Origin of the sequence: Bradyrhizobium sp. TM233, assembly GCF_036247965.1 — a bacterium.
GTDB lineage: Bacteria > Pseudomonadota > Alphaproteobacteria > Rhizobiales > Xanthobacteraceae > Bradyrhizobium > Bradyrhizobium ottawaense.
In genome coordinates, this window is the sequence record NZ_BTIG01000007.1 from 626082 (window position 1) to 683752 (window position 57671).

Consider the following 57671-nt stretch of genomic DNA (forward strand, 5'->3'; position numbering starts at 1 on the left):
TACATCAGCTCGGCACGGATCGCGATCGACATCGCGGCGCCGATGACGCCGGCGATGACCGCGAAGATCAGGTACATCGTGCCGATGTCCTTGTGGTTGGTCGAATAGACGTAGCGCCGCCATCCGGTCGGATGGGCATGCTCGTCATGTCCGTGGTCTTGGGCGTGATCGCCGTGTGCCGCTGCGCTCGTTGCCATTTTCAAATCCTGCCTTGCGTCCCAATCGGACCTCCAGGAGGTCCCGCCCTTATGTCGCTTTCAGTCCCTTAGAGCCGTCACCCGACGCTTACTGCGTCGGGCCGGCCGCGGAGGCGTAGGTGCTGGTGCCGCCGCTCGCAAATTTCTTCTTTGCCGTCTCGACCCAGGAGGCGAACTCCTGGTCATTCACGACGCGAATCGCGATCGGCATGAAGGCGTGGTCCTTGCCGCAGAGCTCCGAGCACTGGCCGTAGAACATGCCGGTCTTGGTCGCCTTGAACCAGGTCTCGTTCAGCCGGCCCGGAATGGCGTCGATCTTGACGCCGAAAGCCGGCAGCGCGAAGGCGTGGATGACGTCGGCGCCAGTGACCTGGACACGAATCACCTTGTTGACGGGCACCACCATCTCGTTGTCGACGCCAAGCAGTCGGGGCTGCTTGTCCTGCGCCATCAGCGAATCGAACTCGAACTTGCCGTTATCGGGATAGGCATAGGACCAGTACCACTGCTTGCCGGTCGCCTTGATGGTGATATCCGCCTTCGGCACGTCGAGCTCGAGGAACAGAAGCCGGAACGACGGCACCGAGATGCCGACCAGGATCAGCACCGGAACCAGCGTCCAGGCCACCTCGATCAGCGTGTTGTGGGTGGTCCGCGACGGCACCGGATTGGCCCGCGCGTTGAACTTGATGACCACGACCACGAGCAGCGCCAGGACGAACAGCGTGATCAGCGTGATCAGCACGAACAGGAAGTTGTGGAACCAGATGATGTTGTCCATCACCGGGGAGCCCGACTCCTGAAGCGTCCATTCCCAGGGCTTCGGCTGCCCGAGCTCGGCAAATGCCGCACCGCCCGTCGCCAGCGTCAGACCCGCCACGGCCAATCCCAGCAAGTGCCGGCCCACCGGGCCCATCGACATCCTCATGCCGTTCGCGCTCCCCTTACGAAATCACCCCAAGTGCGCTCCCCTGTGTCCAGGAAACGCTTATTCGATCCGCCCGCCTGACAAACCGCCGCGCAAGAATACCTCTAAGAGGAATTCGGGCCAGATCGCTAGAACGCCGAAATCAAGCCTCTCAAACCATAATTTTTGATCTATCGCAATGCAGTCTTGAGCCCCGTCTGCCAGCGATCACCCGCAAGATATTTCCTAGTAACATCAGACAAAAATACCGTTTGCCGGGATGCTGCCGCTTGACAGCGGAATTGCCCGCGGTAGGCACTGGCAGATGGCCGCGCAGGAACCTGATTCGTGCGGGCGGCGGCGGTGCGAGGCGGCGTGGAATTTGCTTGGGAATCGCCTTCAAGACGCCGTCATTCCCGTATCAGTCCGCCAGATTAGTCCACCAAGCGCGAGCGACCCAGGCGAGCAGAGGGACCGACCCGATGGGGCTTTCGAAATCGATGGCAAGGCTGGCGAGACGGCAGATGACCCGCCTCCCGGCGCTGGCCAGCCTGCTGGCTGCGCTCGTCCTTCTGGCGCTCCCAGGCTTGGCCCATGCGCAGGGCGCGGTGCGCTCCGTGCATGGCGACTGGCAGATTCGCTGCGACACGCCGCCGGGCGCCCAGACCGAGCAATGCGCCCTGATCCAGAGCGTGGTCGCCGAAGACCGCTCCAACGCCGGCCTGACCGTGATCGTGCTGAAGACCGCCGACCAGAAGAGCCGCCTGATGCGCGTGGTCGCGCCGCTCGGGGTCCTGCTGCCCTCCGGTCTCGGCCTCAAGCTCGACAACCAGGACGTCGGCCGCGCCGGCTTCGTCCGCTGCCTGCCCAATGGCTGCGTCGCCGAGGTCGTCATGGACGACAAATTGCTCGGCCAGCTCCGCACCGCCAAGACCGCGACCTTCATCATCTTCGAGACCCCGGAAGAAGGCATCGGCTTTCCGCTCAGCCTGAACGGGCTCGGCGAAGGCTACGACAAGCTGCCGTAGGGCCTACCGGCCTAGTAAATCTCAAGGCACGCGGCACTGTCATCGCTCTCAAAGGACTGAATTGTCGGTGCGTGTCGGCGGAGCAGGTCAGCGATCGTCGCGGTCGTTTGATTGCCAGCCCGGAGCCAGATCACCTTTGGCGGAGAACCCAGCAGACCAGCCAGCTCGGCTGAGTCACGATCGCGAAGCCATTAGCCTTCGCGAATTCCCAGAGCGCACGGTCGGCCACTTCGGAGAGCTCATGAGACCGGACGTGACTGGAATCCGGAAAAAGATCAGCGATCATCGCACATAGCTTGAAGCTGAGACTCTGATCGAACAGCAGCCTCATATCGGCGCGGTCACCAATCGCCTCTCGCGGTCGGCGGCATAGGCCAGGCAGGCGCGGATATCGTCCTCGGTCAACTCAGGGAAATCATCGAGGATTTGGGCGTGGGTCTGACCGGCAGCCAGCCAGCCGAGCACATCCGCCACGGCAATCCGCATGTGGCGGATGCAGGGTCGCCCTCCACGCTTTCCCGGGTCAATGGAGATGATGTCTCGGTAATTCATGGACGTAGCATATCATCGATCTGCATCCGATGCAGTACCAGGGTCAGGGCTCCCTGCACCCCCGCCAATCCTATCGTTTCCGTAATGTGACGCCCCGCCCCCTCGCGGAACCGGTCCGAAACCATTATCTTGCCCCACATCTTCCGATAATGGACGGACGCATGACAAACCCTGCCACGACCTCCCTGCTCGACCGCGCCAATCTCGACCGCGACCAGGTTCGCCACGAGGTCGCGCGCGGGCTTTCCGGTGCCGACGACGGTGAGCTGTTCCTGGAGTACAGCCAGACCGAAGCGCTGATGTTCGACAATGGGCGGCTGAAGCAGGCGACCTACGACACCTCGCAAGGTTTTGGCTTACGCGCGGTCAAGGATGATGCGGTCGGCTACGCCCACTCCTCCGACGTCTCGCTGCCGGCGCTGATTCGTGCCGCCGATGCGGTCGCGGCCGTGCGCGGCGGCTATTCCGGCAGTTTCGCCGCGCCGCCGGCGCATACCAATGTGCGGCTCTATGGCGACGACAACCCGCTCGATGCCCCGGGCTTCGAGACAAAAGTAAAACTGCTCGCCGAGATCGATGCTTATCTGCGCGACAAGGATCCGCGGGTACGGCAGGTCAGCGTCAGCCTCGGCGCGACCTGGCAGGTCGTCGAGATCCTGCGGCCCGACGGCGAGAGCTATCGCGACATCCGTCCGCTGGTGCGCGTGAACGTTTCCGTGGTTGCCGGCCAGGGCGACCGCCAGGAGAGCGGCAGCAAGGGTTATGGCGGCCGCGCCGGCTATGCCGAATTCATCGAGAGCAAGAACTGGCGCGATGCCGCCGATGGCGCGTTGCGCGAGGCCCTGGTCAATCTGGAATCGATTCCCGCCCCCGCCGGCGAGATGGACGTCGTGCTCGGGGCCGGCTGGCCCGGCGTGATGCTGCATGAAGCGGTCGGCCATGGCCTCGAAGGCGACTTCAACCGCAAGAAGACGTCGGCATTTGCCGGCCTGATGGGCCAGCAGGTCGCGGCCAAGGGCGTCACCGTGGTCGACGACGGCACCATGGCCTCGCGCCGCGGCTCGCTGTCGATCGACGACGAGGGCACGCCGACCAATCGCACCGTGCTGATCGAGGACGGCGTCCTGGTCGGCTACATGCAGGACCGCCAGAACGCGCGGCTGATGAACATGAAGCCGACCGGCAACGGCCGCCGCCAGGGCTATGCCCATGTGCCGATGCCGCGCATGACCAACACCTACATGCTCGCGGGCGACCGCGATCCGGCCGAGATCCTGGCGTCGGTGAAGAACGGCGTCTTTGCTGCGAATTTTGGCGGCGGCCAAGTCGACATCACCTCGGGCAAGTACGTGTTCCAGTGCACCGAGGCCTACAAGATCGAGAACGGCAAGCTGGGCGCGCCGCTGAAGGGCGCCATGCTGATCGGCAACGGGCCGACCGATTTGCATCGCATCCGCATGATCGGCAACGACCTTGCGCTCGATACCGGCATCGGCACCTGCGGCAAGAACGGACAGGGCGTGCCTGTCGGCGTCGGCCAGCCGTCGCTGCTGATGGAGCGCATCACAGTGGGTGGAACCGGCGCATGAGCGTGGAAGAAAAGATCACCGTCACCCCCAAGCGGAAGAGCAGCGGCTGGGGCGGGCAGATCGTTCAGCTCGCCGGCATCGTCGCCGCCGTCTTCATCGCCAAGGGCGCGCTTGCCGAGCCGTTCTACGTGCCGTCGGGCTCGATGGAGCCGACGCTGCTGATCGGCGATGCGCTGCTCGCCTCGAAATTCCCCTACGGCTACGGCACCTCGTCGCTGCCGATCCAGATCAATTTGCCCGAGAGCGGCCGCGTCTTCGCGGAAACGCCGAAGCAGGGTGACGTCGTCGTGTTCCGCTGGCCCGGCGATCGCTCGCAGGCCTGGGTCAAGCGCGTCGTGGGATTGCCGGGCGATCGCATCCAGATGCGGCAAGGCCAGCTCTTCATCAACGACCGCCCTGCCGAGCTCAAGCCGGACGGCGTCGGCGCTGCCGAAGACGACAATGGCGGCAGCGAGCAGGCGTATCGCTATGTCGAGACGCTGCCGAACGGCGTCTCGCATTTGATCTTTAAGATGCGCGACAACGGCCCGCTCGACAACACGCAGGAAGTCACGGTGCCATCAGGCCATCTCTTCGTGCTCGGCGACAACCGCGACAATTCCGCCGACAGCCGCGTGCCGCTGCGGTCCGGCGGCGTCGGCCTGCTGCCGATCGACAATCTGATCGGCCGTGCCGATGCGGTGGTCGGCTCCTGGGATCTCGGCATGCGCAGCCAGCCGGTGTACACTTGGCTCTCCGGCTTCCGGCTCGGCCGGTTCTTCACCGCCGTGCACTGAGCCGCCTCATCGCGCGATGAACCGTGACGAATTCCTCGCGCTCGCGCTGAGAAATCCCGTCAACGTCACGATCATCGACGCGCTGGCGCAGCTCGATCTGCTGGATGCATGGCTGGTCTCGGGATGCCTGGTGCAGACCGTATGGAACGTGCTCACCGGCCGCCCCGTCGATCACGGCATCGCCGACCACGATGCGTTCTATTTCGATCCTGATACCTCGTGGGAGGCGGAGGATGCGGTGATCCGCGCCCTGGATGAGCGGCTCGCGCATCTCGGCGCCAAGGTCGAGATCCGCAACCAGGCCCGTGTGCATTTGTGGTACCCGGCCAAGCACGGCCTGCCCTATCCGCCGCTGAGAAGCTCGAGGGAAGGCATCGACCGCTTCCTCACGCAGAACACGCAGGTCGGGGTCAGGCGCACAGGCGGTGGCTACGAGGTCTACGCGCCGCACGGGTTTGACGATGTCGCAGGGCTGATTGCGCGGCCGAATCCGGGCCCGAATTTTTCCGCGACGAATTACGAAGCGAAGGCCGCACGCTGGAAGGCGCTGTGGCCAGAGCTCACGGTGATCGCGGCGGAGTGAGATTTCGTAGGGTGGGCAAAGCGGAGCGTGCCCACGCGCCTGTCGCCGCATCTCAGAGATCGTAGCACGGCGCAAGGGCGCCTTTGCCCAGCCTACGGCACCTGCGTCCGGGGCACGAGCACCAACGCTACCGCACCACGCCCGACGTGAATCCCGCCTTCCTTCGCGGTGGCTTGATTTCCTTTTTCAGGAAGCAACGCGCCTCGCGCCCGGTGTAGCCGGGGCGGGCATAGGTGAAGGCGCGGCATTTGTTGTCGGCGGTGCAGGCGGCCTTGCAGGCCTCTTCGCCCTCGCCGTCCTTGAGCTCGAAATTGCGCAGATCGCCACCGGGGCGGTCGATCGAGGTCTCCACGCCCTCGACCCGCGGCTCGATCACGCCGGCGCCGCGCACGCCCGAGATGCAGCAACTTCCAGGCACCCGCGCCGGCACGGTGTTCTTCAGCCAGCACACCGCCGCACCGCCTTCGACGTCGGGATAGCTGAAGCTCCACGAGCGGCAGCGGCGGTCGCGCTCGCACAGCAGCGCGCAATCCTCAGGATCGCCTGACGCAACCGGCGTGCTGAAATAGTCGCCGCCGGGCCGGTCGAACGCAGTCTGGGCGCGCGCCGGCACACTCGCGCATGCGAGCGAAAGCAGCGCGGCGCATGCCACGACTTTTGCCAAGACCTTTGCCATGACGGCGCCGGACAGGCGGCCCTTCCCCATCGGAACAGCTTTCGAGTTATTGACGACGCTCGGGTTTTTTCAGCCGGTCATTTGATCGCCGCAAACCTGTATGGGCGATGAACGGCTGAATCCCCGACCGGGGGCTGACCGGCTTAAAGCGCGATGCGATGAGGATGAATCGTCATCGCGCTTTAGGTTGTTGTTTAAGCATGATCTTTTCGGAAAACCGCTGCGCACTTTTCCGGATCAGGCTTTAGAACGCGTATTCCGCGTAGGCCGGTTCCACCGAGCCCTTCCAGGGACCGTTGAACTTCTCCAACATTTCCTCGGCCGGCGTCCGGCCGGAATCGATGATGCGATCGAGCGGCTCCAGATGCCGCGTTTCGTCGCGGCCGAGCTGGTCGATCTGGCCGCGCCGGCGCAGGCCGGCATGTGCCAGAACGAGGCATTCCTTGGCGATCTCGAACAGATAACGGTTCTTGATCCGCGCCTTGAAGCCGAAGCGCGTCACGTCGTCGCGCAGGGCCTGACGCTCGGGCGCGCTCCAGTGCTTGACGATCTCCCAGGCCGCATCGAGCGCGACGTCGTCATAGAGCAGTCCAACCCAGAACGCCGGCAGCGCCGGCAACCGGCCCCACGGGCCGCCGTCGGAGCCGCGCATCTCGAGATAGCGCTTGAGCCGCACTTCCGGGAAGATCGTCGAGAGATGGTTGGCCCAGTCCGACAGCGTCGGACGCTCGCCGGGAAGGTTGTTGTTGCGGCCGTCGAAGAACGCCCGGAACGAGGAGCCCGACACGTCGATGTATTCCTCGCCGCGCTTGACGAAATACATGGGCACGTCGAGCGCGTAGTCGACATAGCGCTCGAACCCCATGCCGTCCTCGAATGCCCACGGCATCATGCCCGACCGCGCATTGTCGGTGTCGCGCCAGATCTCGGAGCGGAAGGAGAGGAAGCCGTTCGGCTTGCCTTCGGTGAACGGCGAATTGGCGAACAAGGCGGTCGCGACCGGCTGAAGCGCGAGCGAAACACGGAGCTTCTTGACCATGTCGGCTTCTGAGGAGAAGTCGAGATTGGTCTGCACCGTGCAGGTCCGGTACATCATGTCGAGGCCGTACTGGCCGACCTTCGGCATGTAGTTGGTCATGATCTTGTAGCGGCCCTTGGGCATCACCGGGATATCGGCGCGCGACCAGGACGGCGTCATGCCGAGACCGAGGAAGCCGATGCCGAGCGGCGTTGCGATCTCGCGCACCTGCGCAAGATGCGCCATCAGCTCGCTCTGGGTCTGGTGCACGTTCTCGACCGGCGCGCCGGAGAGCTCGAACTGTCCGCCGGGCTCCAGCGAGATCGCTCCGCCCCCGGTGACGTCGTAGAGGCCGATGATGTTGCCCTTCTCCATGATCGGCTCCCAGCCGAGCAGGAGCTTCATGCCTTCGAGCAACGCACCGATGCCGCGCGCGCCTTCGTAAGGCACCGGGCGGTGGCCTTCCAGCGTGAACGGCGTCTTCTCGTGCTCGGTGCCCATGCGGAATTCGGACGGGTCCTTGCAGCCTTCCTCGAACCACGAAACGAGCTCGTCGCGCGATTGCAGCGGCGTCATATCGATCTGGTCTCGCGCCATATCAAACTCTAATCAAAAGGGCGCTTCGATCGAACGCGCGCGGGTGGCGGGGATGGTCCGCGAACCCACCGGGCGCACGGACGAGATGGTGTGCCGCGCGATCATCGCGACGGCGAGGTTTCGTTGACGTTGGCTGCGGGCGGCAGTTTCATCTCGCCGCACGAGCAGCCCAGGCGGTCGAGCAGACCGCTGAGCTTGACGGCATCTGCGTCGGACAGTTTCGAACCGACATATTTCTCGATCGCAGCCGAATAGGCGCTCCACATCCGCTTCTGCAACTCGCGGCCGGCTTCCGTGATCTCGACGAACTGGCCGCGCTTGTCGATCTTGCATTCGCGCCGCGAGGCGAGGCCCTCGTCGACCAGGCGGTCGATCAGGCGCGAGGTGGAATATTGCGGGATCAGCATCTGCCGTTCGAGTTCCACCGGCCGCAGCTCGCCCGACGGCGCCCGCGACAATTCGAGCAGCGCGTCATACCATGCCAGCGGCGGGAAGCCGGCCTTCTTCAGGTCCTGCTCGACGCAATCGAGCACGCGGCTCTGCACCCGCATCAGGCGGATCCAGGCAGAAGTCGCCTCGGTCGATGGTTTGCGTTTCATGGTCCCGCTCAAGCTCGTCGCCCGTCTCTTACCCCATTTGATGCAGCTGCATCAATCTTGACTATTACAAGCAGCTGCATGTAGTCGTTCTTTCGGCCGAACCAAGCGTCAAGAGGAGGAAATTCCATGAAACTGTACTATTCGCCCGGTGCCTGCTCGCTGTCTCCCCACATCGCGCTCCTGGAAGCCGGCCTGCCCTATGAGCTGGTCAAGGTCGATATCCGGGCCAAGAAGCTCGAAAATGGTGAGGACTATCTGAAGCTGAACCCCAAGGGTCAGGTCCCTGCCCTGGGCCTCGACAGCGGTGAGATCGTGACCGAAGGCCCGGTGATTGTCCAGATGATCGCCGATCAGGCTGCGGCCAAGGCGCTGGCGCCCGCCCACGGCAGTTCCGAGCGCTACAAGCTGCTCGAATGGCTGAACTTCCTCACCTCCGAGGTGCACAAGAGCTTTGGTCCGATGTTCGCGCCGGCGCTGAACGACGAGGCCAAGGCTTTCTTCAGGGATCGCGTCATGGGCAAGCTGAAATATATCGACAGCCAGCTCGCGGGCCGCGACTACCTCATGGGCAAGCAGTTCACGGTGGCCGACGGCTATCTGTTCACGATGCTGACCTGGGGCGACCGGATGAAGTTCGACCTCTCAGGCATGCCGAACCTTGCCGCCTACAAGGCCCGCGTCGCGGCGCGGCCGCAGGTGCAGGAAGCGCTGAAGAAGGAAGGCCTCGTGCAGGCGAAGTAAGACCAGCGCACTACAATCGAGACGACGAAGAGCCGGATTGGCGATCCGGCTCCTTTTGCTTGGAAGCCCGGACGTTCGCGAGGTCCTGGGTATCAATTTTACGAGCATTGTCGGAGTTAACAATAACTCCGCCTTGTGTGTGCGGCAGAGATCACCATCGTTGTGAGAGCAATCCAGTTGGCTCAACTTCAGCCATGTACCGCGATGCGGCCTGAACTGGGAAGCTCTCGTGACAACCGTACTCCTCCTCTTGCTCGCGAGCACGATCACCGGCTTGGCGGCGGGACTGTTCTTCCGAGTCTGGAGTCTGTTGCTGGTCTCGCCGGCGACCGCGATCCTCGTCGCAACGGTCCTTCAGGCCTCGGGCTTCGGATTTTGGACGGGCATTCCCATCGTCGTCGGCTGCCTGATTGCCGGCCAGGTCGCCTATTTGGCGGCGACCCTCTTTGTGCACAGAGGCGAGCTCTCAATGCAGGACGACGTCGACGGCGACCCAGGCAAGCACGGCCATCGCCATGTCGATGAAGAGAACGAGTAGCGCCAGGCCGACCCAGGAGGGGATTTTTCTGCGCCGCCGGAGGAGCCTGCGGCGCGGCCACGGCTGCCCCAGCCGCAAGAAGGGGGCGTATCTCACGGCAACGCCGGCTGCGCTGTCTTGAAACACCGTGGGGATCATTGCGGGACACCTTCAATGCTAACGAGCCATCCGATGGATCGTCAGCAAGAGCGGTGCCAGGGCGGAGCGAGCGCGGCTGGGCGGGATTTGGAGCGGCGATTTCTCGGCATTCGGCGACAGCAAATAGAAAGGCCGGATCGACGATCCGGCCTTTTGTTTCTGCGTGGCCCGACCCCGTCAGGCCGCCGCCTTCTTCGGCGCGAAGCGGCCGTAGAAGGTCTCGCCCTTCGCCGCCATCTCCTCGAGCAGCTTCGGCGGGGTGAAGCGCGAGCCGTACTTCGCTTCCAGCTTGTGGCACAGCTCGACGAACTTCTTGGTGCCCATGAAGTCGATATAGGACAGCGTGCCGCCGGTGAACGGCGCGAAACCGAAGCCGAGGATGGAGCCGACATCGGCCTCGCGCGGATCGGTGATGACGTGGTCCTCGACCGTGCGCGCGGCTTCCACCGCCTGCACCACCAGGAAGCGCTGCTTCAGCTCCTCGATGTCGAGCGTGTCAGGATCGAGCTGCTTCGGCTGCAAGGCCGAGAGGCCCGGCCACAGGCTCTTCTGGCCTTTGCCCTTTTCAGGGTAGTCGTAAAAGCCCTTGCTGTTCTTGCGGCCCAAGCGGCCCTGCTTCTCGACCATCTCCACCATCAGCTTCTTCTGATCTGGATTGATGGCGTTGGGGCCGAGATCGGCCTCCGTCGCCTTCATGATCTTGAGGCCGAGGTCCAACGCGACCTCGTCGGAGAGCGAGAGCGGGCCGACCGGCATGCCGGCCATCTTGGCGCAATTCTCGATCATCGCCGGCGGCACGCCCTCGAGGAACATCTCGTTGCCCTCGGCGACGTAGCGGCCGACGCAGCGATTGGCGAAGAAGCCTCTGGAGTCGTTGACCACGATCGGCGTCTTGCCGATCTGCCGGACGTAGTCGAGCGCGGTCGCGAGCGCGAGGTCGCCGGTGTTCTTGCCCTTGATGATCTCGACCAGCATCATCTTCTCGACCGGCGAGAAGAAGTGGATGCCGACGAACTTGCCTTGGTCCTTGAAGCTCTCGGCCAGGGAGGTGATCGGCAGCGTCGAGGTGTTCGACGCGAAGATCACCTCCGGCTTCATGTGCTCCTGCGCCTTGGCGAAGGTATCAGCCTTGACCTTGCGGTCCTCGAACACGGCCTCGATGACGAGGTCGACGTCCTTCAGCGCCGCATAGTCCGCGGTCGGCGTGATGCGCGCGAGCAGCGCTTCGGCGTCCGCGGGCTTGGCGCGGCCCTTCTTGATCTGCTCCTCGATCACCTTCTGCGCGTGCGCCTTGCCCTTGTCGGCGCTCTCCTGGTCGCGGTCGATCAGCACGACGTCGAGGCCGGCGCGGGCCGAGACGTAGCCGACGCTGGCGCCCATGAAGCCGGCGCCGATCACGGCGATCTTCTTCACCTTGGTCGCGGGCACGTCCTTCGGGCGGCGCGCGCCCTTGTTGAGCTCCTGCATCGACAGGAACAGGCTGCGGATCATCGCGGCCGCTTCCTTCGAACGCAGCACCGAGGTGAAGTAGCGCGATTCGACGCGGAGCGCGGCGTCTATCGGCAACTGCAGGCCCTCATAGACGCAGCTCATGATGGCGCGTGCAGCCGGATAATTGTCATAGGTCTCGCGGCGATAGATCGCGTTGCCGGCCGGGAACATCATCATGCCGGCCTTGGAGAACACCGGGCCGCCGGGCAGCTTGAAGCCCTTCTCGTCCCAGGGCGCAACCGCCTTGCCGCCGCCCTTGATCCAGTCCTTCGCGGCCTTGACGAGGTCGGCGGCCGGAACGATGGCGTGGATCAGGTTCAGCGCCTTGGCCTTCTCGATCGTGACCGGGTCGCCCTTGAGCAGGATCGTCATCGCGTCCTGCGGCGGCACCAGGCGCGGCACGCGCTGGGTGCCGCCGGCGCCCGGGAACAGGCCGACCTTGACCTCGGGCAGGCCGAGGCGGGTCTTGGGATTCTCCGCGGCGACGCGATAGTGACAGCACAGCGTGATTTCGAAGCCACCGCCGAGCGCGAGCCCGTTGATCGCGGCTGCCCACGGCTTGCCTGACGTCTCGATCGAGCGCAGCACCAGCGAGAAGCGCCGGCTCTGGTCGAACAGCATCTGGTTCGCGGCGGTCTCGCCCTGCTCCTTGAACACCTTGGCGTAAGCCTGGTTCATGCCTTCGAGCATCGACAGGTCGGCGCCGGCGCAGAAGGCTTCCTTGGCGGAGGTGATCACGACGCCCTTCACCGCGGCATCCGCGGTGGTCGCCTTGACGATCGCATCGAGCTCGTTGGTCGAGGTCTCGTCGAGCACGTTCATCGAACGGCCCGGGATGTCCCAGGTGACGAGCGCGATGCCGTCTGCGTCGGTCTCAACCTTGAAGTTCTTGTAAGTCATGTTGGTTGCTCCTCGGTGCCGCAGCCGATCTCAGGCGCGGCGGTTGACTTGAGATCTCGTAGGGTGGGTTAGCGAAGCGTAACCCACCACGGTCTTTCGCTGCGGAGACAGAAGAGGTGGGTTACGCCTTCGGCTAACCCACCCTACGGACCTACACCCGCTCGATGATGGTCGCGGTGCCCATGCCGCCGCCGATGCACAGCGTGACGAGGGCGGTGGACTTGTTGGTGCGCTCGAGCTCGTCGAGCACGGTGCCGAGGATCATCGCACCGGTCGCGCCGAGCGGATGGCCGAGCGCGATGGCGCCGCCATTGACGTTGATCTTGGCGTTGTCGATGTCGAAGGCCTGGATGTAGCGCAGCACCACGGAGGCGAAGGCTTCGTTGAGCTCGAACAGGTCGATGTCCGACTTCTTCATGCCGGAGCGCGCGAACAGCTTTTCGGTGACGTCGACCGGACCGGTCAGCATCATCGCGGGCTCGGAGCCGATGTTGGCGAACGCGCGAATTTTGGCACGCGGCTTCAGGCCGTATTTCGCACCCGCCTCCTTGCTGCCGAGCAGCACGGCGCCGGCGCCATCGACGATGCCAGACGAGTTGCCGGCGTGGTGCACGTAATTGACGCGCTCGATCTCGGGGTGCGACTGCAGCGCGACACCGTCGAAACCGCCCATCTGCGCCATCATCGTGAAGGACGGCTGCAGCTGCGCCAGCGACTGCATCGTCGTCGAGGGACGCATATGCTCGTCCTTGGCCAGGATGGTGAGGCCGTTGATGTCCTTCACCGGGACGATCGACTTGTCGAAGCGGCCTTCCTCCCAGGACTTCGCCGCGCGCTGCTGGCTCTGCACCGCATAGGCGTCGACGTCGTCGCGCGAGAAGCCATACTTCGTGGCGATCAGATCGGCCGAGACGCCCTGCGGCATGAAATAGGCCGGCACCGCCATCGAGGGATCCATCGGCCAGGCACCGCCGGAGGCGCCGATGCCGACGCGGCTCATCGATTCCGCGCCGCCGCCGATCACGAGCTCATGCTGACCGCTCATCACCTGCGCGGCAGCGAAGTTCACGGCATCGAGGCCGGAGGCGCAGAAGCGGCTGATCTGCACGCCGGGCACGGCTTCGCCGAGGCCGGCCTTCAGCGCCGCGAAACGCGCGATGTCGCTGCCGGCTTCGCCGACCGGATCGACCACGCCGAGGATGACGTCGTCGACGGAATCCTGCGGCAGGTTGTTGCGGTCCTTCAGCGCCTTCAGCGGCACGGTGGCGAGCGCGAGCGCAGTCACCTCGTGCAACGAACCGTCAGCCTTGCCGCGGCCGCGGGGGGTGCGGACGTGATCGTAGATATAGGCATCTGCCATGGGAGCCTCCTGATTGCAGTTATGTTGGTGGCGACCGCGGCGCGGTCGCAATCATTGGTGAAGCGGGAAGCCTCAGAACGCTTCCGCCGGCAATTCCATGATGGTGGCGCAGCCGGCCTGGATGCGCGCGAGATTGGCGGCGGTCTCCGGCAGCATCCGCTCCATGAAGAAACGGCCGGTGACGAGCTTGGTGGAGAGATAGGGCGTTGCCCCGCTCTCGGCAATCTTGGCATTCGTCACCTTCGCCATCTTCGCCCACATGTAGCCGAGCGCGACGAAGCCGAACAGATGCAGGTAATCGGTTGCGGCGGCGCCGGCATTGTCAGGCTTCGCCATCGCGTTCTGCATCAGCCAGGTGGTGGCCTGCTGGAGATGGCCGAGCGAGGCCGAGAGCGGGGCGATGAAGGGCTTGAGGGCCTCGTCGCCGCCGTTCTCCTTGGCGAAGGCCATGACCTCGCCGAAGAAGGCCATGATGGCGCGGCCGCCGTCGCGCGGCAGCTTGCGGCCGACAAGGTCGAGCGCCTGGATGCCGTTGGCGCCTTCATAGATCATGGCGATGCGCGCATCGCGCACGAACTGCTCCATGCCCTGCTCGGCGATGTAGCCGTGGCCGCCATACATCTGCTGCGCCTGCACCGCGTTGGCGAAGCCATAGTCGGTGAGGAAGCCCTTCAGCACCGGCGTCATCAGGCCCATGTGGTCGTCGGCGGCCTGGCGGTCCTTGGGGTCTTCGGAGCGGTGGGCGACGTCGCTCTTCAGCGCGGTCCACATCACGAAGGCACGCGCGGCCTCGTTGAAGGCGCGGATCGAGAGCAGCGCGCGGCGCACGTCGGGATGCACGATGATCGGGTCGGCCTGCTTGTCCGGCGCCTTCACACCGGTGAGCGAGCGGCCTTGGATGCGCTCGCGGGCATAGGCGACCGCGTTCTGATAGGCGACCTCGGATTGCGCGAGGCCCTGAACTGCGACGCCGAGCCGAGCCTCGTTCATCATCACGAACATGCCCTGCATGCCCTTGTTCTCTTCGCCGATCAGCCAGCCGGTGGCGCTGTCGTAGTTCATCACGCAGGTCGAATTGCCGTGGATGCCCATCTTGTGCTCGATCGAGCCGCAGACGACGCCGTTGCGGGCACCGACTGAGCCGTCCGGATTCACAAGGAACTTGGGCACCACGAACAGCGACACGCCCTTGATGCCGGCGGGTGCGCCCTCGATGCGGGCGAGCACGAGGTGGATGATGTTGGAGGCGAGGTCGTGCTCGCCGGCCGAGATGAAGATCTTGGTGCCGGTGATCTTGAAGCTGCCGTCGGCCTGGCGCACCGCCTTGGTGCGGAGCATGCCAAGATCGGTGCCGCAATGCGGCTCGGTCAGGTTCATGGTGCCGGTCCATTCGCCCGCCACCATCTTCGGCACGTAGGTCTTCTTCTGCTCGGGCGAACCATGAACGATCAGCGCTGCGGTCGCGCCCATGGTGAGGCCGCCATACATCGAGAACGCCATGTTGGCCGAGATCTGGAATTCGTTGACGGCCTGGCTCAGCGTCACCGGCAGGCCCTGCCCGCCGAACTCGGTCGGCGCCGACAGACCAAGCCAGCCGCCCTCGACGACCTGCTTGAACGCGTCCTTGAAGCCTTTCGGCGTGGTGACGCTGCCATCGTCGGCACGCTTGCAGCCCTCGAGATCGCCGACGCGATTGAGCGGCTGCAACACCTCTTCGGCGAGCTTGGCGGCTTCACCCAAAATGGCTTCGCGCACGTCGCTCGACGCATCGGAGAAGCCGGCGAGGTTGTCGTAGCGGTCGATCTGGAAGACGTCGTTGAGCAGGAAGTTCACGTCTTCGACGGGGGCTTTGTAGATCGGCATTGCGGTCTCCCGGCATGGGCTTGAAGTGGTGGAATTCTCTGAACGGTCCTGCGGCGCAGCTTTGCTCGCGAGCTTAGCGGGTTCTGCAACCTCAGGGCAGGGTCATGATTGGGCGGCAAGCTGCTCCGCCATCAGGCGGTGCAGCATGTTGATCGCCTTGAGCGGCCGCACCATCACCTTGAAATGCGTGATGCGTCCCTCGGCATCGAAGCTGATGATGTCGACGCCGTTGATCTCGATGCCGTCGATCATGGTCTTGAATTCGAGCACGGCGCCGCGCTCGCGCGTCCACTCACCGACATAGGTGAAGCCGGGACCGCCGAGCACCTTCTCGGCGCTGGAAAGGTATTTGAATGTGATGTCGCGCCCGCGCTGCGGCGAATGCACGACGGGACTTTCGAAGACGGCGTCGGGATGAAGCAAGTCCCAAAGTGCGGTGCGGTCGTGGGACTTCATGTAGCCGTACCAGGAGTCGAGGCCGGTCATTCTCGGGTGCCTCCCTAAAGGCCTTGGCAAAAATCGCGAAAACAACCCCATGCACAGTAGCAAGGTGGCTGATTTTGCTGGGTTTTCGGCTCGGGCCTTTGGCCTGTTCTTGAGCCGCCTCATATGCACATTGACGCATATGCGCCAATGCGCATAAAGTCAAGCCGATTGGTTCGGGTCGAAGAGAAGAAGGAGGCCGGTCATGGCACTGGGCGACGCAATCCTCGCATGCCTGACGGAACGCCCCATGACGGGCTACGAGCTCGCCAAGACATTCGACTCCTCGATCGGCTTCTTCTGGAAGGCCGACCACCAGCAAATCTACCGCGAACTCTCCAAGCTGCGCGACCGCGGCCACATCCAGGGCCGCGAGGTCGTGCAATCGGGCAAGCCCAACAAGCTGGTTTATACGCTCACTCCGGAGGGTCGAACAGCGCTGCGGCACTGGGCCGCGCGGCCGAGCACGCCCGCCTCGACCAAGGACGATCTCCTGGTCCGCCTCCATGCGCTGGACAGCATCGACATCGAGCCGCTGCGCACCGATCTGATGGCCCGCCTGGAGCACCACCGCGACCGCCACGCCAATTACGAGCGCATCCTCAAGAAGCGCTTTCCGGACGGCACGGCGGAGGGCAGGCTGGACCTCGGAAACCTGCTCCTGCTCCGCTTAGGGGCCCGGCACGAGCAGATGGTCGCCGACTTCTGCGAAGAGACGCTCGAGGCGCTATCGGCGATGACCGGCAAGGCCACGGTGGTGCCGCTGGAAGAGGGCAAGCGCGAGAAGGGCTAGGGCTGAGCGGCATAGGCGGCGGCTGTTCACCTCTCCCGCTTGCGGGAGAGGGAGCGCCCTTGTTCCGTGGCTGGCATCCCCCGCCCAACTTTAAGACACCGGCGACGCGTTCCTTAACCCGTTATTTACCGTAACGGACAAAAGTCGGTTTTCGAGGCAGACGACCCGCGCCAAATCCGATTGTCTTTGCAACCGGCACGCGAGGGAAGGCTGGAGGCGCCGGGTGGGGCGCCGGAGTCGGAACCGGACAGAGTCATGAATTCGCGCGTATCGTGGAGTGTTGACGGCATCGATCCATCCGTCCGGGAGCGGGCCGAAGCTGCTGCGCGTCGTGCCGGCATGTCACTCAACGATTGGCTGAACTCCACCCTCGGCGAGACTGCGCCCCCGAACTTTCGCGAACCTTACGACCAGCGTCCGCAAGCCCCGAACGTTCCAACCCGGGGACCGAGTCAGGAAAGCCGCGAAGTCGCCGACATCCACCAGCGGCTCGACGCGATCACCCAGCAGATCGAACGGATCTCCAAGCCCGCGCAGCGCCAAGACTCTTCACGACAGGATCCGTCGCGACAGGATTCGTCGCGGCAGGACCCTTCGCGGCCAGACGTCGCGCGCGAGCAGGGCGTCGCGCGCCAGCTCAACGATGCGATTTCGCGGCTCGACGCGCGGCTGTCGCAAATCTCCCGGCCGCAGCAGCCTCAACCGCAACAGCCGGCGGCTCCGCGCCCCGCGCCCGCCGACACGCGCCAGCGCCAGGCCGATGCGGTCGAGCGCGCGGCAGCGCAGGTCTATCGCAATTCCCCGCCCCTCAGCCCCGCTTCGTTCGACGTCGCCGTCGCCGAGATCACCGCGCGGCAGAGCGAGCTCGACGGCTTTACGCCGCGGCAAATGCCGCCGCGCGCCGCGCCCTCGATCGCGCCCAATGCTGCTCCCTGGGCCGCTCCTTTCGCACCTCCGATGGCGCCACCCGCGCCTGCCTATGCTCCGCCGCCACCGCAGCCGGGGCCGGATTTTTCTGCGCTCGAGCGCCATCTGCTCAAGATCACGAGCCAGATCGAGTCGCTGCAGCGCCCCGACAATACCGAGCAGGCGATCAACGCGTTCCGCGGCGAGCTTGCCGAGATCCGCGCCGCCATCACCGAGGCGATGCCGCGGCGCGCGATCGAATCGATCGAGAACGAGATCCGCTCGCTGCACCGCCGGATCGACGAGACGCGTTCCAACGGCACCGACGGCCAGGTCCTGTCCGGCATCGAGCACGCGCTGTCCGACATCAAGCAGGTGCTGCGCACGCTGACGCCGGCCGAGCAACTCACAGGTTATGACGAGGCAATCCGAAATCTCGGCGCCAAGCTCGACCTGATCCTGCGCGCCAATGACGATCCCTCGACGGTGCGCCAGCTCGAAGGCGCGATCACCGCGCTGCGCGGCATCGTCTCCAACGTCGCGTCCAACGAAGCGCTGGCACGCCTGTCCGAAGATGTGCAGCTGCTGTCGTCCAAGGTCGATCAGGTCACCCGCGCCTCTGGCCAGGGCGACAGCTTCGCGGTGCTGGAGCAGCGCATTGCGGCGCTCACCGCGGCGCTGGAAACGCGCGAGCGGCCGCAAGCCACCGAGAGCACCGAGCACCTGGAATCCGCGATCCGCGCGCTGTCGGACCGCTTCGACCGCATGCAGGTCGGCAACGATTCGGCCTCGACCTTTGCGCATCTCGAACAGCGCGTCTCGTATCTGCTGGAGCGGATCGAAGCCGCCGCCGATCCCCGCAACGGCAATTTGAGCCGCGTCGAGGACGGGCTGCACGACATCCTGCGCCACCTCGAGCGGCAGCAGGCGACTTACTCTGCGCTGGCGGAGAGCCGCAGCTCCGCAGCCCCGGCCGATTCCGGAATGGTCGATCTGGTCAAGCGCGAGCTGTCCGACATCCGCTTCAGCCAGGCCGAGACCAACCGCAGCACCCAGGACTCGCTCGACGCCGTCCATAGCGCGCTCGGCCATGTCGTCGACCGCCTCTCCATGATCGAGGGCGATCTGCGCGCGGTGCGCACCGCGCCGCCGGCCCCTGCGCCGCAGCCGATGCCCGCGCCGATGCCGATGGCCGCCCCCATGGAGCCCGCGCCGCCGATGGCGCGTGAGCCGCGGCCGCAAGCCCAGCAGCAGCCGAAATACGATCCGAAGCCGGAGCTGCCGAACCCCGCCGCGCAGCAACAGGCCCAAGGCGCCTTCGCCCAAGCCGCCTTCTCCGCCGCACCGCGTGAATTCCATGCCGCTGCCCCTGCCGCGCCGCCGCCGGTGCCGTCGGCACCACCCGTGCCGCCGCGCGCGATCAGCGAGATCCTGGAGCCGCACACGGCGCCCGCGCGCTCCGCGCTCGCGCCGGAATTGCCGCCGGATCATCCGCTCGAGCCGGGCACACGGCCGGGTGGACGCGTCGCCACGCCGTCGGAGCGCATCGCCGCCTCCGAGAGCGCGATCAGCGACATTCCCGCTGCTGCGAAAGAGCCGGTGTCGTCGTCGAGCTTCATCGCGGCCGCGCGCCGCGCCGCCCAGGCCGCCGCCGCGCAGCCGGAAAAGCCGGCCCGCGGTGCCAAGGGTAGTGCGAAGGCCGGCGCCGATCGCGGCAAGGACAAGGGCAAGGACGGCAGCTCGACCATCACCTCGAAGATCCGCTCGCTGCTGGTCGGCGCGAGCGTGGTCGTGATCGTGCTCGGCACCTTCAAGATGGCGATGAACCTGCTCGAGGGCAGCCCGCCGCCGGCGCCGCAGGCCATGGACAATACGTTGAGCCAGCCCGCGCCGCAGGCCCCGCCGCCGCCCGTGATCGAGAACAAGCCCGCCACGCCCGAGCAGGTCACGCCATCGATGACCTCGCCGACGCCGATTGGACGGCAATCCCAGAACAACCCCGCGCCGGCTGCGCCCGGCCCGGCCAGCTCGGCCTCGGTTGAGATTCCGCCGGCGCCCGCCGCATCCGTGCCGCCGCCTGCCGCGAGCAGCGACGTCACCGGCGCGCTGTCGGGCACGAGCCGCGCCAAGTTCGGCATGATCCAGGTGCCGCCGAGCGAAAAGCTGCCTGACGGCATCGGCGGCCCGGGCCTGCGCACCGCCGCGATGAAGGGCGATGCGACCGCGGCCTACGAGGTCGGCTTGCGCTTTGCCGAAGGCAAGGGTGTTGCCACCAATTACGACGAAGCGGCCAAATGGTACGACCGCGCGGCGCAGGCCGGCGTGGTGCCCGCGACCTTCCGCCTCGGCACACTCTACGAAAAGGGGCTCGGCGTGAAGAAGGACGCCGACATCGCCCGCCGCTACTACACCCAGGCCGCCGAGCGCGGCAACGCCAAGGCGATGCACAATCTCGCAGTGCTCGACGCCGATGGCGGCGGACGCGGCGCCAACTACAAGAGCGCGGCGCAGTGGTTCCGCAAGGCCGCCGATCGCGGCGTTGCCGACAGCCAGTTCAACCTCGGCATCCTCTATGCCCGCGGCATCGGCGTCGAACAGAACCTCGCCGAATCCTACAAATGGTTCAGCCTCGCAGCTGCGCAGGGTGACGCGGACGCCTCCGGCAAGCGCGACGACGTCGCCAAGCGCCTCGACCCGCAATCGCTCGCCGCCGCCAAGCTCGCGATCCAGACCTTCAGCGCCGAGCCGCAGCCCGACGACGCCGTCAACGTTCCGGCCCCGAATGGCGGCTGGGACAGCGCGCCGCAGGCGAATGCAAAGCCGGCGCCGAAGCAAGTCGCGACCAAGCGCTCGGCCTCGGCGGCGCATTAAGGGCGGTTTAGTACGCTTTCTCTGTCGTCGCCCGGCTTGACCGGGCGACCCAGTATTCCAGAGACGCCGGTTGGATACGGAGACGCTGCGGCGTACTGGATGCCCCGGTCAAGCCGGGGCATGACAGCGGCGAATGTTGGCGGAATCCTCGCCTCACAGCGAAGCAGCGATCTGATCCCTCTTAGCTCATTCACCACGCCCGAAATTCCCCCTCCGCCCGCCAGCAAATTCCGCTATTGAGGGGCGCGGCAATCGTTCCGACCTTCCCGCGAGCATTCCGCCTTCGTCGATCCGTCTCGCCGGTGCGTGATTCAATGCAGCTCTATCTTCCGATCGCCGATCTTCCCGTCAACGTCTTCCTGGTGCTGGCGATGGGCGCCGCGGTCGGCTTCGTCTCGGGCATGTTCGGAATCGGCGGCGGCTTCCTGATGACGCCGCTGCTGATCTTCATCGGCATCACGCCCGCGGTCGCGGTCGCCTCCGTCACGAGCCATATCGCGGCCTCCTCGTTTTCCGGCGCGCTGTCTTACTGGCGACGGCGCGCGATCGATCCGGCGCTGGCGAGCGTCCTGCTCTGCGGCGGCGTGACCGGCACGGCGCTCGGCGTGTGGACCTTCACGCAGCTTCGCGCGCTCGGCCAGCTCGATCTGATGATCGCGCTGTCCTACGTGGTGCTGCTCAGCACCGTCGGCAGCCTGATGTTCTCGGAAGGCCTGCGCGCGCTGATGCGGACCCGGCGCGGCGCGCTGCCGCCACGCCGCACCCACAACTGGATTCACGGCCTGCCGCTGAAGATGCGCTTCAAGCGCTCCAAGATCTATCTCTCGGTCATCCCCGTGGTGATCGTCGGCATCATGATCGGCTTCATCGGCGCCATCATGGGCATCGGCGGCGGCTTCATCCTGGTGCCGATCATGATCTATCTGCTGAGGGTACCGACCTCGACGGTGATCGGGACCTCGATGGTCCTGACGCTCGTCACGATGCTGTTCGCGACCATGCTGCACGCGGTGACCAATCACCTCGTCGACGCCGTGCTGGCGCTGATCCTGATGGTCGGCGGCGTCACCGGCGCGCAGTTCGGCGTCCGCGCCGGGCAGAAGATCCGCGGCGAGCAGCTGCGGCTGCTGCTCGGCCTTCTGATCCTCTCGGTCGGAATCCGCTTCGCGATCGAGCTGGTGATCCGCCCGGAGGATCTCTTCACCATCCGCGAGCTGGGAGTGGGCGGATGATGCGCGCAGCTCTCGCACTCCTGCTCGTCCTGCTGCTCGGATCCGCCGCGCGCGCCGAGCGGCTGATCGTCTCGGTCTCCAACCATCGCGTCACGGTGACACCGAACTATTCCGGCGAGGAGCTGGTGCTGTTCGGCTCGGTCGAGAAGGACGCGACGACGCCCGCCGATCGCACCGCCTATGATCTCGTCGTCACCGTGATGGGCCCACGCGCCGACATGATGACGCGGCGCAAGGAGCGCACCTTCGGCATCTGGATCAACACCGATTACCGGCAGTTCCTGCAGGTGCCGAGCTATCTGGCGCTGTTCGCCAACCGCTCCTTCGACGCGATCACGTCGCCCGAGATCGCGCGGCGGCAGCAGATCGGGCTGAACAACGTGCTGCTGACGCAGCGGGTCGGCGGCGATTATGCCGACGTGGTGCCGAACGACGCGTTCCGCTCGGCCTTCATCCGCCTGCGCACCCAGCGCGGGCTCTATCGCGAGGATCCGAGCGCGGTGACGTTCCTGACGCCGACCCTGTTCCGCACCGGCATTCCGCTGCCGGCGGAGGTGCCGATCGGCACCTACGAAGTCGAGATCAGACTGTTTGCGAACGGCGCGTTCATCGGCAAGACCGAGACCGCGTTCGAGATCGTCAAGGTCGGCTTCGAACAGTTCGTCGCCACCACCGCGCGGCAGAACGGGCTGATCTACGGCCTCGTCACCGCCGCGATGGCGCTGATGACGGGGTGGATGGCGTCGATCGTGTTTCGGAAGGATTAGCCGCTGTCATAGCGGGGCGCGCCACGCTCTCCGCTCGTCGTCGCCCGGCTTGCCGTCTTCGCCAGAGCTTCGCCGGCCCAACACCGAAGAGGCCGGCGAAGCGTTGCGTAGCCGGGACCGGGCGACCCAGTATTCCAGAGGCCGGCGTTAGGCGCCTCGCTCTCACAACAACTGCTGCGGCGTACTGATGCCCCGGTCAAGCCGGGGCATCACAGCTGAGATTGTGGTGGCTTCCTCACGACGCCTTCGCCGGCCGCGTCACCAGGTAGATGCCGAGCGCGACTGGAATGATCCCGAGCAGATCGCGCGCCTCGACGTGCTCGCCGAGCACGAGATACGCGAACAGCATGCCGAGCGGCGGCATCAGGAAATGATAGGCGCTGGCGGCGGTGGCGCCGCACACTTTCAGGAGATGAAACCAGAGCCAATAGGCGAGGATCGAGCCCCCCAGCACGAGGAAGGCGAAGGCGCCGAGCAGGCTCGGCGTGACATCGATCGCATGCACGTCGGCGAAGGTGAACGCGACCGGCGTCAGCACGATGCCGGCGCTTAGGTTTTGCACGCCATTGCCGATCCACAGGCTTCCCTTCGGCGCGAGCAGCTTGAACAGGATGGTGCCGGCGACGATCGAGGCGAGCGAAGCCAGCGTGAAGACGATGCCGTGCAGGGAATCCGTGCCGACCGACAGCCGATGCCAGACGATCAGCGTCACGCCGGTGATGCCGAGAAAGAGGCCGCCGGCCTTGCGCCACGTCATGCCTTCGCCGAGCAGCAGGGCGGCGAGCGCCGCGGTGAAGACCGGATTGGCCGAGACGATCAGGCCGCCGAGGCCGGCGGAGACCGATTGCAGGCCGGTGTAGCCGAGGCCGAGATAAAGCGCGTTGTTGGCGATGCCGAGCACGGCAAAGATCGCCGCATCGCGCCACGACAACGACCAGTCGCCGCGGATCAGCGTGGCGCCCAGGATCAAAATGCCGGCGAGCGAGAAGCGCGCGGCGAGCAGGATCAGCGGCGGGCAATGGGTGACGCCGATCTTGCCGGCGACGAAGGCGTAGCTCCAGAGCAGGCAGAACAGACCGATGGCGAGCGGCAGCGTGTTGAAGCGGGTGCGGGGGGCCGGAATCGAGGGGGCGAGCGACATGGGGGCATTCTCCTGAGCCTCGATCTAGGGACCCCGCTTGTCATTTGGAAATTAAATGATTAACTCGCGTCCAGTTGATTTTCGAATGGAGGCGGTCATGCTCGATCTCGAGCTGCTGCGCAGTTTCGTCTCGGTGGTCGAGGCCGGCGGCTTCACCCGCGCCGGCGAACGCGTCCACCGCACGCAGTCGACCGTCAGCCAGCAGATCAAGCGGCTGGAGGACGACGTCGGCCAGGTGCTGCTGCATCGCGACGGCAAGACTGTGCGCCCGACCGAGGCCGGCGAGCGGCTGCTCTCTTATGCGCGGCGCTTGCTCTCGCTCGCCGAGGAGGCCCGCGACGTGCTGCGCCAGCCTGACGGCGAAGGCGCGATCCGGCTCGGCATCCCCGAGGATTTTGCGGCGTACCGGCTGACCAAATTACTCGGCGCCTTCTCGCGCTCGCACCCTGGCCTGCGGCTCGACGTGCGCGCCGACCAGAGCAAGCACCTGGCGCGCGATCTCGAACGCGGCGAGCTCGACCTTGCGCTGTTCAAGCGTGCGGCCGGCGAGAAGGGCGCCATCGCGGTGTGGCCGGAGCGGGTGCACTGGGTCACGAGCAAGAGCCATCCGATCGATGTTCACGCCGCGTCCGTGCCGCTGATCGGTTTTCCGACCGGCTGCCTCTACCGTGCCGGCGCCATCCACGCGCTGGAAAGCGTCGGCCGCGCCTGGCACATGGCCTATTCCTCGTCGAGCCTCTCCGGCATCCAGGCCGCGGTCGCCGCCGGCATGGGCCTCAGCATCCTGTCGGAGATGTCGATCCAGTCCGACCACCGCGTGCTGACGGCGAAGGACGGCTTTGCGCCGATCGACAAGACCGAGGTCGCACTGATGGCCTCGCCCGATGCAAGCCCGGCAACGCTGCGGCTTGCAGATCGTCTCGCCGAGTTTTGCGATGCGGTGCAGGCCAAAGCGGCTTGAAGGCGGCCCAGATTCGCGAGCGTTGCGGCCCGCCGCTCAGTTCGCCGCCGACATCAGCCTGTCGCCGCACGCATTCGCGTAAAACTTGCCGCCGCATTGGCGCTTGATGGCGGCACAGCGGGCCGCCGGCGAGGCGTTCTGCGGGACCGTGAAGCCGCAGCTGAGACCATCGGCGCTGCGACCGGGCTTGCCGGCGGCAAAGGCGGCACTGAGCGTGCTGATGCAGACGACGAGCAGGGCCGCTGCGGCGATTTCGATCAGCAGTCGCGTCAGCAGTCTCATGGGAATGTTCCTCCACACTGATGGCTGAATTGATCCGCAATCTAGCACCGAATCCGGTTTCTCCGTGCTCGCCCGGGTTCCCAAATCGGCCCGTTCCTTGCATAAATTTACGCCAGTGCAGTGCACGGCCGCACCGCCGGCAGTTCCGGTGCAGGGGCAAGACGCGTAGGGTTAGTGGTGTGTTCGACCAGGAAGTGACGGCTTTGCAAGATCAATCGTTCCAGCCCAGTTTTCCCGCCCCCGGCCAGCCGATCGACGAACTCGCGCTGGCTGAGATCAAGGGCACGATCCTGGCGAAGCTGCGCCTTGCCATCGGCAAGGACGCGGGCATGGCGACCAAGCACGACTGGTACCAGGCCGCAGCGCTGGCGCTGCGCGACCGCGTCGTGCATCGCTGGCTCACGGCCGAGAAGCACAGCTACGACGCCGGGCGCAAGCGCGTCTATTATCTCTCGCTCGAATTCCTGATCGGCCGTCTCTTCACCGACGGGCTCAACAACATGGGCCTGCTCAAGATCTTCGAGGTCGCGCTCGGCGATCTCGGCGTGTCGCTGCCGGAGTTGCGCAAATGCGAGCCGGACGCCGCGCTCGGCAATGGCGGCCTCGGGCGCCTCGCCGCCTGCTTCATGGAGAGCATGGCGACGCTGTCGATCCCCGCGATCGGCTACGGCATCCGTTACGATTACGGCCTGTTTCGCCAGATCATCAATCAGGGCTGGCAGCAGGAATATCCGGACGAATGGCTGAGCTTCGGCAATCCCTGGGAATTGCAGCGGCCCGAGGTGATCTACGACATCAATTTCGGCGGCGGCGTCGAGCATGTCGACGACAAGGGCCGCGACCGCGCCATCTGGCATCCGGGCGAGACCGTGCAGGCGATCGCCTATGACACGCCGATCGTCGGCTGGCGCGGCCAGCACGTCAACGCGCTGCGCCTGTGGTCGGCGCGCTCGCCCGATCCGTTGAAGCTCGATGCCTTCAACAAGGGCGACTATGTCAGCGCCACCGCCGAACAGTCGCGCGCGGAAGCGATCTGCAAATTCCTCTATCCGAACGACGAGAGCCCGGCGGGCCGCGAGCTGCGCCTGCGCCAGGAATATTTTTTCGTCTCGGCCTCGCTGCAGGATCTCATCAAGCGCCATCTTGCGTCCGACGGCCAGCTGCGCAGCCTGTCGAGCAAGGTCGCGGTGCAGCTCAACGACACCCATCCGAGCCTTGCCGTCACCGAGCTGATGCGCATCCTCGTCGACCTCCACAATTTCCGCTGGGACGAGGCCTGGAAGATCACGGTCGCCACGCTCTCCTACACCAACCACACGCTGCTGCCCGAGGCGCTGGAGACCTGGCCGGTCGAGCTGTTCGAGCGGCTGCTGCCGCGGCATCTCGAGATCATCTACCGCATCAACGTGCAGCATCTGGCGCTTGCGGAGGCGCGCTGTCCCGGCGACATCGACTTCCGCGCCTCGGTCTCGCTGATCGACGAGAAGAGCGGGCGCCGCGTGCGCATGGGCCAGCTCGCCTTCGTCGGCTCGCACCGCATCAACGGCGTCTCGGGGATGCATTCGGACCTGATGCGCGAGACCGTATTCCACGACCTCAACCATCTCTATCCCGGCCGCATCACCAACAAGACCAACGGCATCACCTTCCGCCGCTGGCTGATGCTGGCGAACCCGAAGCTGACCGACCTGTTGCGCGAGACCTGCGGCGAGGCCGTGCTCGACGATCCGACCCAGCTCTCGCTGATCGAGGCGCGCGCCAGCGACGTCGAATTCCAGAAGAAATTCCGCAGCGTCAAGCTTCACAACAAGACCGCGCTGGCACGCCTGATCGGCGAACGGCTCGGCATCAAGGTCGACCCGAGCGCGCTGTTCGACGTGCAGATCAAGCGCATCCACGAATACAAGCGCCAGCTGCTCAACGTCATCGAGACCGTCGCGCTGTACCAGGCGATCAAGGACGATCCCACCGGCAATTGGGTGCCGCGGGTGAAGATCTTCGCGGGCAAGGCGGCGGCAAGCTACCGCTACGCCAAGCTGATCATCAAGCTGATCAACGACGTCGCGGAGGTCGTCAACAACGATCCCGCGATCGGCGGCAAGCTCAAGGTGGTCTTCCTGCCCGACTACAATGTCAGCCTCGCCGAAGTGATCATTCCCGCGGCCGACCTCTCCGAGCAGATTTCGACCGCCGGCATGGAAGCCTCCGGCACCGGCAACATGAAGCTGGCGCTGAACGGCGCCATCACCATCGGCACGCTCGACGGCGCCAATATCGAGATCCGCGACCATGTCGGCGCCGAGAACATCGCGATCTTCGGCATGGAGGCCGGCGACGTCATGATCCGGCGCAAGCAGGGGCTGGACGCCTCCGACCTGATCCTCAATTCGCCGAAACTGCAGCGCGCCATCAATGCGATCGGCACCGGCGAGTTCTCGCCCGGCGACCCCGGACGTTTCGAGTCGATCGCGCACGCGCTGCGCTATCTCGACCATTACATGGTCAGCGCCGATTTCGATTCCTATTACGAGGCGCAGCGCAGCGTCGATGCGCGCTGGCTGGTCTCGCCGGCCTGGACACGTGCCTCCATCCTCAACGTCGCGCGCATGGCCTGGTTCTCCTCGGATCGCACCATCCGCGAATACGCCGAGGAGATCTGGAACGTGCCGGTGAATCCGACCACGCCGCTGCTGCCGAACCTGCGCGACGCCGCGGGCTGATTTTTCCGCGGCGTGGAAGCGCGGTTACTCGATACGTAATTGCGCATCCGGGCAATGGCTGTGATATGACGACCGTCATTCCGGGGCGGCTCACAGAGCCGAACCCGGAATCTCGAGCTTCCGGGTTCGATGCTCTGGGCCGCGCTACGCGGTCCCGTCGCATCGCTCCGGAATGACAGACGGAAACACACATGCACGCCAAGCTCCCGCACCCCTTCGACGACGCCACCCGCGTCACCGCCGGCGACTCCAGCTGGCAGGGGCACACCAGCGACGATTACTGGGCCTTTGTCGGCCCGTTCGGCGGCGTCACCGCCGCGACCATTTTGCGCGCGCTGATCGATCACCCGGAACGCGCCGGTGACCCGCTGGCCCTCACCGTCAACTACTGCGCGCCGATCGCCAAGGGGCCGTTCGATCTCGACGTGCGGCTGGTGAAGGCCAACCGCTCCAGCCAGCACTGGAGCGTCGAACTGTCGCAAGGTGGCGGCGAGGTCGCGACGCTCGCGACCGCCGTGTTCGCCGAGCGCCGTCCGTCCTGGGAGCACCGGGTGGCGCAATATCCCGATGCAAAGCCGTTCGAAGCGACGCTGCCGTTCCCGAAGATCGCGGCGACCTGGGCCAACCAGTACGAATTCCGCTTCGTCGAGGGCGAGATGCGGATCGGCCCGCCGACGGCGGACCTCGCCAGCACCTATTCGAAGCTCTGGATCAGCGATCGCGAGCCACGCAAGCTCGACATGCCCTCACTGATGTCGATGTCGGACGCCTTCTTCGGCCGCATCTTCCACGCGCGGCGCGAACTGGTGCCGTTCGGCACGGTGTCGCTGACGACGTATTTTCACACCGACAGCGAGGAGCTCGCGGCTGAGGATATCACGCGCGTGCTGGCGACGGCCGATTCGAAGATCATGCACAAGAGCTACGCCGACCAGAACGCCGAGCTGTGGTCGCCGAACGGCCGGCTGCTCGCCACCACGACGCAGATCGCCTATTTCAAGGCGTAGGATTTCGCTCCGCTGTCGTCCCTGCGAACGCAGGGAGCCATAACCACAGGGAGTGGTTTGGCGAAGACTCGTGATGGTCATGCTTTGCCGGTACTCGCACTGCGCTCTCTCGATAGATCACGCGGTATGGATCCCTGCGTTCGCAGGGACGACGGCGAGGGTGTGGCAAGCGGCGTGGCCACAAACAGAAAGGGCGGCCTCGCGGCCGCCCTTTTGCATTAAAGGCGAGAGCGCTTACTCCGCCGCGAGCTTCACGTCCGGCGCGGCGGCGCGCACTTCGGCATCCACCTGAGCCTCGAACTTGGCGAAGTTCTTCTGGAACATGCCGACCAGCGCGCGGGCGGTCTTGTCGAACTCGTCCTTGTCCTTCCAGGTGTTGACCGGGTTGAGGATCTCGGCGGGCACGCCGGGCAGCGCGGTCGGGACCGCGAAGCCGAAATACTTGTCGGTGCGGAATTCGACGTTGCGAAGCGAGCCGTCGAGCGCGGCGGTGAGCAGCGCGCGCGTCACCTTGATCGGCATGCGGCTGCCTGTGCCGTACTTGCCGCCGGTCCAGCCCGTGTTGACCAGCCAGCAATCGACATTGTGCTGGGCGATGAGGTCGCGCAGCATGTTGCCGTAGACGGACGGATCGAGCGGCAGGAAGGGCGAGCCGAAGCAGGTCGAGAATTCCGGCTGCGGCTCGTTGCCGAGACCGCGCTCGGTGCCGGCGACCTTGGCGGTGTAGCCGGACAGGAAGTGATACATCGCCTGCGCCGGCGAGAGCTTGGCGATCGGCGGCAGCACGCCGAAGGCGTCGGCGGCGAGCATCACCACGTTCTTCGGCTGCGGCGCGCGGCCGGTGCGCGAGGCGTTCGGGATGAAGTCGAGCGGATAGGCCGAACGGGTGTTCTCGGTCTTGGAGCCGTCGTCGAAATCCACCACGCGGGTGTCCTCGTCGAGCACGCAGTTCTCGAGCACCGCGCCGAAGCGCGTGCTCGCTGCATAGATCTGCGGCTCGGCTTCCTGCGACAGCTTGATGCACTTGGCATAGCAGCCGCCTTCGAAGTTGAAGACGCCGTTCGGGCCCCAGCCGTGCTCGTCGTCGCCGATCAGCGTGCGGTTCGGATCGGCCGACAGCGTGGTCTTGCCGGTGCCGGAGAGGCCGAAGAAAATCGCGGCATCGCCCTTGGCGCCGACATTGGCCGAGCAATGCATCGGCATCACGCCGCGCTCGGGCAGATAGTAGTTCAGCGTGGTGAAGACCGACTTCTTCATCTCGCCGGCATAATAAGACCCGCCGATCAGGACGATCTTGCGGGCGAAATCGATCGCGACGACGTTCTCCGACTTGCAGCCGTGACGTTTGGGATCGGCGCGGAAGCTCGGCATGTCGATGATGGTGAGCTCCGGCACGAAGGTCGGCAGCTCGATCGCCTCGGGGCGAATCAGCAGCGTACGGATGAACAGCGAGTGCCAGGCGAGCTCGGTGAAGACGCGCGTCTTGATCCGGTAGGCCGGGTCGGCGCCGCCATAGAGATCCTGCGCGAACAGCTTCTTGCCTTCGGCGTGCTTGAGGAAGTCCTGATAGAGCGTCTCGAACTGCTCTGCGGTGATGGACTGGTTGCCGGCCCACCACATCTTCTTGTCGGTGGTGGCGTCACGCACCGTGAACTTGTCCTTCGGGCTGCGCCCGGTGAACTCGCCGGTGTCGGCACAGAGTGCGCCGTCAGCGGACAGCACCGTCTCGCCCGCAGCGAGTGAGTATTGATAGAGCTGCGGCGCACCGAGGTTCCAGTGAACCTGCTTGAGATTCTTTAAACCGAATTTGTCGGCGCCGAAGGCACCGTTGCGCACGCCCGTCTCTTGCACGAAAAATCCTCCTAGAACCCGCGACATTCAACGCGACCAAAACTTCGGCACCATCGCGGTCACCGTGATTTATAGGCCAACCGGCCTCGGCTCGACGACCTAATAATGATGAACGCTGGCGTTGCCAAGCCGATCCCGCAGGATTTGGTTTATTCAAGGACCGCGCCAAACGTCGCGCATGTCAGCTCTGAGCAGCTGCATCAAAAAATCACCAATGATCGCGCAACCAAACACGGAATTCGACGTTGATCATGGTTTTTGCGACGCACAATTCCGGCTGCCGGCTTATCGGACCTCGCCTTCGCCAATGAGCGCGAACGGCCCCCACATCGCGGGATAGGCGTTGCGCGGTGACGAGTTGTCGTCGACAAACGTTAACATCGCGCGGCGCAAGGCTTCGGCGCGACCGATTTTCGGTTCGTTCTTGAGCAGCTCGAACGTCGACGTTGTCAGGCGGGTGGCGGCTTCCGAATCCACGGCCCAGTGCGAAACCAGCAGCGCACGGGCACCGGCATAGAAGAACGAGCGCGCCAATCCCGACAGCGCTTCGGCGCCGGGCTTGTCGCCGGCGATGGTGTTGCAGGCGGACAGCACCACCCAATCGGCGTTGAGCTTGAGCTGGGCCACCTCGCTCGCGGTCAGAAGACCGTCGTCGAGCTCCGACGGCTGATCGGGAATGGACAGCGCAAGCGAGGGCTCGCCCAGTCCCTTGACGTCGCCGGCAACGAGGCCATGGGTGGCAAAGTAGATGATGCCGTATTGAGCAAGCGCTGCACGCTTCAGCGTCGTTTCGCTGGCGTCGCGTCCGAGATGGATGTCGGCATCAGCCGCGCCGACATCCCTCGCCACCGCGTTCAGCTCGTCGGCGGTGTCAGGCAGTTGCGGCAGCGCCTGCGCCAGCCGGGCGCGATCGACGCCGGCGCCGCGCCAGAAATCGGTATAGGCAATCGTCGCAATGCTGCGCGCGGCGACCTTGCCGCCTGCGGCGCGGCGGTCGGCGGGCCCTTCGGCTGCGGGGTTGAAGACGGGATCGCCGAAGCCGGTCATCGGCTTCACGCCCTGATCCCTGCGCGCGAAGGCGCGCAGCGATTTCAGGCTGACCACCGACGGCAGCACCGAGACGGCCTGATGCCGCAGCAGCCAGGCGGCGTCGCGATAACCTTCGAGCCCGTCCGGGATCGCAGCCTGCGGCTTCTCCGTCACCAGCAGATGGAACGGCAATGCGGTCAGCGCCGCCGATGGCACGACCAGGAGGTTGCGCTTGTCCTTTGTCAACGCCTCGACCGGGCCGAGCAGCGCGACATAGAGCTCGTTCGCGAGCGCGAGATCGAACAGCCCCGATTTGCCGGAGGCATCGCGCGCCTTGCCGACATCCAGCCCCCTGCGGAAGGCCGAGACTTTCCGCGCCATCGCGTCCGCGCCGAGCGAAATCTCCTTCCAGTCGGCGCCATCGCGCGTGATCGCGATGACATAGCTCTGCTTGTCGACGACGGAATAGATCACCATCGCCTCCTCGGTCGACAGCAGCGGCTGGATGTCCTTCACCGCCAGCGGCAGCGGGTTGGAGAGCGAGGCGTAGTCGGGAAACTCGAGCGTGAGCGTCTTCTGCAGGCCTGCGCGTTCGTTCGCGATCGCGGCGATCCGCGCGCGGCTGCGCTGCTCGGCCGCGGTGTCTCGCTGCGCCGACGGCTTCGACACCGCGGTGATGATCGCCTTGTCGAGCGCCTCGGCCTCGGCCGCGAGATCCTGGTCCCGGCGCACCAGCTCGGCGAGCCGGTCGCTGCCGGCGGCAAGTCGTACCGCGAGCTTGTTCACGGCAGAGGCGGCGGAGGATTGCGTGCCGCGCTGGATCGCGCCGAGCGCGTCGTCGAGCGCCTTGTCGCTCGCCAGGAGCGCTTGCTGCCGCGCAGCAAGCAGAACCGGTAGCACGACGCGCAGCTGCGCGCGGTTGGCGGCAAGCGTCTTCTGCGCGAACGGAAAAGCCTCGGCGGTCCGGCCCGAGACCTGAAGGAAATGAGCGAGATTGTTCGTCGAGGTCGCGACATCGGGGTGATCGGGTCCAAGCGCACGCTCCCGAATCGACAGGGCGCGGCGATAGAGCGGCTCGGCCTCGGTATAGCGCTGCTGGTGCTCGTAGAGCGCCGCCAGATTGTTGAGCGAGCGCGCCACGTCGGGATGATCCGGGCCCAGCACCTTTTCGCGGATCGCGAGCGAGCGCTTGATCGGCGCTTCGGCATCCGCATCGCGGTTGAGGTCGCGATCGACCTGGCCGATGTTGTTGAGGACGGTGGCAACCGCGGGATGCTCGGGCCCGGCGGCCTTCTGATAGATGGCGAGCGCACGCTGGAACAGCGGCTCGGCGTCGGCAAAATGCTCCTGCTTCACGTAGAGCGTGGCGAGATTGTTGAGGGCCTGGCCGACATCGGGATGCTCGCGCGACAGCGCCTTTTCGCGAATGGCCAGTGCGCGCTTGAATAGCGGTTCGGCTTCAGTGAAGCGGCTCTGGCGCTGATACAGCGCGGCGAGATTGTTCAGTTCGGGCGCGATCAGGACGGTGTCGAGGCCAAGCGACTTCTCCATCAGCGCGATGGCGCGCTTGTAGATCGGCTCAGCCAGATCGTCGCGGCCCTGGCCGGCATGGACCTGGCCGAGGTTGTTGAGCGCGGCAGAGAGTTCCCGGCCGTCGTTGCCCTTCTCCAGGCTCGCCACCATGGCCTGCGCCAGTGGCAGCGCTTCAGCATATTTGCCGGCCTGGTTGAGCGCGTTGATCCGCGCGCCCTGCGCGGCGAGATCGCTCTTCTGGGCAAGGCCGGGCGATGCAAGCGACGTGGTGATCGCGAGCGCCAGACCCGCAGCCAATGCCAAACGACGACGCGTCATGAACCCTCTCGCTGCGAGCCTTAAGACCTGACCGTCTTGGGTCGCAGCGATGGGTCGCGGCGTTCAAATTGTTGCGTTCTAGTCCACCTTCGTGCGCGCTTCGCCAGCGAGGCGGACCAGCATCTTGCGCAGCGACGTGCCGTCCGTCACCCGCTCCGGGAAGTCCAGCCGCAGCGCGGTCTGGCCGTCCTGCATGTCGAGGCCTTCCGGATCGCAGCCGGTGCAGCGCCAGTCACCCGCGGCAGCGCCGAGGAGCTTTGTCGCATACAGGCCCATGGCGTCGCGATGATCGGCATTCATATGCGCGACTGCCCCCTCCTCCGCCGCCAGCAGGTCCTCGGCGCCGGTGAGGTCCGTGAGGAACTGCGCGGGCTTGAGATCGACGATCCGGCCGAAACCGGCGACCAGATGGGTTCCCGTGGGGCGGATCCGGAAGAAGGAGAAATCCTTAAAGGAAACAAAGCCTTCCGCCGACGGATGCGCATTGAGATACCGCCGCTGGAGTAAATCCTTCTCGGCATCTGCCTGCTCCGCCCGGCCGGACAGCATGATCCGGGCGCCTTCCAGCGGATCGCCCGCCGCCCGCTCGTCCAGCATCAGCGAGACCCTGCTGTCGGCGAGAAGGTTCCTTGTATGCACGGCGAGGCCCGAGATCAGCAGGATGGGCGAGCCGTCGGGATGGCTGGCCAGATTGACCAGGGAACAATAGGGGTCGCCGCTGCCGGCCATCAGGGTTGCCAGCGCCCCCTGCCGCGATCGCCGCAGCAGGGATTTGGCGAGCTTTGCAGGGTCGAAATCAGGGGTCGGTTGCATCGGCTTTCTCGGCTCAGGTGGTTGCAAGGGGGGCCTTTTTTCGGGTAAACGGGGGCCTGGTTATGGGTCGACATGCGGCGAATCTGCCGTGTTTCGTGGAACTTGGTCACACTTCAGCCCAGCTTGCATTGCTCGGTGACAAGGTTCGAACGCCGACATCGGCACCCATGTATGCGGCGCATCAGTGGATTGCTCGCCGTTTCAAGCCACGACCCAAACGGAAAGCAGAAAGCAGAGGCTCATGCCCACAATCGCTTTGGTCGACGACGACCGCAACATTCTCACATCCGTCTCGATCGCGCTGGAAGCCGAAGGCTACCGCATCATGACCTACACCGACGGCGCTTCCGCGCTTGACGGTTTCCGCACCACCCAACCCGATCTCGCCATCCTCGACATCAAGATGCCGCGCATGGACGGCATGGAGACGCTGCGCCGGCTCCGGCAGAAGTCCGACCTGCCGGTGATCTTCCTGACCTCCAAGGACGAGGAGATCGACGAACTGTTCGGCCTCAAGATGGGCGCCGACGACTTCATCCGCAAACCGTTTTCGCAGCGCCTCCTGGTCGAGCGCGTCAAGGCGGTGCTGCGCCGCTCGGCGCCAAAGGACCCGACCGTCGCGCCGAAGGAGAACGATGCCAAGGCGCTCGACCGCGGCCTGCTGCGCATGGATCCGGAACGGCATACCTGCACCTGGAAGAACGAGCCGGTGACGCTGACCGTCACCGAATTCCTGATCCTCCAGGCGCTCGCGACCCGGCCCGGCGTGGTGAAGAGCCGCAACGCGCTGATGGACGCCGCCTATGACGACCAAGTCTATGTCGACGACCGCACCATCGACAGCCACATCAAGCGGCTGCGCAAGAAGTTCAAGGTGGTCGACAACGAGTTCGAGATGATCGAGACGCTCTACGGCGTCGGCTACCGCTTCAAGGAAGCCTGAGGCGCGAGGCGCCTTCACGAAAGACGAGAGCATCGCCGGTTCTGATTTCATCGGGACCGGGATGGCTCCAAAGCGCGACGAGATCGGGGGAATCGTCATCGCGCTTTGGTTTATCGTTTGAGCATGATCCATTCGGAAAACCGCTGCACACTTTTCCGGATCATGCTCTAGAATGCGGGGACCATTGCCACGAGCTGTCCTAACGCGGGCGTAAGCATTGCTGGACCGAACGCAGCCTGACGAGAACCAGAGCGCCGGGGAGATCGCATCCGACGGCGTTTCGGAGCACGTCGTCCAAGATCAGGCCCAAGATGCGGCCGAAGACAAGCCGCAGGGCTTCCGACCGCTGAACTGGCTCAAGCGCGCCGGGCAGTTCTTCTTCGCGCTGTCCTTCTCCAGCCTGACCCGCCGCATCGTCTCGCTCAACCTCGCCGGCCTCGTCGCGCTGGTGGCGAGCATCCTGTATCTGTCGCAATTCCGCGCCGGCCTGATCGACGCGCGGGCGCAGAGCCTGCTGGTGCAGGCCGAGATCATCGCCGGCGCGATCGCGGCCTCCGCCACGGTGCAGACCAACGCCATCACCATCGACCCCGACCGGCTGCTCGACCTCAAGCCGGGGGAGACCTATGGCGGGACGGACGAGTATTCGCCGCTGGACTTCCCGATCAACCCGGAGCGCGTGGCGCCGGTGCTGCGCACACTGATCTCGCCGACCAAGACGCGCGCCCGCATCTACGATCCGAACGGCAGCCTGCTGCTCGACAGCCGCAACCTCGAAAACGTGCTGCGCCTCGACCTGCCGCCGCCGGCCGAGAAGCCTGGCTTCGTCGAGCGCGGCATGGTCGCGGTGCGCACCTGGCTGAACCGCGGCGACCTGCCGCTCTATCGCGAGCTCGGCCCCGAGAACGGCAACGGCTATGCCGAGGTGGGTGATGCGCTCCAGGGCCAGAAGCGCTCGATGGTGCGGGTCAATGCCCGCGGCGAGGTGATCGTCTCGGTCGCGGTCCCGGTGCTGCGCTCGCGCGCGATCCACGGCGCGCTGATGCTGTCGACGCAAGGCGACGACATCGACCAGATGGTCACGGCCGAACGCCTCGCCATCCTGAAGGTCGGCGGCGTCGCGGCCGCCGTCATGATCATGCTGTCGCTGCTGCTCGCGAGCACCATCGCCGGGCCCGTGCGCCGGCTCGCCGACAGCGCCGAGCGCGTCCGCCGCCGCATCAAGGCCCGCATCGAGATTCCCGATTTCACCCGCCGCCGCGACGAGATCGGCCATCTCTCCGGCGCCCTGCGCGACATGACCAGCGCGCTCTACAGCCGCATTGAGGCGATCGAGATGTTCGCCGCCGACGTCGCCCACGAATTGAAGAATCCGCTGACCTCGCTGCGCTCGGCGGTCGAGACGCTGCCGCTGGCGCGCAACGAGAACAGCCGTGCGCGCCTGCTCGAGGTGATCGAGCACGACGTCAAGCGGCTCGACCGCCTGATCTCCGACATCTCCGACGCCAGCCGCCTCGATGCCGAATTGCAGCGCCAGGATGCGATCCCGGTCGACCTGCGCCGCCTGCTGACGACGCTGGTGTCCGTCGCCAACGAAACCAAGCTCGGCCACGATGTCGCGGTCGAGACGCGCTTCGAGGGCCGCAGCCCGACCGACAATTTCGCCGTGAGCGGCCACGATTCGCGGCTCGGGCAGGTGGTCTCCAACCTGCTCTCCAACGCGCAGTCGTTCTCCGAACCCGGCAGCAAGGTGCGCCTCACCTGCCGCCGCGTGCGCTCCGAGATCGAGATCGTGGTCGACGACGACGGCCCCGGCATTCGCGACGACGCGCTGGAACGCATCTTCGAGCGCTTCTACACCGACCGTCCGCATCAGGGTTTTGGCCAGAACTCCGGCCTCGGCCTGTCGATCTCCAAGCAGATCATCGACGCCCATGGCGGGCGCATCTGGGCCGAGAACCGCGCAGGCCCGCCGGATGACGAGAGCGTCCCGACGGTCGCGGGCGCGCGCTTCGTGGTGAGGCTGCCGGCGCTATGAACGACGGCGGGCCCAGCGTTCACGCCACCGCAGTCAAGGTCGGACATCGGGCGGTGCTGATCCGCGGTCCCTCGGGCTCCGGCAAGTCGCGTCTTGCCTTTGATCTGATCATGGCCGGGCGCTCGGGCGTGGTCGAAAGGGCCGTTCTGGTCGGGGATGACCGTGTCCATCTGGCGACAGTCGGCGATGAAATTGAAGTCCGCCCCGCGCCGGTCTTGGCTGGCCTGATCGAGATCCGCGGCCTCGGGATCCGCCGCTGCGACTTCGTGGAGCATGCGACCGTCGGTCTCGTGGTCGATCTGGATGCCGCGGACGCGGAGCGTCTGCCTGCGGCGGAATCGCTCAAAACCAGCATTTCCGGTGTCGAAATACCGCGAATCCCGGTCGGACGTGGATATTCACCCCTCCCTTTGGTTGTCGCGGCCTTGACCACTACCAAGAGTTCATCTTCGGTTAACCCCTCAGGCGATTGTTTGAAGGGAAATGGTAACCATATGAGCCCCACTATCGCGACCGAATAGACCGGCGCAGCTCCCCTCATCCATCCGTCTAGATTCAGGGAGATACGCAACATCCCCTCTTGCGCAGGGGCTCTGGATGGTCAAAGTGGCGCGTTCGTGCGGTGCACCAAAAGCGCCCGCGAGGAGTTTTCCGATGATTGGTCTAGTACTTGTGACCCACGGGCGCCTTGCCGACGAATTCAAGGCAGCGCTTGAACATGTCATGGGCCCACAAAAGCAAATCGAAGCGATCACGATCGGCGCCGAAGATGATTCCGATCTCTGCCGAAGCGACATCATCGAGGCGGTTAACCGCGTCGATTCCGGCGACGGCGTTGCGATCCTCACCGACATGTTCGGCGGCACGCCGTCGAACCTTGCAATATCCTGCATGAGCCGGCCCAAGGTCGAAGTGCTCGCGGGCATCAACCTGCCCATGCTGGTCAAGCTCGCCAAGGTGCGCGAGGAGCGTCCCCTGCCCGACGCGATCGCGATGGCGCAGGAAGCCGGCCGCAAATACGTCACCATTGCCAGCCGCGTGCTCGCCGGCAAATGAGCGACGAGGCGCCACAAGCGGGGACAGGCGTGCCCGCGGGCGCGATCTCCAAGGACCTCCTGATCATCAACAAGCGCGGCCTGCATGCGCGGGCCTCCGCGAAATTCGTCCAGGCGGTCGAGCGCTTCGAAGCGCAGGTCTGGGTAACGCGCGGCGGCGAGACCGTCGGCGGCACCTCGATCATGGGCCTAATGATGCTCGCCGCCGGCCCCGGCACGACGATCACCGTGGCTGCCGCCGGCACGGATGCGGAAGCCGCGCTCGCGGCGATCACCGAGCTCGTTGAAAGCAAGTTCAACGAGGAAGGGGTTTAGGCCCCTCTCGCGCTACACGCTCAGTGCCGTAGGGTGGGCAAGCGAAGCGTGCCCACGGCTTTTCTGCGATGAGTGCGAGATGGTGGGCACGGCGCTTCGCGCCTTTGCCCACCCTACGAGACCGAGCACATCACTTCGCCGGCGGCACGATGTAGACGTTCCAGCTCATCGACGGGCCGGCCTTGCCGTGGGTGAAGCGGCGCGTGGTCATCACCACGCGCTCGGCGTTCGGCGCGACCTCCGAAACCCACTTCTCGAACTTGGGCAGGCGTTCGTCGGTCGCATCGACCACGCCGATGAAGCCGTATCTCTTGACGTCGTCGAGCGAGGTCAGCCCGGAGGCCCAGGCTTCGTTCGGCGTGAATGGGCTGGGGTGATCGGGGCTGTAGAACACCATCGGCTGGATCGTTTCCATCGTCCCCGCAACGACCGCCCAGCGCGAGGCGAAGCGCGCGTGCCAGGCCTGGGTCAGCTCGCGCGCGAGATCCGAGCGCGCGCCATAGGTCGCGGTGTTGCCGGCATTGGCCGCCATCTCGCGCGCGGCGATCCAGGGCGAGGCGGCGAGCGTGGCAACGCTGAGCACGAGCCAGATCGCGGCTATGTTGAACAGCACCGCGCCCTGCACCCGCAGCGCCGGAATCGCGACCAGCGCGAGCGGCACCAGGAAGAACAGCGAGATGCCCCAATCGGTCTTCAGGTAGACGCCGAAGACCAGCGCGCCGAGCGGCGGGCCGAATGCGACGATGATCTGGATCATCCACACGTTCAGCGCCTGCGAGACATTGACGCCCGGGTTGGCGCCGCGCGTCCAGGCGCGCGTGACGATGCGCAAGGGCGCGCGCAGCAGCAATGTGAACCACGGCGGCACCAGCGCCATCGCGAGCCCGGCCAGCGCCACCGGCAATGCCAGCAGCCCGAGATTATGCAGCATGTAGCCGGTGACGAGCTGATGCACCTGGGCGCTGTCCGCGAGGCTGTAGGTGTCGCCGGCATAGGTCAGCGGCACGAAATGCGCCTCGGCCAGCCAGACCACGTGCGGGATCATCGCCACGACCATCGTCGCGATCGCGACCCAGGGCGCCGGCGATACCAAGAATCTCATCCGCTCCGGATGGATCAGCGCGGCGAGGCCGATGGCGCCAATCATCGTCAGCACCCAATATTTGGTCATCAGCGCCAGCGCGCCGGCAAGGCCGAGCAGGACGCCGGACTGCCAGCTCCGCTTCTCGAACGCGTTGAGATAGGCGAGCACCAGCAGCGGCAGCGTGACGAGCTGGAGCAGATCCGGGTTGTACTTGAAACCCTTGAAATTGAAGATCGGGTAGAGCGCGACCATCACCACGACCAGGAACGCGCGCCGCGCATCCACCACGCGCAACGCAACCAGCCAGCAGATCACCATGCCGGCGCTGACCGTCGCCATCGCCAGCGCATAGGTCGCCCAGTCCGCGGCCGGGAACGCTGTGAACCAGAGCCCAGCGACCCAGCCCGACAGCGGCGGGTGCTTGCCGTAGCCCCACAGGAATTTCTGGCCCCAGCCATAGGCCTCTGCGACGTCCATGTGAACGTCCTGCGCGGCCTTCAGATTGATCAGGATGAAGGTCCAGAGCACCGCATGGAGGATGGCGAGCTGGATCACCAGCCACAATCTCGCCTCGGGGCGGACCGCGCAGGCAACCAGCCAGGCCCGGAAGCGGCCAAAGCTCAGGCGGGCCTTCGTGCTCACTTCAGGGGAGGGAAGAGACGTGGTCGACATGGGCGCTTGCCTAGCGCGTTTTGGCCCATCGTGGAATCAGCTTGGCGTGAACAAAGGCCCTGAAATTACAGCAATATGGTTGCCGCACGGGGATGTGAGTGGTATCCCGCGCCCATGACGACCGTCCCCATTTCCAACATCCGCAATTTCTCCATCGTCGCCCATATCGACCATGGCAAATCGACGCTGGCCGACCGCCTGATCCAGATGACCGGCGGCCTCACCGACCGCGAAATGGCGGGCAAGGAACAGGTGCTCGATTCCATGGACATCGAGCGCGAGCGCGGCATCACCATCAAGGCGCAGACGGTGCGGCTCGCCTACCACGCCAAGGACGGCAAGGACTACATCTTCAACCTGATGGACACGCCCGGCCATGTCGACTTCGCCTACGAAGTCTCGCGGTCGCTGGCGGCCTGCGAAGGTTCCCTGCTGGTGGTCGACGCCAGCCAGGGCGTCGAGGCGCAGACGCTCGCCAACGTCTACCAGGCACTCGACAACAATCACGAGATCGTCCCGGTCCTGAACAAGGTCGACCTGCCCGCGGCCGAGCCCGAGAAGATCAAGCAGCAGATCGAGGACGTCATCGGCATCGACGCCTCCGACGCGGTGATGATCTCGGCCAAGACCGGCCTCGGCGTGCCCGACGTGCTGGAAGCCATCGTCACCCGCCTGCCGCCGCCTAAGGGCGACCGCAGTGCGACCTTGAAGGCGCTGCTGGTCGACAGCTGGTACGACGTCTATCTCGGCGTCGTCGTTCTCATTCGCGTCGTCGACGGCGTCATGAAGAAGGGCAGCCGCGTGCGCATGATGGGCACGGGCGCCGCCTATGACGTCGAGCGCGTCGGCTTCTTCACGCCGAAGATGCAGCAGGTCGACGAGCTCGGTCCCGGCGAGATCGGCTTCATCACCGCCGCGATCAAGGAAGTCGCCGACACCCGGGTCGGCGACACCATCACCGACGACAGGAAGCCGGTGACGGAGATGCTGCCGGGCTTCAAGCCGGCCATCCCGGTGGTGTTCTGCGGCCTGTTCCCGGTCGACGCCGACGATTTCGAAACGCTGCGCGGCGCCATGGGCAAGCTGCGTCTCAACGACGCCAGCTTCTCGTTCGAGATGGAGACCTCGGCCGCACTCGGCTTCGGCTTCCGCTGCGGCTTCCTCGGACTTCTGCATCTCGAGATCATCCAGGAGCGGCTGTCGCGCGAGTTCGATCTGAACCTGATCGCGACCGCACCGAGCGTCATCTACAAGATGAAGCTCACCGACGGCCAAGAGATCGAGATCCACAATCCCGTCGACATGCCCGACGTGGTCAAGATCGCCGAGATCCAGGAGCCCTGGATCGAGGCAACGATCATGACGCCCGACGAATATCTCGGCAGCGTGCTGAAGCTGTGCCAGGACCGCCGCGGCTCGCAGAAGGAGCTGACCTATGTCGGCTCCCGCGCCATGGTGAAATACGATTTGCCGCTCAACGAGGTCGTGTTCGACTTCTACGACCGCCTCAAGTCGGTCTCCAAGGGCTACGCCTCGTTCGACTATCATCTGACCGACTACAAGCCGGCCGACCTTGTCAAGATGCAGATCCTCGTCAACAACGAGCCGGTCGACGCGCTCTCGATGCTGGTCCACCGCACCCGCGCGGAGGGGCGCGGCCGCGCCATGGTCGAGAAGATGAAGGAGCTGATCCCGCCGCACATGTTCCAGATCCCGATCCAGGCCGCGATCGGCGGCAAGGTGATCGCCCGCGAGACGGTGCGCGCGCTGCGCAAGGACGTCACCGCAAAATGCTACGGCGGCGACATCACGCGTAAACGAAAACTTCTGGAGAAGCAGAAGGAAGGCAAGAAGAAGATGCGGCAGTTCGGCAAGGTCGACATCCCGCAGGAAGCCTTCATTGCCGCGCTGAAGGTGGATAGCTGAGGCGTGGGCTTAAAGCCATTCCGACCTGAGGGGATCCGGTTCGGCCCGGACCATTTGGGGCCCGACAAACAAAAAACGCGAAAACAACCCCATGCACAGTAGCCGCCCCCTTGGCGGGATTGCGGTTTTTCGATTTTACGAAATCGATTTGCCCCGTCGGGCAAAACAGGGGTAGAATGTCGTCGTTGCGCCGCCCGTGACAGGCTGCCATCAGCGGCGGCCGGGTCGGCGGTACATTAATGCGGCGGCTAGGCCCGCTCTACTGTCAGGTAAATTCAGCCGCCTTCACCGGAAACCCGTCATGGCCGACATCACGGTACATCTCGACGACGAGCTTTACGACAAGGCTTCGCGCGTCGCCCGGCTGGACAATGTGAGCGTGAAAGAACTCGTCGAGGACGTCATGCGCCGCCATCTGGACTACGTCGAGGTGGTGCAGGATTTTTCGAAGATGCCGCCGCTCGCGCTGGAGAACTACGAGCTTCACCGCGATGCCGACGAAAGCGACGAGGACTATGCATTCAGGCGCTCACTTTGCGCGGGTCAACGAGCGTGCGCGAGAGCAAATCGTAACCGTAGGACCGCTTCGGCCGCGCTGAGACGTGGATGATTGAGGCCAACAAGCAAGGAAGCACGCTCAGCCACTGAGCCTTGCCCTCTTCCGGCAGATAGGCCACCATCCCTCCCGCGCACCACCAACAAAACCAAAAGCGCCGGGGAAACGCATGAACAAGCCGTCACGCTTCGACTATGGCTGGGTCGTGGTCGCTGCAGGCGCGCTGATGACCTGTGTCGGGTTCGGCACGATGCTGTCGCTGGCGGTGTTCCTGCAGCCGATCTCGGAAGCGATGGGCTGGTCGCGCGCCGGGGTGTCGGCGGCGGCGACGCTGGATTTCCTGTGCATGGGATTTGCCGCGTTCCTGTGGGGCGCGCTGTCGGACCGGTTCGGCACGCGCATCGTGGTGCTCGCGGGAAGCGTTCTGCTGGGACTTGGTCTCGTCACGGCGAGCCAGGCGACAAGCCTGTGGCAATTCCAGCTTTGCTTCGGCGTGCTGATCGGCATCGCGGCCGGCAGCTTCTACGCACCGATGATGGCGCTCGCGAGCGCGTGGATCGAAAAGAACCGCAGCCTCGCGGTGGCGCTGGTCTCTGCCGGCATGGGCGTGTCGCCGGTGACGATCGCGCCGACCGCGAGCTGGCTGATCACGGCTTATGACTGGCGCACCGCGATGCTGGTGATCGGCATCGCTTCGTGGGCGCTGCTGATCCCGGCCTGCTTCCTGGTGCGTCCGGCGCCGGCCCCGGCAGGCGGCACCGCTGCAGACGCAGCACCGGAGGTCGAGCTGACCGCGGCGCAGGCGCTGCGCACGCCGCAATTCATCGCGCTCGCCGCGGCACATTTCGCCTGCTGCGCCGCGCATTCCGGCCCGATCTTCCACATGGTGTCCTATGCGATGGTGTGCGGCATCGCCCCGCTCACGGCGGTGACGGTCTACAGCGTCGCCGGCGTCTCGGGCCTCGGCGGACGCCTGCTGCTGGGCGCGCTGGCCGACCGCGTCGGCGCAAAACCCGTGCTGGTCGGCGGCCTCCTCGTGCAGGCGATGTGCATCGCGACCTATCTCGCGGTGGCGCAGCTCGGCGAATTCTACGCGCTGTCGGTGGTGTTCGGCCTCGCCTATGGCGGGGTGATGCCGCTCTATGCGGTGCTGGTCCGCGAATTCTTCGGCGCGCGCATCATGGGCACCGTGTTCGGCGCGGTCTCGGCGTTTGCCAGCCTCGGCATGGCGCTCGGACCCTGGGCCGGCGGGCTCGTGTTCGACAATTTCCAGCGCTACACATGGCTGCACGCCGGCTCCTTCGCGATCGGGCTCGCCGCCGTCGCGGTGGCGCTGAGCTTCCCGACCAAACGCAGGCCATCGCTCGACCTGGGCCGCGCTGCGGCCTGACACCTGCATATCGCTCTCCTCGGTAGCGTGCCGGCGCGGGCCCTCTACTCCCTTTGCGCGATCCTAGTTTCATCGGCGATCCGGTCACTTGGATGCAGCACGACGCGGTCTCCGGCAACGAGACCCGAGAGAACCTCCGCGAGGCGGTTGTTGCGGTGGCCGATCTGGACGAGAGTCGTCCGGGCCCGGCCGTTCTGGTCGACAAAAACGGCCCACTGATCGCCCTTCCGGAACAAAGCGCTTACCGGCACGGACAGGGCGTCCTGGGCATGCACAACGACGCGATAGTCATGGCCAAGCGAGGCCCAATTCTCTGGCGGGTCGCTGAAATCGATGGTGACCCGGACCCGCTGTTCCTCGATACCCAGCGCCGAAACCTTCAGGAAGCCGGCGGGGTCGACACGGACCACCTTGCCCCTGATCGGCGGCCCGCCCCAGCCGTCGATCCGCACGGGCGCGCCAACCTTGATCTGCACGGCATCGATCGACAGCAGGTCAGCCACAACCTCCAGATCGAGCGGGTTGCCGATGTCGATCAACGACGTCCCGGGCAGAACCGTCGCCTCGCTGTCCTGGATGATCTTCAGCACCCGTCCGCTCGCCGGCGCGAGCACGCGGACGCAGCACATCGGCTCCGCTGACGGCGCGGCATTGGCAGGGTCCATCAGCCGCGCCGCGAGACTGGTGCGCACTGCGCGACGCATCTCGATCTGAGCCTTCGCACTCGCCAGGGCGGCTTCGTTGGTGGCGACCTCGAATTTCGCCTTGTCGAAGGCCTGAGCCGAGGTGGACTGCGTCCGCAGCAGCGTCTGCGCCCGCTGGAACTCGGTCCGGGAGAAGTCCAGCGCGGCCTCGATCCGCTTCACTTCGGCTTCCTGCTGCTGAATGGCCGCGTCGGCAGCCAGCACTTCGGCCTGAAGCTGGTCGCGCGAGCGCACGTCGATGAATCCCGGCAGCGTCGGCTGCATGAGAGCGACGACGGTCTGGTTGGCGGTCACCTCGTCGCCGACGTGAAGCGAGGGTCCCTGCTCGCCGAGCGGATGCGAAATCCTGAGGACCTTTCCAGCGATGGGCGCCGAGACCGTGTAGACGTGGCGAACATGCGTCTTGCCGTCATCGTCCGCGGTAACTTCGATCGGACCCTTGGCCAGGGCTGCGAGATCGACCAGAACCGGGCGCGGCCAAGCGAACCAGGCCAGCCCGCTCGCGATGGCGGCTAGAAGCGCCGCGCCGATGAAACGTTTGGTCCAGTTGGCCGACATAGCTAGTCTCGCGTCTTGAGGACCGCGACGAGGTCCAGTTTGTCGATGCGTTCGCGGATGACCGCGGCGGAGGCGATCGCGGCCAGGACCACGACGGAGGTCGCGGTGACATAGGTGGAATGCTCGACGACGAGGCGGACCCGCATCAGCTCGCCGGCCAGATTGGTCTTCATGACCCATGCGAGCCCGTAGCCCATCAGCCAGCCCGGCGGCTGGGCGATCAACGTCAGGATGGCGAGCTCGAGCAGGAGAATGCGCAGGACCTCGCCGCGCGTGAAGCCGAGCACGCGCAGGCTGGCCAGCTCCCGGGCCCGTTCGGACAGCGAGATGCGGGCGTTGTTGTAGACCACGCCGAACGCGATCACGGCGGCGAGACCGGTGTAGATGCTCGCCATTGTGGTGACGAGCAGTGCGACCGTCTTGCGGAAGTTCGCGAGCGAGACGCGCTGCAGCGCCACGCCGCCGACCGTCGGCATGGACTTCACCGCCGCGTAGAAATCCTCCGTCCGGCTCTCGTCGAGGCTGAGGTTCACACTGCTCACGATCGGCGCTTCACGCATCAGCTTGCGGAGCGCCCCAATCTCCATCATTCCCCTGATGCCGAAATAATCCTCGACCGTCGCCACGACCGGCGTCGTGACCGTGCGACGGGCGCCCTCCAGCATATCGAGTTCGACGGTGTCACCGGCGCGGACGCCGAGGATCTGAGCCAGCATGCCGGACAGCGCAAGGCCCGTCTCGGGCAGCGCGACCGGATGAAGGTCGGCGTCGATGATACGCCGCAAATCGGCATCTGCAGACCGACCGCTGATCATGATCCGACGTTCGACGTTGCCGTGGCGAATCCGGACGGGCACCTCGCGGAACGGCTCGGCAGCGAGAACGCCGGGAAGTCGGCTCACCTGCTCCACCACGTTCGCGATGCGCTTCTCGGCAAATCCGATAGTCGCATCCTGCCGGTCGGCGAGGAAATAGGTCACGTCGATCAGGTGCTCCATCGAGTCCCGCGTGAACAACGAAACGACCAGGATGGCCGTGGCCAGCGCCATGCCAAGCGCCGTGAACGCGGCGCGGACAGGATGCCGCACGATGTTGCGTATCATCATGAGCGTCGGCTGCGACACGATCTGGTCGAGCTGAATGCTTGCCGGCAACAGCCGCCGATAGACCGGCGGCGCGGGCGGTTGCATTGCAACGGCCGGCGGCAGCTTGACCACGTCCCGCAGCGCCCTCAGCGCGCCGATGGCAGCGGCCGCCGCGCTGAGCGCGCCGGCGGTGACGTACAGATCCGGCGCCTTCGCGAATACCAGGAACGGAAAGTGGAAGAAGTCGCCGAAAAGGGCGGTGACGCGCAATCCGAGCCAGGTGCCGGCGACGCCGCCCAGGAGGATTCCGGTCGCAACGATCAATGCCACGAACTTCAGATAATGCAGCACGACGCTGCGGTCCGAATAGCCGAGCGCCTTGAAGAGGCCGATCTGTTCGCGCTCGAGCGCGACCAGCCGGGTCAAAGTGAGGTTGACCAAGAACGCGGCCACCAGCAGAAAGATCGGTGGCAACGTGCGGCTCATGTTGTTGAGCATGTCGAGTTCATGATCGAGCCAGGCGTGCGAGGTCTGGTCCTTCCGCCCGTGCGCCGCCTGCCCGCCATACGGGTCGAGCAACGCGTCGACCCGCGCGATCACGTCGCGCTCCGACGCGCCAGGCTGCAGCTTGACCGACACCGCCGAAAAAGCGCCATCGAGATCATAGACACTGGCGAGCGCCTTCTCCGACATCCAGACGATGGCGTAGCGGCGATCGTCGGGCATCAGGTCGCCAGGGCCGACGGTGTAGACGAATTCGGGTGACAACGCGGTGCCGACAATCGCGAGTTCGCGCTTCTTGCCATTCAGGATGGCCGAGAACCGCGCCCCTTCCGAGAAGCCATGAGCCCGGGCGAACGGCTCGTTGACGACCACCTCCTCCGTCCGTCCCGACTCCGGAAGGCGTCCGGACCGCATGTAGAGCCGGTTGAGATGCGGCTCGCCGCTATCCGGCAGCGAAACGAACTGCGCGCTGGCGGGCTGCGAGAAGCCGGGAATGTCCAGCAGCGCCGGCTTCGCTATACGCGCATCGACGGCGGCAACGCCGGGAATTTCGCGAATCCTGTCGGCCAGTGCCTTGGGCGCGCGCTTCGCCTGCGCGAATACGTCGCCGAAACCGTAGCGTTCGTAATACGCGACCCGGGTCTCCTCGAGCGAGCGATGGGAGCCGACCGCGAGCACCAGCGTCGCAACGCCGCCGCCGACGACCAGCGCGACGGCGAGCACCTGCGCCCAGAGCCTTCTGACGTCGCGAAACAGCTTGATATCGAGCGCCGTCATGGCCGTCACCAGGTGAGCTCGGCGGCTTGCCGCCGTGTCTCGTTGTTCTGAGTCCGGGAGACACGGCCGTCGGCGAAGAACAGCACCCGGTCAGCGACCTCCTGAATGCTGGCGTTGTGCGTGATGATGATGGTGGTGGTGCCGAGCTGCCGGTTCACCCCGAGCAGCGCCTCGATGACGCGAATGCCGGTCTTCGAATCCAGCGCTCCGGTGGGCTCATCACACAGCAGCACCGCCGGACGCTTCGCGATGGCCCGGGCGATGGCGACGCGCTGCTGCTCGCCGCCGGAGAGCTGGGCAGGGAAGTGATGCATCCGCTCGTCCAGCCCGACCAGTGCGAGGGCCTCGTCGGGCCGCATCGGGTCCTTGGCGACTTCGGTCACCAGCGCGACGTTTTCATAAGCCGTCAGGCTCGGCACCAGATTGTAGAACTGAAAGACGAAGCCGATATGATCCCGGCGATACCGGGTCAGTTCGCGATCTCCGAGATCCGTCAGGTCGAGGTCGCGGAAGAACAGCCTGCCGCTGGTCGGCCGGTCGAGGCCGCCCATGATGTTGAGCAACGTCGTCTTGCCGCTGCCGGAGGGCCCGAGCAACACGACCACCTCCTTCTCGGCGATTTCGAGGTCGACATTGTTGAGGGCATGCACCATCACCTCGCCGGAAACGTAGGTCTTGGTCAGGGCTTTCGCGGTGAAAACAGGCTCGCTCATCGAATTCCTTTCGAGCCAGTGCCATCCGCCGGCATCTTCTTCCTCGCGAAAATCAGCCGAGACGGTAGCCGCCGGAAGAGCCGCGGCCGAACAGCCGACCGAGATGAGGTATGAAGGCCGGGACCTCCGCAGCGTATTTCGTGTAGGCCTCGCCGAACTCCGTCCTGACGTCCCGCTCCTCGTCTCTCGCGAGCTTGACGTACATGACGGTCAAGACGGGAAACATCGCCAACGTGAGGATGGTCGGCCACTGCAACAGGAAGCCGAACATCACCAGCACGAAGCCGACATATTGCGGATGCCGCACGTAGCCGTAGGGACCGGAGGTCGCGAGGCTTCGGGTCTGCTGCGCGTCGTACAGCACCCGCCAGGCGGCGGAGATCAGAATGAGCCCCGCAGCGATGAAGACGAAGCTCAGAACGTGGAACGGTCCGGCATGCGGATTGGTCTTCCAGCCGAACATCATCTCAAGCAGATGGCCGGCGTCATGCGAGAACCAGTCGACATTCGGGTAGCGCGACTGCAGCCACCCCGACAAGAAATAGATGGTGAGCGGGAAGCCGTACATCTCGACGAACAGCGCCACCAGAAACGCGCTGAACGCGCCGAACGAGCGCCAGTCGCGGGGCGTCTGCGGCTTGAAGAAGCTGTAGGCGAACAGGATGAACACCGCCGAATTGACGATGACGAGGCTCCAGAGGCCGTAGGCGGGGGCGGTGTCGTGCATCAGGCGCTCCCTCGATCGTTCGGCCGACCGCCATGATGGTGGCCGTGTCCGCCATGCATGAAGATATGCATCAGCGGACAGGCGAGGAGCGGCAGCCAGACCAGGAGGCCGAGCACATGGGCCCGATGCTCGGTGAACAGGAGCGTGCCGGCGACGACCAGGAATCCCGCCAGGACGAAGCCGGCCTTGGCTCTCGTGGACCTGCCCGCTTGCGGGCTCTCTCGATAGGCGGGATGATCCTGCACCGGCATGGGCGCGCTCCCCTCGAGCACCGCAGCATAAGGGCACGGCTGCCATCGCTTTTGACGCAGATCAACGGCTCGGGAGGCTGAAGTCGCGGACCCAGCCTGGAGCCGTCCTCGCCTTGCGATTCCTCAATACCGATGTTGCACGGATGCCTATCGTGACGCCTCTCCAACCTGGAGGACCGAACATGATCACCAAGAAGCTTCTCGCCGCTGTCGGCATCGTTTCTTTGCTGGCCCTTCCCGCGATGGCTCAAACCGCCGACAAGGAACAGAACGGCCATCACTACAGCGGCGGACCGAAAACCGAAGTCCCTCACCACATGGGCAGCAAGAAGGGGACCGTCGGCACCTCTACCAAAACCACATCGGGACGCCATCATTACACCGGCGGACCCAGCACCTCGACGCCCCACCACATGGGCGACAAGACCAAGTGATTCTGCCTAGCGCCGGTCTGTGATGATCTCAGTCTGGCTGCTACGCTGGCAGCCGCTTGAGTTGCGTCCCGTCTCCGAAACGGCGGGGCGCCGCGCTGGCAGGACGATCTTGTTCATCTCGACCGCGCCTTGGTGTCGTCGCCTGAGATGCGACCGTCAACGCGGAGAAGGCACTCGTTCCAGTCCGACCCGGTTCGTTGCCCTTGCGGTGGCCGGCGCCGTCTCGCGCGGCGCGCGGCGACCGTTCAGCACCACGCCGACGATGGTGAAGCGCACGAGCAAATGATAGCTCGCCAGCATCGCGGGAAGCGCAACGGCGAGGATGATGGCGAACTTGACCGGCCCGGGCCAGCCGAGCTGAGACACCGCCACCTGCAGCGCCATGACGATCGGCATGTGGATCAGATAGAGCCAGTAGGAGGCATCGGCGAGGTAGCGGCGCGTCGGGCTGAAGCCGGACATGAATCGGAGCGCGAGACCAACGAACGCGAAGGTCGAAATCCAGATCGCCGGCGCGTACAGGACGGCGGCGACAAGCCTCAGCGTGTCGTAGCTGACAGGCAGCTTTGGAGCCCCCGGCGCTGACGTCATCACGCCCGATAGCACGAAACTCACCAGGATCAGGCAGGCGGCGAGCAGGAGATGCGGGAGCCAGCGCCGCTCAAGGAGCCGCAGCAGATCGACCTGCCGATGCAACAGCCAGCCGGCGCCGAACGCGGTGCCGAAGCCGATCCAGGCCTGCGCGCTGGTGACGAGCGATTGATCCGGTGTCCTCACCCCCATCGCACCCATCCATCTGTGATCGAGGCTGAAAGCGATGCCGATCGGGATCGCCAGGACCAGGGGAGCAAGCGGGTTTCGCATCAGCCGCGCGAAGACACGGTCGAGCTTCGCCCGCAGAGTACCGGCCGCATCGAGCCGGACGACGGCACTGCGCAGCAGAAGCATGGCGACATAGAGCTCCAGCAACACGTAGAGAAACCAGAGATGGGCGAGCGGGAAATTCGGCAGCACTGGCGGCCAGTTGCGCATGCCGGCGGTCGGACCGCCATTCGGAAAGCCGGAGGCCCAGATCACGACCACCACGATGGCCGTGAACACAATGGGCCAGCCGATCACGAGCGGCAGCCCGATCCGCTGCAGCCTGTCCCTGACGAAGCCCCCGATCCCCCGACGATGAAAGCCCATGCGGGCGAAGAAACCGGCCATCAGGAAGAAGGTGGTCATCCGGAAGACATGGATGGCGAAGGACAAAAGGCCCAGCGCAACGCTTGGATGGGTATCCTGGATGAACCAGAACCGGGGCGTGGCGGGCACGAATGACAATGCGGCGTGCAGGACGATGCCGAGCAGCAGGGCAAAGGCCCTGACCGCATCGAGGGCGTGCAGTCGTTCGGACGCAGAGGGGGTGGCGATCGAAGGGGGCATGGGCAGGCTCGCTGCTGGGGGCTCGCCTGACAGCCTGCCCAATCATGCCCGTGCCTTCTTGCCCGATCCGGAAATCGGCTAGCCGATTCCTTGATGCCGCTGGCCGATTTCCTCATCGCGTGCCGGGTCCGGCGCCGTTTGAGGCCGGGCCAGGGCCTCGCGCCGAAACTCGCTCGGGGTCATGCCGGTTTCGGCCTTGAAGGCGCGGTTGAAAGGTCCGATCGACTGGAAGCCCGCATCCATGGCGATGGTCAGCACCGGCACCTCCCGCTGCGTCACGTCGGACAACGCCGTCTTTGCGTCATCGATGCGATAATGGTTGAGGAACGCATTGAAGTTCCGATAGCCCAACCCCTCGTTGATTGCCTGGCGGAGCCGATACTCGGGAACGTCAAACCGTGCCGCGAGTGCCCCGATCGCAAGGCCCTCCTGCCGATAGATGCGTTCGACGGTCATCAGATGGTCGAGGCGGCGGAGCAGCAGCGGGTCGACGACGGTTCCTCCCGTGCTGGAACGGTCGGCCCCTCGCGGCTGACCGCCCGTGTCGCCGGATGCGATCGCGGCCGTGGCGTCGTTGGCGGCCACGGTCGCCTGCGTGCCGAAAACCCCGGCGCCGGCCAGCATGGCCACCACGAAGAGGCCAAAGGCTGTCTGGAGACTGCCCGGCGCGCCGGGCACTGCGACAGGAATCGCGGCGAAGCCGGCGCCTGCAATGGCTGCGATGAGCACCACATTGACCGCGAGCATCGCAAGCCGCAGCCGGCGCCGCCGGGCCACCAGATCGGCGCGCCAGGACTTCACCGTCTGGGCCGCGGCCGCGAGTGCCAGCACCAGGGCCAGCAACGACTGCACCTTGCCACCGGCCATGGCCATGGCGGGCCAGCTCGTCCAGCCCAGGGTCATTGCGAATCCAAAGGCGACGATGGCCAGCCACAGCACGCCGTGCCATCGCCTGAGCACGAAATCGTCGTCGAATGCCGCGCGCGCCCACAGCCAGAACACGGCGGGCTGCGCCGACAGGATCGGCAGCACCCACCACCACGACGATTTGGGAAAGAACGGAGCGGTCGCGATGGCGTAGAACACGCCACCGGCGGCCATCGCCATGCCCAGCAAGGCCTGCTGGCCGGTCGCACGACGCATCAGCGCAACGACGATGATCATCAGGAACACGCCGCTCACCGCGCCGCGCAGCCCGAGATCGATTGCCGTGAGCCCCATCGCGTTCACACCCTGCGCCATGCGCTTCTCCCCGAAGACCGCTGCTGACCCGAACCAGACCTACGGAGGGTCGTTGAGTGACCGCTCCATGACGATCGTGCGTTCATCACCATAGTCGCTGTCGCGCACGGCGCTGAATCCGAGCCGCGCGTAGAAAATCTCAGCGGTGACTGAGGAAGGAACCGTCAAGGCAGGGATGTTTCGCTCGCGCGCTGCGCGCTCGACCTCCGCCATCAGCCGCTTGCCGATGCCTCGGGCCTGAACGTCAGGTGCCACGAAGACGGTCCGGACGACGCTTCCATCAAGGCTTGCCGTTCCAACGACGCGGCTGCCGATGGCGGCAACGAAAACCGAGCGCTTCCCAATCAGCTGCCTGACGGCATCCGGACTGAAGCCGCGCTCTACCCGTTCGATAATCTCGTTCGTGTAGTCCTTTGCATTCGTTTCGCGCAGCGCACGCAAAATGACCCCGCTAATACCATCGGCATCATCTTCGCGCGCGGGCCGGATCGTGCACTCCATGGATCGCTCAACTGAAGCCGCTGGAAAGATTGAAATCTCACGCCTTCGCCGCGCGACCGGCCATCAGCTTGTCACGCAACCGAGCTCAATGCTACCATTGGTAGCATAGTCGTCGCAAGCCGCCCGAGAGGACACGATGGACCAGCCGATCCGCGGCGATGCGAAGGCGCCGGCCGCGCTGACGCCCGAGCACGCACCGTTGAGCGAGATCATCGACGCTTTGGCCGGCGGGCAGCTCACCGCCACAGCGCTGACGAAATCCTATCTCGCGTACATCCAAGCCTACGACCGCAACGGGCCCGCGCTCAATTCGGTCCGCATGCTCAATCCCGATGCGCTCACGATCGCAGGCGAGTGCGACGGCATCAAGCCGTCGGTCGGGCAGCCGCTGGCGGGCGTGCCTATCCTGCTGAAGGACAACATCGCCACCGGCGACAAGCAGCCGACCACGGCAGGCTCGCTGGCGCTGGCAGGTGCGCACGCCAGGGACGACGCCACGATCGTCAAGCTGTTGCGCGACGCCGGCGCGGTGATCCTTGGCAAGGCGAACCTGACCGAGTTCGCCAACATGCTCGCAGTCGACATGCCCTCGGGCTATTCGTCGCTGGGCGGCCAGGTGAAAAACCCTTACGCGCCGAATTTGACCGGCGAACACGGCATTCCGGTCTTGCAGCCAGGCGGATCGAGCTCGGGGTCGGCGGTCGCGGTGGCGGCCGGCCTGTGTGCGGCATCGATCGGCACCGAGACCTCGGGCTCGCTGCTGTTCCCCGCCAGCCTGAACGGCCTCGTCACGGTGAAGCCGACGGTCGGACTGATCAGCCGTGCGGGCATCCTGCCGCTCGCACACAGCCAGGACACCGCAGGGCCGATGACGCGCACCGTGCGCGACGCGGCGCTGCTGTTGAATGTGCTCGCTGCGAGGGACCCGCTCGATCCGGCGACGCAGAAGCAGCGGCGGCCCGCCGACTACACCGCGGGCCTTGCCACCAACGCCGTCAAGGGCACGCGCATCGGCGTGCCGAGCGACCCCAGCGACCCCTTGAACGATTGCTATTACGGCAAGCTGCTGCCCAACAGGGTCAAGGTGATGAGCGAGACGATCAAGGTGCTGGAGGATCTTGGCGCAATCATCGTGCGCGCCAACATGCCGACGCTGGGCTGGATCGGCGGGCCGGGCACGACCATGGCCGTGCTCAACCGCAATCCGCTGAGCGAGCACAAGGGCGCCATCGCAAGGCCGCCTGTCGTCTTCCTCTACGAGCTGAAGCGCGATCTCAACCTCTATTTGAAGGACTGGGCGACTGGCACCGACATCAAGACCATCGCCGACATCGTGGCCTTCAACGAAGCCAACGCGGGGAAGGCGCTGCGTTTCGGGCAGGACCACTTCCTCGCCGCTGACATGACCAGGGGCGATCTGAGCGAGCGAGAGTACAAATCCGCGCGTGCCATGGACCTGCTCTCGGCCAGGACGCGCGGCATGGATGCCTACATGAACCAGCACAAGCTGGACGCAGTGCTGTTCGCCGGCGCGACGGGCGCCGCGATTGCCGCCAAGGCCGGCTATCCCAGCGTCATGGTGTGCGGCGGCTTCATCTCGGGAACGATCGACGGCAAGGACACGCCCGACTATCCGCTCGGCGTCGCCTTCGCGGGGAGAGCCTGGAGCGAGCACAAGCTGCTGCGGCTGGCCTATGCGTTCGAACAGGCAACGCGCGCCCGCAAGCCGCCGCCGGGGCTTGCCGGCGCTGTAGGGCCGCAAGCTTGATCCTCAGCGCCAAATAGCCCACCATCACATCCTCACCGCTCACGGCAGAAGGGGCGAGGAAACACAGCAATGAACGCAACTGACGCAGCTGGTCTGGTCGAACGTGCCCGCGCCATCGTACCGATCATCGCGCGCGAGGCGGACGAGATCGAGCGGACGCGTCGGCTGACGCCTGTCGTCGTGAACGCCCTGATCGATAATGGGCTCTATCGCGCGCTGCTACCACAGAGCCTCGGCGGTGCCGAGGCGCCGATCGACATCTTCATGCAGATGCTCGAGGAGATCGCGAAGGCCGATGCCTCGACCGCCTGGTGTCTCGGCCAGTGCAGCGTCTGCGCGATGATCGCGGCCTCGCTCGATCGCGACGCCGCGCAGGAGATCTTCAACGAAGGCCGCGGCATCCTGGCCTGGGGCGCGATCGCGCACGAGGCGCGCGCGGTCGCAGGCGGCTATCGCGTCACGGCGCGCTGGGATTTTGCCTCGGGCTCGCGGCAGGCGAGCTGGCTGGGCGCACATGTGCGCATCCTCAGCGCTGACGGGGCGCCGCGCAAAAATGCCGATGGCTCGCCGGAGGTGCGGACCATTCTGTTTCCTGCCGCAAGCGCGACGTTGCACGACGTCTGGCAGGCGATCGGGCTCGCCGGCACCGGCACCGATTCCTACGAGGTGAGCGACCTCTTCATCCCCGAGCGCTTCACGGCGTTTCGCGACGTGCCGTCAGGCTTGCGCGAGACCGGCCCGCTCTACAGGATCGGCACCGGCGCGGCCTTTAGCTTGGGTTTTGCCGCGGTGTCGCTCGGCCTGGCACGCGCCACGCTGGATGCAGCGATTGCACTTGCACGCGAAAAGCGCCCATCGCTGGCGGCCGGCGCCATGCGCGACAACGGGGCGGTGCAGGGCCTGATCGGCCGCACCGAGGGCGACCTTCGCGCCGCGCGCGCCTATCTCTATGCGACCGCGACTGCGATGTGGCGCGACCTCTGTGCGACCGGCGAATTCGGCGCAGCGCACCGCAGCGCGGTGCGGCTCGCCGCGACCTGGACCATCCATCAATCAACAAAGGTGGTCGACACCGCCTATCACATGGCCGGGGCGACCGCGGTGTTTCGCAGCAACCCGTTCGAGCGGCGGTTTCGCGACATGCACGCCATCGCCCAGCAGATCCAGGCGCGCGACACGCATTACGAGGACGTGGGGAAGGCGATCTTGGCCGGGGGCTGATGGCAGCCGCAACGACGGTCTGCTCCCTCCCCCGCTTGCGGGGCGCAACGAGCTCCGCTCGCGCTGAGAGGGCTGGGGAGAAGGTGTCTCCGCAAGCGGGAGAGGTTAATCGAGAGAGCGGTGCGTCCCTTACTTCGGTATCCGCATCACGCCACCAGCGCGGCGTCCTCGCCGTCGATGCCGCGCTGCGCGGCCAGCAGGCTGATGATCTCAGCGTTGGGCCGGGCCTTGCTGAACAAAAAGCCCTGGCCCTCGTCGCAGCCCTCGGTGCGGAGGCAGCTGAGCTCGGCTTCGGTCTCGACGCCCTCGGCGGTGATGGTGACCCCCAGGCCCTTGCCGAGGCTGACGATGGAGCGGATGATCGCCTGGGCCTCGCGGTTGGCGCCGAGATCGCGGACGAAGGACTGGTCGATCTTGATCTTGTCGAAGGGGAAGCTGCGCAAATAGCTGAGGCTGGAATAGCCGGTGCCGAAATCGTCCATCGAGATGCGCACCCCGAGCGCGCGCAAGGCATGCAGCGTCGCCAGCACCTGCGCGCTCTTCTCCAGCAGCAGCGTCTCGGTGATCTCGAGCTCGAGCCGCCGCGGCGGCAGGCCGGAGTGCCTCAAGGCGTCCGTCACGATCGAAAGCAGATTGCCGCTGCGGAACTGAAGCGGCGACAGATTGACCGCGACGCGGACGTCGTCCGGCCAGGTCGCGGCGTCGAGGCACGCCCGGCGCAGCATCAACCCGCCGAGCGGATTGATCAGGCCGGTGTCCTCGGCGACCGGAATGAACTCGGCCGGCGAGATCATGCCGCGCTCGGCATGCGGCCAGCGCACCAGCGCCTCGAAGCCGGTGATGCGGCCGCTCTGGAGGTCGATCAGCGGCTGGTAATAGGGGCGCAGCACGTCGTTCTGGATCGCGTCGCGCAGCTCGACCTCGATCTTGCGGCGGCTCTGCGCTTTCGCGTCGAGCGCGGCCTCGAAGTAGGCAAAGGTGCCGCGCGCATCCAGCTTGGCGCGCGACAGCGCCATGTCGGCGCTCTTGAGCAGCTTCTCGGAATCATCGCCGTCGCCCGGCGCCATGGCGATGCCGATCGAGGCGCCGATCACCACGGAATGGCCGTCCAGCAGATAGGGATCGGCGATCGCCGCGAGCAGACGTTTGGCCAGCATCACCGCGTCCTCGGGACGCGTCAGGCCGCTCTGCACGATCGCGAACTCGTCGGAATTGAGCCGCGCCAGCGCGTCTTCCTCGCGCAGCGTCGAGCGCAGCCGCTTGGCGACGCCGCGCAGGAGCTTGTCGCCGACCGCATGTCCGAGCGTGTCGTTGACCGACTTGAAACTGTCGAGCCCCAGCATCAGCAGCGCGACCTTGTCGGTGTTGCGCCGCCTATGCAGCAGCATCTCGTCGACCTGCTGGCGCAGCAGGCTGCGGTTGGGCAGGCCGGTCAACCCGTCGTGCTGGGCCATGAAGGCGAGCCGCGCCTCGGCGCGCTTGCGTTCGGTGATGTCCATCAGCGCGAGCAGCACAGCCG

General features: G+C 65.5%; 49 protein-coding genes and 1 pseudogene (2 of these 50 cut by a window edge). 24 read left to right on the forward strand and 26 right to left on the reverse strand.

Features of this window, described 5'->3' with window-relative positions:
* A protein-coding gene (gene ctaD, locus AABA86_RS17520) for a cytochrome c oxidase subunit I (protein WP_338307662.1) crosses the window boundary here: on the reverse strand, positions 1–197 show its 5' end (the start). It extends 1429 nt beyond the left edge of the window; the window shows 197 of its 1626 coding nt (coding positions 1–197); the start codon lies at positions 195–197; its stop codon lies off the left edge, out of view.
* Positions 198–285: 88 nt separating this feature from the next.
* On the reverse strand, positions 286–1125 hold the full coding sequence (gene coxB / locus AABA86_RS17525) for a cytochrome c oxidase subunit II (RefSeq protein WP_028139835.1): 840 nt from the start codon (positions 1123–1125) through the stop codon (positions 286–288).
* A 461-nt stretch (positions 1126–1586) separates the two neighbouring features.
* On the opposite strand from coxB, the gene AABA86_RS17530 reads away from it, so the two are divergent.
* Complete coding sequence (locus AABA86_RS17530; protein ID WP_212247340.1) at positions 1587–2132, forward strand: invasion associated locus B family protein; 546 nt, start codon at positions 1587–1589, stop codon at positions 2130–2132.
* Between the two features lie 11 nt (positions 2133–2143).
* On the opposite strand, the pseudogene AABA86_RS17535 reads toward AABA86_RS17530, so the two are convergent.
* Positions 2144–2463 (reverse strand): annotated as a pseudogene (locus tag AABA86_RS17535) (DUF5615 family PIN-like protein).
* Positions 2460–2684 carry a DUF433 domain-containing protein gene (locus tag AABA86_RS17540; RefSeq protein WP_212247346.1) on the reverse strand — a complete coding sequence of 75 codons (225 nt, stop codon included), beginning with the start codon at positions 2682–2684 and terminating at the stop codon, positions 2460–2462. Before AABA86_RS17540 ends, AABA86_RS17535 begins: the two are co-directional and overlap by 4 nt.
* Positions 2685–2845: 161 nt before the next feature.
* Between AABA86_RS17540 and tldD the strand changes: the two genes are divergently transcribed.
* Genes tldD through AABA86_RS17555 form a run of 3 tightly spaced genes read left to right on the forward strand, consistent with a single transcriptional unit; the run spans position 2846 to position 5632 of the window.
* Positions 2846–4273, forward strand: a complete 1428-nt coding sequence (tldD, locus tag AABA86_RS17545) for a metalloprotease TldD (protein ID WP_104465032.1) — start codon at positions 2846–2848, stop codon at positions 4271–4273.
* On the forward strand, positions 4270–5049 hold the full coding sequence (gene lepB / locus AABA86_RS17550) for a signal peptidase I (RefSeq protein WP_212247357.1): 780 nt from the start codon (positions 4270–4272) through the stop codon (positions 5047–5049). The genes tldD and lepB overlap by 4 nt, the downstream gene beginning before the upstream one ends.
* Positions 5050–5065: 16 nt before the next feature.
* Positions 5066–5632 carry a nucleotidyltransferase family protein gene (locus AABA86_RS17555; RefSeq protein WP_212247359.1) on the forward strand — a complete coding sequence of 189 codons (567 nt, stop codon included), beginning with the start codon at positions 5066–5068 and terminating at the stop codon, positions 5630–5632.
* Positions 5633–5759: 127 nt separating this feature from the next.
* Here AABA86_RS17555 and AABA86_RS17560 read toward each other — a convergent pair whose 3' ends face one another.
* From AABA86_RS17560 to AABA86_RS17570, 3 genes are all read right to left on the reverse strand, one after another.
* The gene (locus AABA86_RS17560) at positions 5760–6338 is read right to left on the reverse strand and encodes a PAN domain-containing protein (RefSeq protein ID WP_038971874.1); all 579 of its coding nucleotides are present in this window, start codon (positions 6336–6338) and stop codon (positions 5760–5762) included.
* A gap of 214 nt (positions 6339–6552) precedes the next feature.
* Positions 6553–7923 (reverse strand): glutamate--cysteine ligase, encoded by a 1371-nt coding sequence (locus tag AABA86_RS17565; RefSeq protein ID WP_212247361.1) that lies wholly within the window; start codon positions 7921–7923, stop codon positions 6553–6555.
* Positions 7924–8024: 101 nt separating this feature from the next.
* Positions 8025–8522, reverse strand: a complete 498-nt coding sequence (locus tag AABA86_RS17570; protein WP_212247363.1) for a MarR family winged helix-turn-helix transcriptional regulator — start codon at positions 8520–8522, stop codon at positions 8025–8027.
* A 126-nt stretch (positions 8523–8648) separates the two neighbouring features.
* On the opposite strand from AABA86_RS17570, the gene gstA reads away from it, so the two are divergent.
* Positions 8649–9263, forward strand: a complete 615-nt coding sequence (gstA, locus tag AABA86_RS17575; RefSeq protein WP_212247365.1) for a glutathione transferase GstA — start codon at positions 8649–8651, stop codon at positions 9261–9263.
* A 229-nt stretch (positions 9264–9492) separates the two neighbouring features.
* On the forward strand, positions 9493–9801 hold the full coding sequence (locus tag AABA86_RS17580) for a hypothetical protein (protein ID WP_338307663.1): 309 nt from the start codon (positions 9493–9495) through the stop codon (positions 9799–9801).
* Positions 9802–10116: 315 nt separating this feature from the next.
* On the opposite strand, the gene AABA86_RS17585 is transcribed toward AABA86_RS17580, so the two are convergent.
* From AABA86_RS17585 to AABA86_RS17600, 4 genes are all read right to left on the reverse strand, one after another.
* Positions 10117–12330, reverse strand: a complete 2214-nt coding sequence (locus tag AABA86_RS17585) for an FAD-dependent oxidoreductase (RefSeq protein WP_338307664.1) — start codon at positions 12328–12330, stop codon at positions 10117–10119.
* A gap of 151 nt (positions 12331–12481) precedes the next feature.
* On the reverse strand, positions 12482–13690 hold the full coding sequence (locus AABA86_RS17590; protein ID WP_028139827.1) for an acetyl-CoA C-acetyltransferase: 1209 nt from the start codon (positions 13688–13690) through the stop codon (positions 12482–12484).
* Positions 13691–13762: 72 nt separating this feature from the next.
* On the reverse strand, positions 13763–15553 hold the full coding sequence (locus AABA86_RS17595; RefSeq protein WP_338307665.1) for an acyl-CoA dehydrogenase C-terminal domain-containing protein: 1791 nt from the start codon (positions 15551–15553) through the stop codon (positions 13763–13765).
* Positions 15554–15655: 102 nt separating this feature from the next.
* Positions 15656–16039, reverse strand: coding sequence for a nuclear transport factor 2 family protein (locus AABA86_RS17600; RefSeq protein WP_028139825.1), 384 nt, complete (start codon positions 16037–16039; stop codon positions 15656–15658).
* Positions 16040–16241: 202 nt separating this feature from the next.
* Here AABA86_RS17600 and AABA86_RS17605 point away from each other — a divergent pair, with 202 nt between their 5' ends.
* The 4 genes from AABA86_RS17605 to AABA86_RS17620 all read left to right on the forward strand — a co-directional run bounded on the left by AABA86_RS17605 (position 16242) and on the right by AABA86_RS17620 (position 22605).
* Positions 16242–16829: a PadR family transcriptional regulator gene (locus AABA86_RS17605; protein ID WP_338307666.1), complete on the forward strand. Its 588-nt coding sequence runs from the start codon at positions 16242–16244 to the stop codon at positions 16827–16829.
* Positions 16830–17084: 255 nt separating this feature from the next.
* Entirely contained in the window at positions 17085–20606 is a 3522-nt protein-coding gene (locus AABA86_RS17610; RefSeq protein WP_338307667.1) for a tetratricopeptide repeat protein, read from the forward strand.
* A 314-nt stretch (positions 20607–20920) separates the two neighbouring features.
* A complete protein-coding gene (locus tag AABA86_RS17615; protein ID WP_212247380.1) occupies positions 20921–21838 on the forward strand; it encodes a sulfite exporter TauE/SafE family protein in 918 nt (305 codons plus the stop codon).
* Complete coding sequence (locus AABA86_RS17620; protein ID WP_212247381.1) at positions 21835–22605, forward strand: TIGR02186 family protein; 771 nt, start codon at positions 21835–21837, stop codon at positions 22603–22605. Before AABA86_RS17615 ends, AABA86_RS17620 begins: the two co-directional genes overlap by 4 nt.
* A gap of 235 nt (positions 22606–22840) precedes the next feature.
* Here AABA86_RS17620 and AABA86_RS17625 read toward each other — a convergent pair whose 3' ends face one another.
* Positions 22841–23746 carry a DMT family transporter gene (locus tag AABA86_RS17625; RefSeq protein ID WP_338307668.1) on the reverse strand — a complete coding sequence of 302 codons (906 nt, stop codon included), beginning with the start codon at positions 23744–23746 and terminating at the stop codon, positions 22841–22843.
* A 97-nt stretch (positions 23747–23843) separates the two neighbouring features.
* Here AABA86_RS17625 and AABA86_RS17630 point away from each other — a divergent pair, with 97 nt between their 5' ends.
* Entirely contained in the window at positions 23844–24707 is an 864-nt protein-coding gene (locus AABA86_RS17630) for a LysR family transcriptional regulator (protein WP_212247388.1), read from the forward strand.
* Positions 24708–24743: 36 nt separating this feature from the next.
* On the opposite strand, the gene AABA86_RS17635 is transcribed toward AABA86_RS17630, so the two are convergent.
* Complete coding sequence (locus AABA86_RS17635; protein ID WP_338307669.1) at positions 24744–24989, reverse strand: hypothetical protein; 246 nt, start codon at positions 24987–24989, stop codon at positions 24744–24746.
* Positions 24990–25192: 203 nt separating this feature from the next.
* Here AABA86_RS17635 and AABA86_RS17640 point away from each other — a divergent pair, with 203 nt between their 5' ends.
* Complete coding sequence (locus tag AABA86_RS17640; RefSeq protein WP_338307670.1) at positions 25193–27709, forward strand: glycogen/starch/alpha-glucan phosphorylase; 2517 nt, start codon at positions 25193–25195, stop codon at positions 27707–27709.
* Positions 27710–27900: 191 nt separating this feature from the next.
* A complete protein-coding gene (locus AABA86_RS17645; RefSeq protein WP_338307671.1) occupies positions 27901–28716 on the forward strand; it encodes an acyl-CoA thioesterase in 816 nt (271 codons plus the stop codon).
* Between the two features lie 234 nt (positions 28717–28950).
* Here AABA86_RS17645 and AABA86_RS17650 read toward each other — a convergent pair whose 3' ends face one another.
* The 3 genes from AABA86_RS17650 to AABA86_RS17660 form a co-directional block, all read right to left on the reverse strand.
* Positions 28951–30567 (reverse strand): phosphoenolpyruvate carboxykinase, encoded by a 1617-nt coding sequence (locus tag AABA86_RS17650; protein ID WP_212247396.1) that lies wholly within the window; start codon positions 30565–30567, stop codon positions 28951–28953.
* 285 nt (positions 30568–30852) lie between these two features.
* A complete protein-coding gene (locus AABA86_RS17655) occupies positions 30853–33447 on the reverse strand; it encodes a CHAT domain-containing tetratricopeptide repeat protein (RefSeq protein WP_338307672.1) in 2595 nt (864 codons plus the stop codon).
* Positions 33448–33525: 78 nt separating this feature from the next.
* Entirely contained in the window at positions 33526–34260 is a 735-nt protein-coding gene (locus AABA86_RS17660) for a HugZ family pyridoxamine 5'-phosphate oxidase (protein ID WP_091959898.1), read from the reverse strand.
* A gap of 241 nt (positions 34261–34501) precedes the next feature.
* Between AABA86_RS17660 and AABA86_RS17665 the strand changes: the two genes are divergently transcribed.
* The 5 genes from AABA86_RS17665 to AABA86_RS17685 all read left to right on the forward strand — a co-directional run bounded on the left by AABA86_RS17665 (position 34502) and on the right by AABA86_RS17685 (position 38611).
* Positions 34502–35203: a response regulator transcription factor gene (locus AABA86_RS17665; RefSeq protein WP_008542552.1), complete on the forward strand. Its 702-nt coding sequence runs from the start codon at positions 34502–34504 to the stop codon at positions 35201–35203.
* A gap of 217 nt (positions 35204–35420) precedes the next feature.
* A complete protein-coding gene (locus AABA86_RS17670; RefSeq protein ID WP_212247400.1) occupies positions 35421–37241 on the forward strand; it encodes a sensor histidine kinase in 1821 nt (606 codons plus the stop codon).
* Positions 37238–37762 (forward strand): HPr kinase/phosphorylase, encoded by a 525-nt coding sequence (locus AABA86_RS17675; protein ID WP_212247401.1) that lies wholly within the window; start codon positions 37238–37240, stop codon positions 37760–37762. The genes AABA86_RS17670 and AABA86_RS17675 overlap by 4 nt, the downstream gene beginning before the upstream one ends.
* Before the next feature lie 133 nt (positions 37763–37895).
* Positions 37896–38297: a PTS sugar transporter subunit IIA gene (locus AABA86_RS17680; protein WP_007597752.1), complete on the forward strand. Its 402-nt coding sequence runs from the start codon at positions 37896–37898 to the stop codon at positions 38295–38297.
* A complete protein-coding gene (locus AABA86_RS17685) occupies positions 38294–38611 on the forward strand; it encodes an HPr family phosphocarrier protein (RefSeq protein ID WP_212247403.1) in 318 nt (105 codons plus the stop codon). The genes AABA86_RS17680 and AABA86_RS17685 overlap by 4 nt, the downstream gene beginning before the upstream one ends.
* Before the next feature lie 130 nt (positions 38612–38741).
* On the opposite strand, the gene AABA86_RS17690 is transcribed toward AABA86_RS17685, so the two are convergent.
* Complete coding sequence (locus AABA86_RS17690) at positions 38742–40367, reverse strand: glycosyltransferase family 39 protein (protein ID WP_338307673.1); 1626 nt, start codon at positions 40365–40367, stop codon at positions 38742–38744.
* Positions 40368–40481: 114 nt separating this feature from the next.
* Here AABA86_RS17690 and lepA point away from each other — a divergent pair, with 114 nt between their 5' ends.
* The 3 genes from lepA (at position 40482) to AABA86_RS17705 (ending at position 44239) form a co-directional block, all read left to right on the forward strand.
* Positions 40482–42293, forward strand: coding sequence for a translation elongation factor 4 (gene lepA / locus AABA86_RS17695; RefSeq protein WP_338307674.1), 1812 nt, complete (start codon positions 40482–40484; stop codon positions 42291–42293).
* Positions 42294–42594: 301 nt separating this feature from the next.
* Positions 42595–42903, forward strand: coding sequence for a hypothetical protein (locus AABA86_RS17700; protein WP_338307675.1), 309 nt, complete (start codon positions 42595–42597; stop codon positions 42901–42903).
* A 115-nt stretch (positions 42904–43018) separates the two neighbouring features.
* Entirely contained in the window at positions 43019–44239 is a 1221-nt protein-coding gene (locus AABA86_RS17705; protein WP_338307676.1) for an MFS transporter, read from the forward strand.
* Between the two features lie 44 nt (positions 44240–44283).
* Here the strand turns inward: AABA86_RS17705 and AABA86_RS17710 are convergent, their stop codons facing one another.
* From AABA86_RS17710 to AABA86_RS17730, 5 genes are read right to left on the reverse strand one after another with little or no spacing between them, the layout of a single operon-like run.
* The gene (locus tag AABA86_RS17710; RefSeq protein WP_338307677.1) at positions 44284–45501 is read right to left on the reverse strand and encodes an efflux RND transporter periplasmic adaptor subunit; all 1218 of its coding nucleotides are present in this window, start codon (positions 45499–45501) and stop codon (positions 44284–44286) included.
* Between the two features lie 2 nt (positions 45502–45503).
* Positions 45504–47867, reverse strand: a complete 2364-nt coding sequence (locus tag AABA86_RS17715) for an ABC transporter permease (protein ID WP_338307678.1) — start codon at positions 47865–47867, stop codon at positions 45504–45506.
* Between the two features lie 5 nt (positions 47868–47872).
* Positions 47873–48580 (reverse strand): ABC transporter ATP-binding protein, encoded by a 708-nt coding sequence (locus AABA86_RS17720; RefSeq protein WP_338307679.1) that lies wholly within the window; start codon positions 48578–48580, stop codon positions 47873–47875.
* Between the two features lie 52 nt (positions 48581–48632).
* A complete protein-coding gene (locus AABA86_RS17725) occupies positions 48633–49307 on the reverse strand; it encodes a methyltransferase family protein (RefSeq protein WP_338307680.1) in 675 nt (224 codons plus the stop codon).
* Entirely contained in the window at positions 49307–49558 is a 252-nt protein-coding gene (locus tag AABA86_RS17730; RefSeq protein WP_338307681.1) for a DUF2933 domain-containing protein, read from the reverse strand. Before AABA86_RS17730 ends, AABA86_RS17725 begins: the two co-directional genes overlap by 1 nt.
* Positions 49559–49740: 182 nt before the next feature.
* On the opposite strand from AABA86_RS17730, the gene AABA86_RS17735 reads away from it, so the two are divergent.
* A complete protein-coding gene (locus AABA86_RS17735; protein WP_338307682.1) occupies positions 49741–49992 on the forward strand; it encodes a hypothetical protein in 252 nt (83 codons plus the stop codon).
* Positions 49993–50148: 156 nt separating this feature from the next.
* Here the strand turns inward: AABA86_RS17735 and AABA86_RS17740 are convergent, their stop codons facing one another.
* From AABA86_RS17740 to AABA86_RS17750, 3 genes are all read right to left on the reverse strand, one after another.
* On the reverse strand, positions 50149–51420 hold the full coding sequence (locus AABA86_RS17740) for an acyltransferase family protein (protein ID WP_338307683.1): 1272 nt from the start codon (positions 51418–51420) through the stop codon (positions 50149–50151).
* 78 nt (positions 51421–51498) lie between these two features.
* Positions 51499–52662 (reverse strand): helix-turn-helix domain-containing protein, encoded by a 1164-nt coding sequence (locus AABA86_RS17745; RefSeq protein ID WP_338307684.1) that lies wholly within the window; start codon positions 52660–52662, stop codon positions 51499–51501.
* Between the two features lie 39 nt (positions 52663–52701).
* On the reverse strand, positions 52702–53163 hold the full coding sequence (locus AABA86_RS17750) for a GNAT family N-acetyltransferase (RefSeq protein WP_338307685.1): 462 nt from the start codon (positions 53161–53163) through the stop codon (positions 52702–52704).
* Between the two features lie 136 nt (positions 53164–53299).
* Here AABA86_RS17750 and AABA86_RS17755 point away from each other — a divergent pair, with 136 nt between their 5' ends.
* Together AABA86_RS17755 and AABA86_RS17760 are read left to right on the forward strand one after the other, a co-directional pair.
* Positions 53300–54931: an amidase family protein gene (locus tag AABA86_RS17755; RefSeq protein ID WP_338307686.1), complete on the forward strand. Its 1632-nt coding sequence runs from the start codon at positions 53300–53302 to the stop codon at positions 54929–54931.
* Positions 54932–55000: 69 nt separating this feature from the next.
* Positions 55001–56152 (forward strand): acyl-CoA dehydrogenase family protein, encoded by a 1152-nt coding sequence (locus AABA86_RS17760; protein ID WP_338307687.1) that lies wholly within the window; start codon positions 55001–55003, stop codon positions 56150–56152.
* A gap of 146 nt (positions 56153–56298) precedes the next feature.
* Here the strand turns inward: AABA86_RS17760 and AABA86_RS17765 are convergent, their stop codons facing one another.
* On the reverse strand, positions 56299–57671 hold the 3' portion of the coding sequence (locus AABA86_RS17765) for a putative bifunctional diguanylate cyclase/phosphodiesterase (protein WP_338307688.1). 790 nt of this gene lie beyond the right edge of the window; the window shows 1373 of its 2163 coding nt (coding positions 791–2163); its start codon lies off the right edge, out of view; the stop codon is at positions 56299–56301.

Excerpts from the sequence above, each read along its gene's own strand:
- coxB (WP_028139835.1), bottom strand. The coding sequence starts at position 1,125 with ATGAGGATGTCGATGGGCCCGGTGGGCCGGCACTTGCTGGGATTGGCC.
- AABA86_RS17530 (WP_212247340.1), top strand. The coding sequence starts at position 1,587 with ATGGGGCTTTCGAAATCGATGGCAAGGCTGGCGAGACGGCAGATGACC.
- AABA86_RS17540 (WP_212247346.1), bottom strand. The coding sequence starts at position 2,684 with ATGAATTACCGAGACATCATCTCCATTGACCCGGGAAAGCGTGGAGGG.
- tldD (WP_104465032.1), top strand. The coding sequence starts at position 2,846 with ATGACAAACCCTGCCACGACCTCCCTGCTCGACCGCGCCAATCTCGAC.
- lepB (WP_212247357.1), top strand. The coding sequence starts at position 4,270 with ATGAGCGTGGAAGAAAAGATCACCGTCACCCCCAAGCGGAAGAGCAGC.
- AABA86_RS17555 (WP_212247359.1), top strand. The coding sequence starts at position 5,066 with ATGAACCGTGACGAATTCCTCGCGCTCGCGCTGAGAAATCCCGTCAAC.
- AABA86_RS17560 (WP_038971874.1), bottom strand. The coding sequence starts at position 6,338 with ATGGGGAAGGGCCGCCTGTCCGGCGCCGTCATGGCAAAGGTCTTGGCA.
- AABA86_RS17565 (WP_212247361.1), bottom strand. The coding sequence starts at position 7,923 with ATGGCGCGAGACCAGATCGATATGACGCCGCTGCAATCGCGCGACGAG.
- AABA86_RS17570 (WP_212247363.1), bottom strand. The coding sequence starts at position 8,522 with ATGAAACGCAAACCATCGACCGAGGCGACTTCTGCCTGGATCCGCCTG.
- gstA (WP_212247365.1), top strand. The coding sequence starts at position 8,649 with ATGAAACTGTACTATTCGCCCGGTGCCTGCTCGCTGTCTCCCCACATC.
- AABA86_RS17585 (WP_338307664.1), bottom strand. The coding sequence starts at position 12,330 with ATGACTTACAAGAACTTCAAGGTTGAGACCGACGCAGACGGCATCGCG.
- AABA86_RS17590 (WP_028139827.1), bottom strand. The coding sequence starts at position 13,690 with ATGGCAGATGCCTATATCTACGATCACGTCCGCACCCCCCGCGGCCGC.
- AABA86_RS17595 (WP_338307665.1), bottom strand. The coding sequence starts at position 15,553 with ATGCCGATCTACAAAGCCCCCGTCGAAGACGTGAACTTCCTGCTCAAC.
- AABA86_RS17600 (WP_028139825.1), bottom strand. The coding sequence starts at position 16,039 with ATGACCGGCCTCGACTCCTGGTACGGCTACATGAAGTCCCACGACCGC.
- AABA86_RS17605 (WP_338307666.1), top strand. The coding sequence starts at position 16,242 with ATGGCACTGGGCGACGCAATCCTCGCATGCCTGACGGAACGCCCCATG.
- AABA86_RS17610 (WP_338307667.1), top strand. The coding sequence starts at position 17,085 with ATGAATTCGCGCGTATCGTGGAGTGTTGACGGCATCGATCCATCCGTC.
- AABA86_RS17615 (WP_212247380.1), top strand. The coding sequence starts at position 20,921 with ATGCAGCTCTATCTTCCGATCGCCGATCTTCCCGTCAACGTCTTCCTG.
- AABA86_RS17620 (WP_212247381.1), top strand. The coding sequence starts at position 21,835 with ATGATGCGCGCAGCTCTCGCACTCCTGCTCGTCCTGCTGCTCGGATCC.
- AABA86_RS17625 (WP_338307668.1), bottom strand. The coding sequence starts at position 23,746 with ATGTCGCTCGCCCCCTCGATTCCGGCCCCCCGCACCCGCTTCAACACG.
- AABA86_RS17630 (WP_212247388.1), top strand. The coding sequence starts at position 23,844 with ATGCTCGATCTCGAGCTGCTGCGCAGTTTCGTCTCGGTGGTCGAGGCC.
- AABA86_RS17635 (WP_338307669.1), bottom strand. The coding sequence starts at position 24,989 with ATGAGACTGCTGACGCGACTGCTGATCGAAATCGCCGCAGCGGCCCTG.
- AABA86_RS17645 (WP_338307671.1), top strand. The coding sequence starts at position 27,901 with ATGCACGCCAAGCTCCCGCACCCCTTCGACGACGCCACCCGCGTCACC.
- AABA86_RS17655 (WP_338307672.1), bottom strand. The coding sequence starts at position 33,447 with ATGACGCGTCGTCGTTTGGCATTGGCTGCGGGTCTGGCGCTCGCGATC.
- AABA86_RS17660 (WP_091959898.1), bottom strand. The coding sequence starts at position 34,260 with ATGCAACCGACCCCTGATTTCGACCCTGCAAAGCTCGCCAAATCCCTG.
- AABA86_RS17665 (WP_008542552.1), top strand. The coding sequence starts at position 34,502 with ATGCCCACAATCGCTTTGGTCGACGACGACCGCAACATTCTCACATCC.
- AABA86_RS17675 (WP_212247401.1), top strand. The coding sequence starts at position 37,238 with ATGAACGACGGCGGGCCCAGCGTTCACGCCACCGCAGTCAAGGTCGGA.
- AABA86_RS17680 (WP_007597752.1), top strand. The coding sequence starts at position 37,896 with ATGATTGGTCTAGTACTTGTGACCCACGGGCGCCTTGCCGACGAATTC.
- AABA86_RS17685 (WP_212247403.1), top strand. The coding sequence starts at position 38,294 with ATGAGCGACGAGGCGCCACAAGCGGGGACAGGCGTGCCCGCGGGCGCG.
- AABA86_RS17690 (WP_338307673.1), bottom strand. The coding sequence starts at position 40,367 with ATGTCGACCACGTCTCTTCCCTCCCCTGAAGTGAGCACGAAGGCCCGC.
- lepA (WP_338307674.1), top strand. The coding sequence starts at position 40,482 with ATGACGACCGTCCCCATTTCCAACATCCGCAATTTCTCCATCGTCGCC.
- AABA86_RS17700 (WP_338307675.1), top strand. The coding sequence starts at position 42,595 with ATGGCCGACATCACGGTACATCTCGACGACGAGCTTTACGACAAGGCT.
- AABA86_RS17705 (WP_338307676.1), top strand. The coding sequence starts at position 43,019 with ATGAACAAGCCGTCACGCTTCGACTATGGCTGGGTCGTGGTCGCTGCA.
- AABA86_RS17710 (WP_338307677.1), bottom strand. The coding sequence starts at position 45,501 with ATGTCGGCCAACTGGACCAAACGTTTCATCGGCGCGGCGCTTCTAGCC.
- AABA86_RS17715 (WP_338307678.1), bottom strand. The coding sequence starts at position 47,867 with ATGACGGCGCTCGATATCAAGCTGTTTCGCGACGTCAGAAGGCTCTGG.
- AABA86_RS17720 (WP_338307679.1), bottom strand. The coding sequence starts at position 48,580 with ATGAGCGAGCCTGTTTTCACCGCGAAAGCCCTGACCAAGACCTACGTT.
- AABA86_RS17725 (WP_338307680.1), bottom strand. The coding sequence starts at position 49,307 with ATGCACGACACCGCCCCCGCCTACGGCCTCTGGAGCCTCGTCATCGTC.
- AABA86_RS17730 (WP_338307681.1), bottom strand. The coding sequence starts at position 49,558 with ATGCCGGTGCAGGATCATCCCGCCTATCGAGAGAGCCCGCAAGCGGGC.
- AABA86_RS17735 (WP_338307682.1), top strand. The coding sequence starts at position 49,741 with ATGATCACCAAGAAGCTTCTCGCCGCTGTCGGCATCGTTTCTTTGCTG.
- AABA86_RS17740 (WP_338307683.1), bottom strand. The coding sequence starts at position 51,420 with ATGCCCCCTTCGATCGCCACCCCCTCTGCGTCCGAACGACTGCACGCC.
- AABA86_RS17745 (WP_338307684.1), bottom strand. The coding sequence starts at position 52,662 with ATGGCGCAGGGTGTGAACGCGATGGGGCTCACGGCAATCGATCTCGGG.
- AABA86_RS17750 (WP_338307685.1), bottom strand. The coding sequence starts at position 53,163 with ATGGAGTGCACGATCCGGCCCGCGCGCGAAGATGATGCCGATGGTATT.
- AABA86_RS17755 (WP_338307686.1), top strand. The coding sequence starts at position 53,300 with ATGGACCAGCCGATCCGCGGCGATGCGAAGGCGCCGGCCGCGCTGACG.
- AABA86_RS17760 (WP_338307687.1), top strand. The coding sequence starts at position 55,001 with ATGAACGCAACTGACGCAGCTGGTCTGGTCGAACGTGCCCGCGCCATC.